The organism is Stenotrophomonas sp. YJH_SMC_16, assembly GCF_059367875.1.
Genome location: NZ_JCAFRH010000001.1, coordinates 793,171 through 849,659 on the forward strand (window position 1 = coordinate 793,171; position 56,489 = coordinate 849,659).

General features: G+C 63.7%; 48 protein-coding genes and 1 tRNA gene (2 of these 49 only partly in view). 24 read left to right on the forward strand and 25 right to left on the reverse strand.

Translation table 11 applies throughout. The features are described 5' to 3' along the window. Positions 1-129, reverse strand: the 5' portion of a protein-coding gene (locus AC5P6E_RS03580) for a hypothetical protein (protein ID WP_019337326.1). It extends 18 nt beyond the left edge of the window; the window shows 129 of its 147 coding nt (coding positions 1-129); the start codon lies at positions 127-129; its stop codon lies beyond the left edge, outside the window. A 348-nt stretch (positions 130-477) separates the two neighbouring features. Between AC5P6E_RS03580 and AC5P6E_RS03585 the strand changes: the two genes are divergently transcribed. Then, entirely contained in the window at positions 478-1,398 is a 921-nt protein-coding gene (locus tag AC5P6E_RS03585; protein WP_157999900.1) for a hypothetical protein, read from the forward strand. A gap of 176 nt (positions 1,399-1,574) precedes the next feature. On the opposite strand, the gene AC5P6E_RS03590 is transcribed toward AC5P6E_RS03585, so the two are convergent. Beyond that, positions 1,575-2,363 carry a Fic family protein gene (locus tag AC5P6E_RS03590; RefSeq protein WP_100041147.1) on the reverse strand — a complete coding sequence of 263 codons (789 nt, stop codon included), beginning with the start codon at positions 2,361-2,363 and terminating at the stop codon, positions 1,575-1,577. Here AC5P6E_RS03590 and AC5P6E_RS03595 point away from each other — a divergent pair. Together AC5P6E_RS03595 and AC5P6E_RS03600 are read left to right on the forward strand one after the other, a co-directional pair. Further along, the gene (locus AC5P6E_RS03595; RefSeq protein WP_138984364.1) at positions 2,362-3,006 is read left to right on the forward strand and encodes a hypothetical protein; all 645 of its coding nucleotides are present in this window, start codon (positions 2,362-2,364) and stop codon (positions 3,004-3,006) included. The two genes, AC5P6E_RS03590 and AC5P6E_RS03595, sit on opposite strands and share 2 nt — an antisense overlap. Before the next feature lie 295 nt (positions 3,007-3,301). Then, complete coding sequence (locus AC5P6E_RS03600; RefSeq protein WP_019337324.1) at positions 3,302-5,461, forward strand: ATP-binding cassette domain-containing protein; 2,160 nt, start codon at positions 3,302-3,304, stop codon at positions 5,459-5,461. On the opposite strand, the gene AC5P6E_RS03605 is transcribed toward AC5P6E_RS03600, so the two are convergent. Then, on the reverse strand, positions 5,388-6,725 hold the full coding sequence (locus AC5P6E_RS03605) for an HlyD family secretion protein (protein WP_171954927.1): 1,338 nt from the start codon (positions 6,723-6,725) through the stop codon (positions 5,388-5,390). The genes AC5P6E_RS03600 and AC5P6E_RS03605 overlap by 74 nt on opposite strands. A gap of 275 nt (positions 6,726-7,000) precedes the next feature. Here AC5P6E_RS03605 and AC5P6E_RS03610 point away from each other — a divergent pair, with 275 nt between their 5' ends. After that, complete coding sequence (locus AC5P6E_RS03610) at positions 7,001-8,500, forward strand: YifB family Mg chelatase-like AAA ATPase (protein WP_019337322.1); 1,500 nt, start codon at positions 7,001-7,003, stop codon at positions 8,498-8,500. Between the two features lie 514 nt (positions 8,501-9,014). Beyond that, positions 9,015-9,329, forward strand: coding sequence for a hypothetical protein (locus AC5P6E_RS03615; protein WP_019337320.1), 315 nt, complete (start codon positions 9,015-9,017; stop codon positions 9,327-9,329). A 70-nt stretch (positions 9,330-9,399) separates the two neighbouring features. Here AC5P6E_RS03615 and AC5P6E_RS03620 read toward each other — a convergent pair whose 3' ends face one another. The 3 genes from AC5P6E_RS03620 to yidA all read right to left on the reverse strand — a co-directional run bounded on the left by AC5P6E_RS03620 (position 9,400) and on the right by yidA (position 13,421). Then, a complete protein-coding gene (locus AC5P6E_RS03620) occupies positions 9,400-9,786 on the reverse strand; it encodes a hypothetical protein (protein WP_019337319.1) in 387 nt (128 codons plus the stop codon). Between the two features lie 95 nt (positions 9,787-9,881). Then, complete coding sequence (locus AC5P6E_RS03625) at positions 9,882-12,200, reverse strand: TonB-dependent receptor domain-containing protein (protein WP_019337318.1); 2,319 nt, start codon at positions 12,198-12,200, stop codon at positions 9,882-9,884. A 387-nt stretch (positions 12,201-12,587) separates the two neighbouring features. Then, positions 12,588-13,421, reverse strand: a complete 834-nt coding sequence (gene yidA / locus AC5P6E_RS03630; protein ID WP_329834379.1) for a sugar-phosphatase — start codon at positions 13,419-13,421, stop codon at positions 12,588-12,590. A gap of 149 nt (positions 13,422-13,570) precedes the next feature. Between yidA and AC5P6E_RS03635 the strand changes: the two genes are divergently transcribed. Then, complete coding sequence (locus tag AC5P6E_RS03635) at positions 13,571-14,233, forward strand: exopolysaccharide biosynthesis protein (RefSeq protein ID WP_010482104.1); 663 nt, start codon at positions 13,571-13,573, stop codon at positions 14,231-14,233. 90 nt (positions 14,234-14,323) lie between these two features. Here the strand turns inward: AC5P6E_RS03635 and AC5P6E_RS03640 are convergent, their stop codons facing one another. Both AC5P6E_RS03640 and AC5P6E_RS03645 read right to left on the reverse strand, forming a co-directional pair. Further along, positions 14,324-15,634, reverse strand: a complete 1,311-nt coding sequence (locus AC5P6E_RS03640; protein WP_019336324.1) for a PQQ-dependent sugar dehydrogenase — start codon at positions 15,632-15,634, stop codon at positions 14,324-14,326. Further along, positions 15,627-16,067 carry a DUF2231 domain-containing protein gene (locus AC5P6E_RS03645; protein ID WP_019336323.1) on the reverse strand — a complete coding sequence of 147 codons (441 nt, stop codon included), beginning with the start codon at positions 16,065-16,067 and terminating at the stop codon, positions 15,627-15,629. The genes AC5P6E_RS03640 and AC5P6E_RS03645 overlap by 8 nt, the downstream gene beginning before the upstream one ends. Before the next feature lie 329 nt (positions 16,068-16,396). Here AC5P6E_RS03645 and AC5P6E_RS03650 point away from each other — a divergent pair, with 329 nt between their 5' ends. Both AC5P6E_RS03650 and AC5P6E_RS03655 read left to right on the forward strand, forming a co-directional pair. Beyond that, complete coding sequence (locus AC5P6E_RS03650) at positions 16,397-18,163, forward strand: S8 family serine peptidase (protein WP_010482107.1); 1,767 nt, start codon at positions 16,397-16,399, stop codon at positions 18,161-18,163. Further along, complete coding sequence (locus tag AC5P6E_RS03655; protein ID WP_019336322.1) at positions 18,163-18,756, forward strand: S8 family serine peptidase; 594 nt, start codon at positions 18,163-18,165, stop codon at positions 18,754-18,756. The genes AC5P6E_RS03650 and AC5P6E_RS03655 overlap by 1 nt, the downstream gene beginning before the upstream one ends. Before the next feature lie 136 nt (positions 18,757-18,892). Here AC5P6E_RS03655 and AC5P6E_RS03660 read toward each other — a convergent pair whose 3' ends face one another. The 5 genes from AC5P6E_RS03660 to cyoA all read right to left on the reverse strand — a co-directional run bounded on the left by AC5P6E_RS03660 (position 18,893) and on the right by cyoA (position 23,561). After that, complete coding sequence (locus AC5P6E_RS03660) at positions 18,893-19,564, reverse strand: SCO family protein (protein WP_010482109.1); 672 nt, start codon at positions 19,562-19,564, stop codon at positions 18,893-18,895. A gap of 143 nt (positions 19,565-19,707) precedes the next feature. Then, a complete protein-coding gene (gene cyoD, locus AC5P6E_RS03665; RefSeq protein WP_005411473.1) occupies positions 19,708-20,040 on the reverse strand; it encodes a cytochrome o ubiquinol oxidase subunit IV in 333 nt (110 codons plus the stop codon). Position 20,041: 1 nt separating this feature from the next. Beyond that, positions 20,042-20,677, reverse strand: coding sequence for a cytochrome o ubiquinol oxidase subunit III (cyoC, locus tag AC5P6E_RS03670; protein WP_010482111.1), 636 nt, complete (start codon positions 20,675-20,677; stop codon positions 20,042-20,044). Next, positions 20,674-22,650 carry a cytochrome o ubiquinol oxidase subunit I gene (cyoB, locus tag AC5P6E_RS03675; RefSeq protein ID WP_019336321.1) on the reverse strand — a complete coding sequence of 659 codons (1,977 nt, stop codon included), beginning with the start codon at positions 22,648-22,650 and terminating at the stop codon, positions 20,674-20,676. Before cyoB ends, cyoC begins: the two co-directional genes overlap by 4 nt. Positions 22,651-22,655: 5 nt before the next feature. Continuing rightward, positions 22,656-23,561: a ubiquinol oxidase subunit II gene (cyoA, locus tag AC5P6E_RS03680; protein WP_019336320.1), complete on the reverse strand. Its 906-nt coding sequence runs from the start codon at positions 23,559-23,561 to the stop codon at positions 22,656-22,658. A gap of 183 nt (positions 23,562-23,744) precedes the next feature. On the opposite strand from cyoA, the gene AC5P6E_RS03685 reads away from it, so the two are divergent. The 4 genes from AC5P6E_RS03685 to AC5P6E_RS03700 are packed head-to-tail and all read left to right on the forward strand — an operon-like array spanning position 23,745 to position 27,617. Further along, entirely contained in the window at positions 23,745-25,160 is a 1,416-nt protein-coding gene (locus AC5P6E_RS03685; RefSeq protein ID WP_049480049.1) for an aminotransferase-like domain-containing protein, read from the forward strand. A 55-nt stretch (positions 25,161-25,215) separates the two neighbouring features. Continuing rightward, positions 25,216-25,494, forward strand: a complete 279-nt coding sequence (locus tag AC5P6E_RS03690; RefSeq protein ID WP_019336318.1) for a hypothetical protein — start codon at positions 25,216-25,218, stop codon at positions 25,492-25,494. Further along, the gene (locus tag AC5P6E_RS03695; protein ID WP_010482120.1) at positions 25,494-26,093 is read left to right on the forward strand and encodes a DUF6436 domain-containing protein; all 600 of its coding nucleotides are present in this window, start codon (positions 25,494-25,496) and stop codon (positions 26,091-26,093) included. The genes AC5P6E_RS03690 and AC5P6E_RS03695 overlap by 1 nt, the downstream gene beginning before the upstream one ends. A gap of 9 nt (positions 26,094-26,102) precedes the next feature. Continuing rightward, positions 26,103-27,617 (forward strand): aminotransferase class I/II-fold pyridoxal phosphate-dependent enzyme, encoded by a 1,515-nt coding sequence (locus AC5P6E_RS03700; protein ID WP_019336317.1) that lies wholly within the window; start codon positions 26,103-26,105, stop codon positions 27,615-27,617. Between the two features lie 222 nt (positions 27,618-27,839). Here the strand turns inward: AC5P6E_RS03700 and AC5P6E_RS03705 are convergent, their stop codons facing one another. Next, positions 27,840-29,141, reverse strand: coding sequence for an aminotransferase class V-fold PLP-dependent enzyme (locus tag AC5P6E_RS03705; RefSeq protein WP_019336316.1), 1,302 nt, complete (start codon positions 29,139-29,141; stop codon positions 27,840-27,842). Further along, complete coding sequence (locus AC5P6E_RS03710; RefSeq protein WP_019336315.1) at positions 29,141-31,543, reverse strand: TonB-dependent receptor domain-containing protein; 2,403 nt, start codon at positions 31,541-31,543, stop codon at positions 29,141-29,143. The genes AC5P6E_RS03705 and AC5P6E_RS03710 overlap by 1 nt, the downstream gene beginning before the upstream one ends. A gap of 199 nt (positions 31,544-31,742) precedes the next feature. Here AC5P6E_RS03710 and AC5P6E_RS03715 point away from each other — a divergent pair, with 199 nt between their 5' ends. From AC5P6E_RS03715 to AC5P6E_RS03725, 3 genes are read left to right on the forward strand one after another with little or no spacing between them, the layout of a single operon-like run. Beyond that, complete coding sequence (locus AC5P6E_RS03715) at positions 31,743-32,570, forward strand: AraC family transcriptional regulator (protein WP_010482125.1); 828 nt, start codon at positions 31,743-31,745, stop codon at positions 32,568-32,570. Positions 32,571-32,583: 13 nt separating this feature from the next. Further along, complete coding sequence (locus tag AC5P6E_RS03720) at positions 32,584-33,663, forward strand: alpha/beta hydrolase family protein (RefSeq protein ID WP_495230706.1); 1,080 nt, start codon at positions 32,584-32,586, stop codon at positions 33,661-33,663. Positions 33,664-33,717: 54 nt separating this feature from the next. Beyond that, positions 33,718-34,389 (forward strand): VOC family protein, encoded by a 672-nt coding sequence (locus AC5P6E_RS03725; protein ID WP_019336313.1) that lies wholly within the window; start codon positions 33,718-33,720, stop codon positions 34,387-34,389. A gap of 1 nt (position 34,390) precedes the next feature. Here the strand turns inward: AC5P6E_RS03725 and AC5P6E_RS03730 are convergent, their stop codons facing one another. From AC5P6E_RS03730 to AC5P6E_RS03740, 3 genes are all read right to left on the reverse strand, one after another. Next, positions 34,391-35,794, reverse strand: a complete 1,404-nt coding sequence (locus tag AC5P6E_RS03730) for a TPM domain-containing protein (protein WP_029550636.1) — start codon at positions 35,792-35,794, stop codon at positions 34,391-34,393. 2 nt (positions 35,795-35,796) lie between these two features. Beyond that, entirely contained in the window at positions 35,797-37,635 is a 1,839-nt protein-coding gene (locus AC5P6E_RS03735) for a M3 family metallopeptidase (RefSeq protein ID WP_019336312.1), read from the reverse strand. 73 nt (positions 37,636-37,708) lie between these two features. Next, positions 37,709-38,221 carry a hypothetical protein gene (locus tag AC5P6E_RS03740; protein WP_019336311.1) on the reverse strand — a complete coding sequence of 171 codons (513 nt, stop codon included), beginning with the start codon at positions 38,219-38,221 and terminating at the stop codon, positions 37,709-37,711. A gap of 82 nt (positions 38,222-38,303) precedes the next feature. Between AC5P6E_RS03740 and AC5P6E_RS03745 the strand changes: the two genes are divergently transcribed. Beyond that, complete coding sequence (locus AC5P6E_RS03745; protein WP_019336310.1) at positions 38,304-38,930, forward strand: YiiX/YebB-like N1pC/P60 family cysteine hydrolase; 627 nt, start codon at positions 38,304-38,306, stop codon at positions 38,928-38,930. A 54-nt stretch (positions 38,931-38,984) separates the two neighbouring features. Here the strand turns inward: AC5P6E_RS03745 and AC5P6E_RS03750 are convergent, their stop codons facing one another. The 4 genes from AC5P6E_RS03750 to AC5P6E_RS03765 form a co-directional block, all read right to left on the reverse strand. Further along, the gene (locus AC5P6E_RS03750) at positions 38,985-39,143 is read right to left on the reverse strand and encodes a hypothetical protein (protein WP_019336309.1); all 159 of its coding nucleotides are present in this window, start codon (positions 39,141-39,143) and stop codon (positions 38,985-38,987) included. A gap of 273 nt (positions 39,144-39,416) precedes the next feature. Continuing rightward, positions 39,417-40,841, reverse strand: coding sequence for a short-chain fatty acid transporter (locus tag AC5P6E_RS03755; RefSeq protein ID WP_019336308.1), 1,425 nt, complete (start codon positions 40,839-40,841; stop codon positions 39,417-39,419). A 187-nt stretch (positions 40,842-41,028) separates the two neighbouring features. Then, the gene (gene ubiA, locus AC5P6E_RS03760; protein WP_019336794.1) at positions 41,029-41,922 is read right to left on the reverse strand and encodes a 4-hydroxybenzoate octaprenyltransferase; all 894 of its coding nucleotides are present in this window, start codon (positions 41,920-41,922) and stop codon (positions 41,029-41,031) included. Positions 41,923-42,020: 98 nt separating this feature from the next. Then, complete coding sequence (locus AC5P6E_RS03765; RefSeq protein WP_019336795.1) at positions 42,021-44,246, reverse strand: polysaccharide biosynthesis tyrosine autokinase; 2,226 nt, start codon at positions 44,244-44,246, stop codon at positions 42,021-42,023. Between the two features lie 614 nt (positions 44,247-44,860). Here AC5P6E_RS03765 and AC5P6E_RS03770 point away from each other — a divergent pair. The 8 genes from AC5P6E_RS03770 (at position 44,861) to AC5P6E_RS03805 (ending at position 51,885) form a co-directional block, all read left to right on the forward strand. Beyond that, positions 44,861-46,027 carry a nucleotide sugar dehydrogenase gene (locus AC5P6E_RS03770; RefSeq protein WP_019336796.1) on the forward strand — a complete coding sequence of 389 codons (1,167 nt, stop codon included), beginning with the start codon at positions 44,861-44,863 and terminating at the stop codon, positions 46,025-46,027. Between the two features lie 24 nt (positions 46,028-46,051). After that, positions 46,052-47,155 (forward strand): glycosyltransferase family 4 protein, encoded by a 1,104-nt coding sequence (locus AC5P6E_RS03775; protein ID WP_019336797.1) that lies wholly within the window; start codon positions 46,052-46,054, stop codon positions 47,153-47,155. Positions 47,156-47,211: 56 nt separating this feature from the next. Beyond that, positions 47,212-47,601, forward strand: coding sequence for a glycosyltransferase family protein (locus tag AC5P6E_RS03780; protein ID WP_019336798.1), 390 nt, complete (start codon positions 47,212-47,214; stop codon positions 47,599-47,601). Continuing rightward, positions 47,598-48,080, forward strand: a complete 483-nt coding sequence (locus AC5P6E_RS03785) for a glycosyltransferase (protein WP_019336799.1) — start codon at positions 47,598-47,600, stop codon at positions 48,078-48,080. The genes AC5P6E_RS03780 and AC5P6E_RS03785 overlap by 4 nt, the downstream gene beginning before the upstream one ends. An 8-nt stretch (positions 48,081-48,088) precedes the next feature. Further along, a complete protein-coding gene (locus tag AC5P6E_RS03790) occupies positions 48,089-49,369 on the forward strand; it encodes a lipopolysaccharide biosynthesis protein (RefSeq protein ID WP_019336800.1) in 1,281 nt (426 codons plus the stop codon). A 6-nt stretch (positions 49,370-49,375) separates the two neighbouring features. Further along, on the forward strand, positions 49,376-50,719 hold the full coding sequence (locus AC5P6E_RS03795) for an O-antigen ligase family protein (protein WP_100041134.1): 1,344 nt from the start codon (positions 49,376-49,378) through the stop codon (positions 50,717-50,719). Between the two features lie 23 nt (positions 50,720-50,742). Then, positions 50,743-51,648 (forward strand): heparin lyase I family protein, encoded by a 906-nt coding sequence (locus tag AC5P6E_RS03800; RefSeq protein WP_019336802.1) that lies wholly within the window; start codon positions 50,743-50,745, stop codon positions 51,646-51,648. A gap of 160 nt (positions 51,649-51,808) precedes the next feature. Continuing rightward, positions 51,809-51,885, forward strand: a tRNA-Arg gene (locus tag AC5P6E_RS03805). 184 nt (positions 51,886-52,069) lie between these two features. On the opposite strand, the gene AC5P6E_RS03810 is transcribed toward AC5P6E_RS03805, so the two are convergent. The 3 genes from AC5P6E_RS03810 to AC5P6E_RS03820 form a co-directional block, all read right to left on the reverse strand. After that, on the reverse strand, positions 52,070-52,852 hold the full coding sequence (locus AC5P6E_RS03810; RefSeq protein ID WP_192810355.1) for a DKNYY domain-containing protein: 783 nt from the start codon (positions 52,850-52,852) through the stop codon (positions 52,070-52,072). Beyond that, positions 52,839-54,194: a Gfo/Idh/MocA family protein gene (locus AC5P6E_RS03815; RefSeq protein WP_029550691.1), complete on the reverse strand. Its 1,356-nt coding sequence runs from the start codon at positions 54,192-54,194 to the stop codon at positions 52,839-52,841. Before AC5P6E_RS03815 ends, AC5P6E_RS03810 begins: the two co-directional genes overlap by 14 nt. Before the next feature lie 65 nt (positions 54,195-54,259). Continuing rightward, positions 54,260-56,489, reverse strand: partial view of a TonB-dependent receptor domain-containing protein gene (locus AC5P6E_RS03820; protein WP_235652250.1) — the 3' portion only. The gene runs 746 nt beyond the window's last position; the window shows 2,230 of its 2,976 coding nt (coding positions 747-2,976); the start codon falls outside the window, past its right edge — the gene reads right to left on this strand; its stop codon occupies positions 54,260-54,262.

Below are 56,489 nucleotides of genomic sequence, written 5' to 3' on the forward strand. Positions count from 1 at the left end.
ACATCGTGGAACTGCCTTCTGGAACGGCCAATTGTAGGCATCCACCACGACATAGCCGTTGCGAACGATGGTCAGGCTATGGATGGGCGTCTTGTGTTCGCGCACGTAGTCGAACGTGTGGGCCAGCATTGCTGAATCCATCTCTTGGGCTTCCTGGGAGGGTTAGCGCCATCCGAGTTCCCACTTGGCTGAACAAGAGGTCTTCACGCGAGCAGCCAGCATCTGAAGCTGCACGACTGAAGACCCAAACGAACTGCTCCGACTCAGTGTTTTTCCTCCGAAATCGGTCAGCGCGCATTCTGAGGTCTGCCCAGAACCGCCTGGCAACTATCTCGAAAGCTGGAACTGCCATCCCTAACTACACTCGAGCGGTTGCGCTCTCAGAGGGTACTGTTGACTTCAGTTCAAGCTGCTCCCAACATCGTCCGCCGCGCTTCGCATCGCGCTGGATAAACGAACGAATTGAAAGGAAGAAACATGGCAACAGGAATGCGTGCCGTACGCGAACTCACCGCCGAAGAACTGCTGCTGGTTTCAGGCGGCAGTCAGACGGATTTCCAAGCAGCCTCAAGCGGCCTTTGGGACGGGGAGATCGACCAAGGAATGGTAGGGCACTACTTTGACGAGAGTCACTGGGATGGACCGGAGAACGTCCAATTTGATATCAGCGCTACTGGCATGTACGCGCTCGCTGCAACGAGCAAGTTCTCTTCGGGCATATCAAGTGAGCTGGATGAAGTCCTTAGTAACGTACCCAATGTGCAGCAGTCGCTGAAGAACTATATGGACAGCGGAAGGTCTATTCAGTTCCGCGAGTTGGGTTCGGCCAACGGATACGTTGAGCTCGGCTCCATCTACTTGAACCCTAACATCAAGGGTGATGCTCTGCAGATGGCGAGGACCATCGCCCATGAGTTGGCCCACGTGGAGAATCGGGTGACTTGGGACCACAAACCAACCAGGGAAGAGTACCTCGCCACCTATCTCAAGGAAGAGGGGCGCGGAGTGCTCGCAGCAATGGATGCCAACGCTGCCCTGGCAGCAAAATACCCGGAAGCTGCCAACTACACCTGGGACTCTCGATTCATCGAGATAAGGAACCAGATTGGGTCTGGGTACACGGTCGAACAGGCAATCAAGGCTATGGGCGACATCTACGGCAGCATGAAGCATCCCTCCGATCCGAATAAGACCCAGGCTGACTATCTGGCCGAGCCGTGGGACGAAACATTCGGCGCGAAGGGCGGCTCAGGCCACGGAAGCTGGGGAGGCACCGGGGGAACCGGGGGCGTTCCTTGGACCGCTGGCAGTTGGACGTGGGGTAGCGGTGGCTGGACCATTGGCATGGGCGGCACCGGCGGCAGTAACGGAGGCCGTGAAACATGGGAAGAAGAGTGACCTCATCAACCCTTTGACACACGTGGTCGCTACGTTTCGGCAAAGCTGACGATCAAGCCAGAGACAATGGCGCTCCTCCTGAAGGCCAGCCAGAAGATCAGGTGGAATACACCGCCTGATCTTCCTGTCGATTCTCAGATCGAAGCGCTCGATCAAGCCCTGTTGCTTCCAACATCCTACTGCGCTCGTGGAAATTGCATACGAAGCATCAATGCATTCAACTGAGCACTCAGGAGATTGTGTAGAAATCTAATGATGTCTGACCAGTCATTTCCGTTGGCCGCTCGACGCAGACAGATTTCCAAGCTTGAGCCTAGAGAGTCGCTGGCCTCATGGATTGGAAGATAGACATCTTCGCGCTGCCAGAGCAATGCGTTGAAAAGCACCCTGGCGACCCGACCATTCCCATCTCGAAGTGGGTGGCAGTTGAGTAGTCCGACATAGAACCAGGTCGCACGTACGAAGGGTGGCCAGCCCTTATCAAAGGCACAAGCAACCAGCCAGTCAAGCCTCTTGGCAAGCAGTGTGTGTGGCATGTAGCCCCAACGATTCCCGGCTTCATCGGCCGACGTGACATTGGGACCATCGCGCAGCCCCCCATCCAGCCCCAGACGATCCGCAATCAACTTGATAACCGACTGCAAAGCCGCTGGCGCTGGATTACCCAGAAGTGCCCTGCACTGGGCAGCCACCTCGCAGAGCGCGGCGTGTTCGACACTCGAGCTGTGAGGGCGTTTCAGCACCTGTCGGCGCGTGACATGTTCTGAAAGTGGATGAACGAGCTCGGATTCGTGTGCCCCCCAGAACTGCAGCAATCCGTGGCATAGATCATGCGTGTTGAGGCATGATCCAAGTTGTAGAAGTGCCGATCGCTTTTCCTCGACTGCAACAATGTCCCGAGCATGGTTGGCCATTCCCGCAACGAACGTACTGAACGATACCGGCGGGACCAGATGGATCGCCATGGATTTCCTTGACTTTCATTCGGCACATGACGAACATTCCAACCCGACCTTACAGGCCGGCTTAGTTCTAGATCAAGCGCAAGGAGATCGGATGTCGAATGGAGTTCGCGTACTCAATTCTGGAAGGCATACCATTGCCGCCGCGTGCGCTCTCGCATGCTTGTTGGGAGTCGTGCTGACTGCGCAGGCACATCAATCCGCTCAGCCTTACCCCTCTACCCTCACTGTCGAGGATCTGATTCAGTTCCGGCAACGACCTGATGACGCGAGCATTGCGCGCACGTTCGATGTGACTGAAAACAGGATTGGCGCTACGGGCAACGTGCGGTTCTCTGAGCTTGAGCCGAGGCCCGACTCTGCCATGGGTCCGGCTGTACTTATCCGCGATCGATTCTCGGGACGAGTAAGACAGTTGACGGTGACGCAGAGATCGACCATCGATGATGCTCACTGCCTGAAGCTAGCTGAGGCAAGTGATGCACTCGGTCTGTTTGTGCAGCCGCCAGAACCGACTCCACTATGGAAGACCGAAGGGCAGCGAACGCGCGCTTTTCATGAGGATTCTCAAGTGAGCGTCGATGCCATCAGCAGAGCTCCTGGAAGCGATTGCTTGGGAAGCGTTGAGTTCAAGTACAAGAACTAGCCGACTGCTGCAAAGACGAGGTGTGCGCCCATCACCGCGTATGAGGACTCTCCTGACGACGCCTTGTCTCCTATCCTGATCACGCGGAATTCCCCCAGGGAAGTCGACTCTTGATCAGCCTGTGCGTGCGAGCGTTCCGGGCACACGCCAAAGCCTTGATCAGGCGTCAACACTGCGCATCTACATGTAGCAGTTGGAATGGCTATCGGTCAGCGATCCGATAGCAGCGGCGTGGCAATGAACTCCGCTGCCGTACGTCGAACAACGCGCCAGAAGATAGAACGAGCAAGCAGCAATGTCACGGCAGCACTTCCAGTATCAAAGCGAGTACTCCGAGTGTGGACTGGCGTGTGTGGCCACATGCGCCTCTCTGATGGGTAGAGAGACAAGCCTATCCTCTCTTCGGATACGACACCCCTCGTCGTCTCAAGGGACTAATGCTGCGGGGCTGATCTCGGCGTTCACGAGCCTCGGCATCCATGCCCGTGCGATCCGGTGTGAGGTGGACGATCTCCAGCACATTTCGTTGCCGGCAGTGCTGCACTGGAAGCTATCTCACTTCGTTGTGCTTAGTAGGTACTCACGCGGGCGCTTCAGCATCTTTGATCCCGCATGCGGCCACACGAGCCTAAGTCGTGCGGATGTCTCGGAGTCCTTTACTGGAGTCGCGCTCGAGCTGACTCGGCTTCCAGGCTTCGTCGCAAGCAGGAGTGATCGTCAGTTCAGCATTCGGCGCTTTGCGACAATCACGCCCGAAGTGAAGCAGGCTCTGGGACTTGGATCCATCTACTCCGTATTCCTTCAGCTCTTCCTCGTCAGTTCGCCGTTCTTCATCCAGATATCGGTAGATGAGGCGGCAACCCATACAGACACAGACTTGCTTGTCCTCTTGGGGCTCGGCTTTGCTCTGCTTGCGATCTTCAACTTCTTGGCTGAGATACTTCGTTCGCAGGCAATGACCAAGGCTGCAAGCGCGTTGTCCTGGAATGCAACGCGCCGACTTTTCCGGCATATGATTCTCCTCCCCCTATCGTGGTTCGAGCGGAGGCGCCTTGCCGACGTTTCGTCGCGATTCGACACCATGGACTCTCTCAAGCAGGCGCTAACGGGAGGCTTAGTGTCCGCAGTAATGGATGGAATGCTGTCATTGCTACTCGTGACGACAATGTTCTTCGTCTCCCCTTTGCTTGCTCTTATCGGCAGCTCTGCCTCGGCAATCTACCTGGTCCTTTCCTGGGCTTCGTCGCCAGCCCGAAACAAGCTGGGTGGGGAGGCCTTCCAGGCATCACTGCGTGAGAAGACGGCTAGGATCGAAACAATTCGTTCAATCGCATCCATAAAGTCTGCAGGCGCCGAACTGAACCGTGAGGCGGAATGGTCCGCCCGACTTGCAGACGCCACCAACGCAGGAAATCGACTGAACTCATTGCTGGCGTCCCTGTCTGCTAGCCGCACCTTGCTGGACAATCTCGCAACGGCAGGTGCCGTGTACCTGGGCGTTCATCTGTTGTTGGACCAAGCGCTGACAGTTGGTGCGCTTTTTGCCTTCTTCGCACTCAAGCGCCAGTTGTCCGCACGAATCCATACATTCGTCCAGCAGATCACCGCCTTCCGTCAGACCGTCCTTCACTCAGATCGATTGGCAGATATTGTTCTAAGTGAGAGCGAGTTGATGGGACCCGAGGCAATGGATCACCCTCCGCTAGAGGGACGCGTGTACGCCCATAATGTGTACTATCGCTACGGTCAATCAGACGAATTTTCGGTAAAGGCACTCAATATCGCGGTGAATCCAGGAGACTTTGTTCTCCTCAATGGCCCGTCCGGTTGTGGCAAGAGCACCATCATGAAGCTGCTCGCTGGCTTGTATCTCCCGCAGCAAGGTGAGATCCGGTATGACGGTACGGCATTGTCTACGCCATTCTCGCGCTCCATAAGGGCGCAGATTGGTGTAGTCATGCAGGGGGACGAACTGCTTGGAGGGAGTATCGCCGAGAACGTAGCGTTCTTTGCTGAGGATGCTGAGCCAGAGAGGATCTGGCGATGCCTGGTACTTGCTGGACTCGCGACAGAGGTCAAAGCAATGCCACTTCAGCTGCAGACGCGCATTGGTGAGATTGGAAGCTCATTGTCTGCCGGCCAACGTCAGCGGCTCCTGATTGCTCGCGCGCTGTACCGCCGACCCTGCGTTCTTCTTCTTGACGAGGCGACAGCGAACGTTGATCTAGATAAGGAACGGGAGATTTTCCTATCGCTGCGATCGATCGGAATCACCATCATCGCCGTTACTCATCGACCGCAGATCGCGAGCCTGGCGACGCTACTTGCTACATGTGCCGGAGGTTCAATAACTAGCGTAAAGCGTGTAACGCCTGAGCAGGTCATTCCAGGCCGGAGAGCGCCGTTCTTGCGGGGTCAAGCAGCATCTCCAGAAGTGTTCTCCGCTCCATCATAAGATCCACATCAAACTTCATTCCGTCTCCGAGCATGGATGGATCAATGGTCCGATTACGGGACGACCCGTGATGGTTGGACGATAGGGAGATGGTGATTGCATACATGGCTTCGGATGCATTCAGATCTCTGGGTAGATCTGCCACTGGCGTGGGCGCCTTGGCCACTTCCCGTACCGTTCCCGAGATCGTGCCAAACTTGCGGTACGGGAACGCCGAGACCTTCAAACGTGCTTCGCTTCCAGGCTTCAGGAATCCGATGGCCGATGACCTCACCCATGCGCGCCCAATCGCGGGCTCGTCCGTTGCTGCGATGATCATGAGTGATGCACCTGGTTGGACGGACTCGCCCAAAGATGCAATCCGACTCGAAACGCGGCCATCCATTGGAGCCGTCAGTGTCTCCGCGCTGCTGGCTCGCAATGAGATCTCCTTCTCATCGAACGCGGCCGTCTCAGCCGTGATCATCGACTCGGATGAAGATGCTTGGTGCTCCAACTGGCGCCTGGAGCTTTCCGTCGTTCCTATTTTGGACAGCATCTGGCCACGCTCTCGTTTGAGACCAACAAGCTGCTGCTGCTGGTCCAGAAGTTCACCACGAGCAGCGCGGAACTGCAGCTCCGACACGATCTTCTCCCGAGTGAGCTGCCCCATAGCCTCAACTGTCCGCTGCTTGTCCGAAATCTGCATCTCTTTCAGGGCGATAAGCTCGTTGAGATAGCGAACTTGCTCGCGGTTCTCTGCCGACTCAAGTTCCACCTCATGGATCTTCTGCCGAATGACCTCTGCAGTGTCACCCAGTGAGTCCACGCGTGACACCATCTGCCTACGGGCAGCTTCGAGGCTGCGATTTCCGATACTTATGCCGTCGACCGTCCGGTCGTAGGAAAGGCTCAGCAGACTCTGCCCTTTCCGAACAACTTCATCCGGCTTGACGTGTATTGCCGAGACCACGCCCTGTCGAGTCGCAGTTACTCGCTTTGTTCCCAGTTCGGTGGATATCTCGCCCTGGGCGCGTTCTTTCCTTGGAAAGCGTGCAGTTGCTGCAACCGCTACGACAACGCCAGTCAGCAGGAGAAAGAACAGGGCGGTCGAGCGCCAGCCAAAGCCCAAGCCGTCAAGCGGCACGTCGTGTCGACGCTGATCATCTGGCCTGAGTGCCTCGCGAAACAGCGCTGGAGATTGCTTTGAGGTGCGGCCAACGTCCATGTGGGCATTTTTACTTGGAAGCAGAAAATTATGACATCTGGCGGCTCCGTCAGCCATCAAGCGACGGCTGCGGATAGCCTCTCACAGCGTTGACCACCCGCGGCTCTCTGATCTTGGCATGTAGGCGCACTGAGCCAGGCAGGAAAAACCCCACTACGGTGGCGCTCATGCTCCCTCGCTTCAGTGAGCGACACCTGATGCACAGCGATATCTAGTCAGGGCAAAGGATCGTCGTTGACCAGAATCCCCCTAGCCGATTCGCCGCCAATTCCCGATAGCGCCCTGCGGAACACCTACCGCACCATCAAGCGCCTCTCTACAGGAAACCACACATGAGCCTGGCGCTGGTCCACAGCCGTGCCCGCGCCGGGGTCGATGCCCCACCGGTGCGGGTGGAAGTGCATCTCTCTGGCGGCCTGCCTGTCACGCAGATCGTTGGCTTAGCCGAGACCAGCGTCCGCGAATCGCGCGAGCGCGTGCGTGCCGCCCTGCTCTGCGCGCGCTTCGACTTCCCGCAGCGACGCATCACGTTGAACCTCGCGCCCGCTGACTTGCCCAAGGAAGGTGGGCGTTACGACCTGGCGATTGCCTTGGGCATTCTCGCGGCCAGCGGCCAGGTCGATCCTCAGTCGCTGCTGCAGTACGAATTCCTTGGCGAGCTGGGCCTGACTGGCGAGCTTCGGCCGGTGGCGGGTGCGCTGCCCGCCGCGATTGCCGCCGCCGAGGCCGGGCGCATCCTGGTGGTACCGCCCGGGAATGCTGCGGAGGCCGCACTGGCCGAGCACGCCGATGTGCGTGTAGCGCGCACGCTGCTGGAGTGCTGCGCCGGGTTGGGCAATCCGCGCCTGTTGCCGCCCGTGGAGCGCGTAGACACGACGCCGTTGCCGCTGCCCGATCTGGCCGACGTGCGCGGGCAGGCACACGCTCGGCGCGCATTGGAAGTGGCTGCCGCCGGTGGGCACCATCTGTTGTTGATCGGCAGTCCTGGCTGCGGCAAGACACTGTTGGCCTCGCGCCTGCCCAGCCTGTTGCCGGATACCGAAGAGACTGAGGCGCTGCAGCTGGCAGCGATTGCGTCGGTGAGTGGCGAAGGACTGGACCCAAGACGATGGCGGCAGCGGCCCTTTCGGGCGCCGCACCACAGCGCGAGTGCGGCAGCACTGGTGGGCGGCGGCAATCCGCCCTGCCCCGGCGAGATCTCCCTGGCCCATCACGGCGTGCTGTTCCTGGACGAGCTGCCGGAATGGAACCGCAGCGCGCTGGAGACCCTGCGCGAGCCGCTGGAGTCCGGCCACATCCGCATCGCCCGCGCGGGGCGCAGCGTGCAGTATCCGGCGCGATTCCAGCTGGTGGCGGCGATGAATCCCTGCCCCTGCGGCTGGGCTGGCGACCGCAGCAACCGCTGCCTGTGCAGCGATGAGCGCATCAACCGCTATCGTGCCCGCGTGTCCGGTCCGTTGCTGGACCGTATCGACCTGCATATCAGTGTGGCGCGCATGGATGCGGTGGAGCTACGGGAAAGCACGCCGCTGGGTGAACCCAGTGCTGCGGTGCGTGCACGGGTGGAAGCCGCGCATACCCGGCAGCAGGCGCGTGGCGGGCTCAATGCGCATCTGCCGCCAGCGGCGCTGCGGGCGTGCACGAAGCTGAGCGAGGCCGATCAGGATCTGTTGGAGCAGGCCATCGAGCGTCTGCAGCTTTCCGCACGTGCGATGCACCGGATTCTGCGGGTCGCGCGCACGATTGCGGATCTTGCGGGTTGCCAGGTGATCCAGACGGCGCATCTGGCTGAGGCGATCGGGTATCGGCAGTTGGATCGGGGAAATGCATGAGCCTGATTGCCGGGAGCCCTCGTCCGCACGGGAGCAGCAACAATCAAAAAAATACCCCGGCCGCATGCCCAGAAGGACAGAGACGGTACCGGGGTGTACTTCACCACCGTCCCCCACACGACAGCACCCTGCAATCGGCATCAGTGGAGGCGTCCAGGCAGCGATGAGCCATGACAGATTCGAAGAAGCCCTTTCCCTGGAGCGCTTTGGCCGCTACCTGGATTGGGCGGGGGGCGACCGTAGCCGAGCCATCGCCCTGTATGGATGCAATACGCACTTGTCTGAAAGCCTCTACGCACCGCTGCAGACGTTGGAAGTGGCACTGCGAAACCGCATCCACACCGTTCTGACCTAGGCCAAGGGCGAGGCGTGGTACGGCCAAGGCGCTGGCGCCCTGAAGGTTGCTCATCAACTCGAGCAGGTCGCCAAAGCCGTCAACGAATTGGTCAGAGCGGGAAAGACGGTAACAGCAGGCGGTGTGGTCGCCAGTCTCACCTTCAGTTTCTGGACAACAATGTTCAACAAGGACTACGAGGCCCTTTGGCAGCAGATCCTTCACCGGATTGCGGACCCCAGTGCGCCCAGGGGACTGAAGAGGAGGAGCTTTTCGGGACCGCTGACTCGCATACGCGTGCTACGCAACCGCATCGCCCATCATGAACCGATCCTCGGCTGGAACCTGCGCAGGCACCACGATGAGATTCTGATGCTGATCGAATGGCTATCGCCGCCCGCCGCGACATGGTGTCGTGAGAACAACCGCTTTCCGCAGGCATACCCGGAAGACGGAATCACCTTGGTATGTTCGTCCGAGTCGAATAGACACTGACTGCGCGTGTCCTCCTGCGGCCTGGTGCAAAGAGCGGTCGACTAACAGTCGACCCTACCAAGGGCAGGCATCAGGCTGCCGAATGCAACCGCCCACGCTTCGCCAGCAACGCCACCCGACGGCTGACCAGCGCGTGCAGCTCCGCCAGCTCCGACGCGCGGTCAGCCGTCATGTTCCCGCCAAACAGCACCCGTGACAACGCCGCCTCGTCGCTGTCGTCCGGGTGCTGCCACCGGTCCCGGTACACCTTCTGGCACACCAGCCAGGCCTGCCGCAGCCCCCCACCGGGCAACGGACGGACCACGCGCTCGTAGACGTGCCAGAACTGGTACTCGGCCTGCAGGTCGATCACAGGCGTCACGGACGGCGCCTGCCGAGGCCGTCCCGGGCTTTGGATGTCGAACAACGGTGATCGCGGGTTGTACTGAGCCATGCCGACAGGATGACCCAGCAACATTGTGGGAACCTTGCGTCGCCGCCAGAAAATCCCTGTTGATTGCGCAAGGCGTGCCTCTGGCAGGGGTCAGCTATCCACGCATGGCGTGGATCTACTCAGAAGGTCATCGAGGTACTGAACATCAGCTGCCGTGGCGCGCTGCGCTGCAGGGTCTGGTAGTCCCCCGAGAACGACGAGCCGGCAATGGTGGCGGTGCCGATGTTGTGGCGGTTGAACAGGTTGCTCACGTCCAGCCGCAGCTCCAGGCCGGGCACTGCGCTGTCTGCACCGAAGCGGTAGGCGGCATAGGTGTTGACCTGCCAGAAGGTCGGCACGCGGATGTCGTTCTCGTAGGTGAAAGGCTGGCGCAGGTACGAGGTGCTGGTCGCACCAAAGCGCCAGTCACCGAAGTGCGCGGACAGGTCGCTGACCAGCGAGATCTGCGGGTAGCCCGGCTGGGCATTGCCCTTGATCGGGTACACCGTGTCGCCCACCACGAAATCACTGTCGTAGTACGAACGGGCTACGGCCACGCCCTGATAGAACTGCAGGTGGTCGGTCAGGTCGGCGGTGATGCCGAGGTCGGCACCGATCACATGCATCTTCGGCATCAGCCGAACCGTGTTGATCTGCGCGAACTGGGTACCGATGGCGGCCGACAGCAGGCGGTTGCGGATGTCGTTGTAGAACACGTCGCCGGTGATCGTCAGCCGATCGAAGCGATGCGACGCGCCTACGGTGAGGTTCCAGTTCTTCTCCGGGCGCAGCGTGCCGGCCACGCGGTCGAACTCTTCCTGGTCGGTGATGGTCCATGCCGAGGCGGTGTAGCCGATGTTGCCGCGCTGGGCCACGCGGTAGCCGTTCATGGTGTTGCCCAGGTCGATGAAGGCGTCGGTGGATTCGGTCGGGCTCCAGAACAGCGAGACGTGCGGCAGGAAGTTGCTCTTCGCGCGCAGCGTGCCGTTCACCGGCCGGTCCTTGGCATCACCCAGGCCGCCACCGCGGGTGCGGAAGTCCACGGCCTTGAAGCCGACACCCAGCTTCAGCGTGTCGTTCAGCACGATGTCGTCCTGCAGGTAGAACTGGCGCGAGCGGGTCACCCAGCTCGATGCGTTGTCGGTCTTGAACGCGGGGCCGTACACGTCGAACGGGCCGGTGGCCTTCAGCGGCGGGCCCTCGCCCAGCAGTGGCTGCTGGTACCACTCGGTCTTGGCCGCGGCCTTGCTCTTCTCCTGCCAGAAACCGGCAGTGAAGGTGTGCGCGCCGGTCTCGAACTGCAGGTTGACCATGCCGCCCAGGCGGTTGAGGCGCGGCGTCTGTACCTGTTCGGAGAACGGTGCGCCGTTGGGCGACGGTACGGTCGGGTCGGTCAGCGTGGCCTGGGTGTGGCTGTTGGCGTTGTACAGCTGCACGTTGCCACTCAGCGCCGGGGTGATCTGGAAGCGATGGTTGATCGATGACACGCGGTCGCGGGTGGTCTGGCCGGTGTCGTACGGAATCAGTTCGGACAGCTCACCGCAGGTGTAGGCGCCGCAGGATTTGTCCGCGTTTTCCGGCGAGGCCACGTACCACGCCCACGCATAATCGGGATAGAAGATGTCGGCCTTCCAGCCCAGCTTGCGGATCATGTCGAAGGAGATGTTGTTGTAGCCCCAGACCTTGGCCTTGCTGTCGGACAGGAACACGGTGACATCGCCCCAGGCGACGTCCTGCTGCAGCTTCAGGTCGCCGCGCAGGAAGTTCTGCGTGCCCTCGCCCTGGTACTTGTCGGCGGACACGCGCTGCAGGTCGACCAGCACTTTCGGGCCATGCTCACCGAGCTGGCCGCTCTGCCCGGACACGGTGGTGACCAGCGTGTTGTTGCTGCCCACGCCCTGCTTCACGCGCAGGCTGGGCGTGTCCTGCAGGTCGCGCAGGCGGTATTCCAGGCTGCCGCCGTTGACGCTGCTGGAGAACACGCTGACCGGCGCACCACCGGGGCTGACTGTGATCGCGCCGATGCCATCGGGCACGCCCACGTTCACCACGCTGGTGCCGGTAAGCGAGAGGAAGCCGTTGTCGTTCAGCGGCACGCCTTCGAAGGTGATGCCCATTTCGTTCATGCGGAAGCCGCGCACGAACAGGCTGGTGGCCGAGATATCCAGGCCCAGCCCGTCGGTGGCGGTGTAGCTGGCGCCCGGTACCTGCTTCAGCATGGCCAGGCCGTTGTTGCCGGTGACCATCGCGTCGAGGTCTTCGGCCTTGATGATGTAGCGGTTGGGGCCGATCACCTGGGTCGGTGCCACGGCCGCACCGCGCGGTGTGGCGATGACCTGCAGGGCGTTGAGCGTAGTGGGCGTGTCGTGGGTGGCATCGTGCGTTTCTGTGGCGTACGCAGGTGCGGTGATGGCCGCGATGATGGCCAGGGCGAGGCGTGTCGTGGGTGGGGTGTTCATGGGCAGATCCAGGGTGCAGGGAGAGAGCGGCGCAGGCGCACGCCCAGCGCGTTGCAGCACCGGTGTCGGCGCCCTGGCTGGCGATGCGATTGCGTTGGGGGTGACGGCGCAGTGCGCGCCGGTCAGTGGCAGAGGAGGACGATCCTCTGCCTTAGAATTCGATGGCGTGATTTCGACGTGCGAAATTCTTGCATCGCGCTGCCGCATCCGCCATTGCGCGGTGGTACAGCGCGAATGGCGATAGGGATGGATGGGTTATACGTGGGTATAGCCCCGGCGTGGTCGGGGCCGACCTTGGTCGGCGCTTGCCGTCTGCGTGTGCCAACCAAGGTTGGCACCTACCGGGGCGGATGAGGTTGGCAGCTACCTGGACAGCTGACCGCGCGGTTACTGCAGGACGAAGCGCTCGATCGCCCGCGCCACACCTTCATCGGCGTTGCTGGTGGTTTCAAACCGCGCCACCGCCTTCACAGCATCAATGGCATTGCCCATCGCCACGCTGGTACCGGCGTACTGCAGCATGGTCAGGTCGTTTTCCTGGTCACCGATGGCCATCACGTTGGCGCGATCGATGCCCAGGTGCTCGGCCAGCTTCTGCAGGCTCGGGCCCTTGCCGGCGCGGCGGTCGAACACTTCCAGGAAGAACGGCGCGCTCTTAAGCACCGCGAAACGCTCGGTCAGTTCGCTGGGCAGGCGCGCGATGGCGGCATCCAGCACGTCGGGCGCGTCGATCATCATCAGCTTGATGAAGGACATCGACGGGTCCATGTCTTCCACGCGGCGGTAGGACAGTGGCATCCGCGAAAGATGCGAGTCGGCCACGGTGTAATAGCTGATGTCCTGGTTGGGCGTGTACATGCGCTGGCTGTCCAGCGCCTGGAAGTGCACGCCCAGGTCGCGGGCCACCTGCTCGCAGAACAGGAAGTCGTCGAAGCTGAGCGGATACTCGACCACGGTTTCGCGCGTGCCGATGCGTTGTACCAGGCCGCCATTGCAGGCGATGCAGTAGTCGTCGTCGCCGGTGATGCCCAGCTCGTGCATGAACGGTGCCAGGCCGGGAACCGGGCGGCCACTGGTCAGCACGATGTGCACCCCCAGCGCGCGCGCCTGCGCGATGGCCTGCTTGGCCCGGGCGGTGAGCGTGTGGCTGGGGTCCAGCAGGGTGCCATCCATGTCGATGGCGACCAGTTCGATGGTCGATTGCCTGCGGCCCATGTCCATTGCGTTCAACTCGTGCGGGGCACGCCAGTTTACCCCCTCATGCCCGGTTCACCTCTTTGCCCACGTTGGCCGGGATACTGCGGGAGCCTGTGCGTCCCCCACCGCAGGACGGCCCGCTGACCGCCCTTCCCTGGAGAACCTTGCGACGCATGACCTACCGTGCCCCCGAAACCAACGACAGTGCGCCTCTGGCCCAGCAGATCGAGCAGATGATCGACGAGCTGCCCGGCGAGCAGGTCAGCGTCGGCACCCTGCTCAGTGCGCTGGGCGATGAAGGCCTGCTGCTGATCGTGATCCTGCTCTCGGCCATCTTCATCATTCCGGTGTCGATTCCCGGGCTGAGCACCGTATTCGGTGCCTCGATCCTGCTGATCGGCCTGAGCCGGGTGCGCAACCGCCCGCTGTGGGTGCCGCAGAAGCTGGCGCGCCGCGAGATCGCCACCGACAAGCTGAAGGCCAACCTGGGCCGTGCGCTGAAGTGGGTGCACCGCATGGAGCGGCTGTCGCGGCCGATGCGGCTGGCGGTGATGGTGCGCTCGAAGAAGATGATGCGCCTGAACAACCTGATGCTGGTGTTCGCGACCCTGCTGCTGATGGCGCCCGCCGGACCGATTCCTTTCAGCAACACGCTGCCGGCGCTGGCGCTGATGTCCTTTGCAATCGGCTTCATCCAGCGCGATGGCGCGGCGGTGGCGGCCGGTTACGGCTTCGTGGTGGCCACGGTGGTGTATTTCGGCGTGCTGCTGGGCGGCGTCGGGTTTGCTGCCGAGTCGGTGTTCAGCGGGTTCCGCAGCAGTACTGCGGAACTGTAGAGCCGAGCCCATGCTCGGCTTACGCGCGCACCGCGCGGGTTTCCGTGCACCGAACGAAGAGCAGCCGAGCATGGGCTCGGCTCTACAGAACTACTTGGCCGACACCCGCCACACCACGTCGCCCACGTCGTCGGCGACCAGCAGCGCGCCCTCTGCATCCATGGCCATCCCCACCGGCGCACCCATCAGCGTCTTCTCGTCCTTCGAGGCGAAGCCGCTGACCACGGTCTGCGGCCGCCCGGTCGGCTTGCCGTCCTTGAACGGTACGTAGACCACTTCGTAGCCACTTAGTGGCGAACGGTCCCAGCTGCCGTGTTCGCCGATGAAGGCACCGCCGTGGTACTGCGCCGGCAGTGCCTGGCCGGTGTAGAACAGCAGGCCCAGCGGCGCCACGTGCGAGCCGATCGCGTAGTCCGGCACGATCGCCTTGGCCACCAGGTCCGGCCGCTGCGGCTGCACGCGCTCGTCCACGTGCTGGCCGTAGTAACTGTAGGGCCAGCCATAGAAGCCATCTTCTTTCACCGAGGTCAGGTAATCCGGCACCAGGTCGGCACCGATCTCATCGCGTTCGTTCGCAACAGCCCACAACTTTCCGGTGCTCGGCTCCCAGTCCAGGCCGGTCGGGTTGCGGATGCCCGAGGCGAAGATGCGGCTGCCACGGGTGGCCACGTCCACTTCCAGCACCACCGCGCGGCGGTATTCGACGGCCAGGCCATTCTCGGTGATGTTGCTGTTGGAACCCACGCCCACGTACAGCTTGCGGCCATCGCGGCTGGCCAGCAGTTCCTTGGTCCAGTGGTGGTTGATGGTGCTGGGCAGGTCGGTGAACTCGCGGCCCTTGTCGGACATGCGGGTTTCGCCGGGCACGTAGTGGTACTGCATGATGTTGCCGGTGTTGGCCACGTACAGCGTGTCACCGATCAACTGGATGCCGAACGGCGAGTGGAGGCCTTCGATGTAGACGTGCTGGGTCCAGGTGTTCGTTCCCGGCGAGCGGCGCAGCAGGGTGACCCGGTTGCCGCCCTTGCCGGCCTTGCCCGAGCGCGCCTTCACCTTGCCGGCAATCCACTGCTTGGGCGTGGTGACCGGTTCTTCGCCGGGGCCGTTGCCTTCCACCACCAGCACATCGCCGTTGGGCAGGGTCAACAGCCGCCGCGGATGCAGCAGGTTGGCGGCGATGCGCTCGATCTTCAGGCCCTCTGCCACCGAGGGCGACTGGCCGTCGGCCCAGCCGACGCCCTTGGGCACCTGCATCGGCGGCATCAGGAAGTTCTTCGGTGCCGGCAACGGCGGCTGTGCGCCGGACTGGTCAGCGGGGTGGTATTCGGCCTTGCCCGCGCAGGCCGACAGGGTGACCGCCATTGCCAGCGCGGCGACGGTGGGCAGGATGTGCTTAGCCATGACGACCTCCCTGCAGCACCGGCGGCTGCAGTGACAGCAGGATCAGACCCAGGGCGATCAGGGCCACGGTCAACGCCGACAGGATCGTACCCGGCACGGCAGCGGCATACGCATCGCGGCTGTGCACGAACGCGTTCCAGATGGCCAGCACCACCGCGACCAGGTTGAGGAAGAAGTCGATGCGGTCGATGCGGGTGGCGGTACCGCTGCGGCGCCAGACCGCGAACAGGTTGATCAGGCGCGGAAGGATGGCGATCAGCAGGCCGAAGGTGATCAGCCAGGCAGCGGCCTTGCCCCACATCACCTCGGCGCTGTTGAGATAGATCGCGTCGAAGATCAATGCGCCGACGAAGAAGCCGAAGGGTATCGGGTTCAACAGGCTGAACAGCGTGGTGCCGAGGCCGCGATGGGCCTGGGCGAGCGGATTGACCATCATCGTGCTCCGACGCGGAAGGGTGCACGGGCTGTAGTAGCACAGCCGGATGTGAGGGCGCGCGATGACACCGCTTGTGTAGAGCCGAGCCCATGCTCGGCTGCTTTACACACGGGACCGTCCGATCAGCCGAGCAAGGGCTCGGCTCTACAGGAATGCGCAGTCGTCATTACCCCGCGGCATAAGCGTTTGTGACGCAATCGGCACATCTGCAGATTGGGTGTGTGAAGAGGTAGGGAGTTGTTCGTTGTGTCGCGTTTGGCTCGTTGCGATGGGGCAGATCCGCCCCGCCGTCCTGCCATGCCGATTCACAACAGAAGGATTCGTGTATGAAGCGACACACGCAACGCTCCGCGCCACCGCGCTCCGCGCGCCTGGCCCTTGCCACTGCCCTGGTGCTGGGCAGCCTGGCCGTCACCGCCCAGGCCCAGCAGGCCGATCCGCTGGCCGGGCGTCAGTGGCATCTGCTCAACACCGGGCAGGCCGTACTGGGCGATACCCTGCCGGTGGCCGGCAACGATCTCAACGTGGATGGCCTGTTCCGCAATGGCATCCGTGGCCAGGGCGTCACCATCGCCATCGTCGATGATGGCCTGCAGATCGCCCACCCGGACCTGGCTGCCAACGTGGCGGCGGTCGCGGGCAAGAACTTCGCCAACCAGAGCAACAACCCTTCACCGTCCAATCCGGACCGCGACAATCACGGCACCATGGTCGGCGGCATCGCCGGTGCGGTGGGCGCCAACAACCTGGGCGTGCGCGGCGTGGCCTCGGCGGCCACACTCAAGGGCTTCAATTTTCTGGCATCCAATGCCCAGGGCAATTCGAATTCCAACATCGAGTACTCGTGGTGGGATGGCGCCGAAGTGGCCGACGTGGGGGTCTTCAACAACAGCTGGGGCTCCAGCCCGGGCAACCCCAACCTGCCGTTGGCCTACAGCCAGAACGACATCACCGCCTATGAGCAGGCCATGTCCGGCACCCGTGGCGGGCGCGGTGGCATCTACGTGAAAGCCGCCGGCAACAACCACAACAACGGCGCACGCTCGGATGGCACCGACATCTGCTCGGCAGACACCAAGAACCGCAACACGGGCTGCATTCCGGCCGGCCGCGATCCGCGCAACAACCTGTTCAACGTGATCACTGTTGCCGCCGTGCGCGCCGATGGCGTGCGCTCGTCCTACTCGTCCACCGGCTCGGCGCTGTGGGTGTCCGGCTTCGGCGGCGAGAATGGCTGGCAGCGGCAGGTCGTGCCGGGGCAGCTGGCGATCCGTTACGATCCGGCCATTCTCACCACCGACGTCACCGGCTGCGCACAGGGCAGCAACAAGAACACGAGCCTGCGCAACACACTGGACGGCGATCAGTCCGCCATCGACAGCACCTGCAACTACACCGGCAAGATGAACGGTACCTCGGCGGCCACGCCGATGGTGTCGGGCGTGGCGGCACTGCTGCTGGAAACCAATCCAAACCTGTCCTACCGCGATGTGAAGTACATCCTGGCCACCACGGCCACCCGCAATGACCCGAACCGGGCGGCGGTCACGCACTCCGATGGCCGCGTGCTGGTGCCGGGTTGGACGGTGAATGCCGCCGGCCGCGCCTACAGCAACTGGTACGGCTTCGGCGTGGTCAACGCCGCCCGTGCAGTCGAGGTCGCCGAGAACTTCCAGTCGCTGGGTGCATTGGTGGACAGCGGCTGGCGCAACACGACGCGCACCGTGGCCATCGGCAATACCTCGGCCGCTGCTGCACGTCTGACCTTCCAGCTGGCCAATGGCGCGCGCAACATCGAAAGCGTGCAGCTGGGCTTCCGGGTCAATCACAGCAACACCCGCCAGCTGCAGTTCGTGCTGGTCTCGCCCAGTGGCACGCGCAGCGTGGTGCAGCCGGCATTCACCGCGATCGGCTCTGGCCTCAATGGTGTCCAGCGCAACTTCACCAACTGGGACCTGCTGTCCAGCAATGCCTTCCTGGATGAAAACGCCACGGGCACCTGGACGCTGGAAGTCACCGACCTGGGGCAGGCCGCGAACGCTGCATCGCGTGGCAACCTCGAATTCTTCAAGATCCGCGTTCTGGGGCACTGATGATGAAGACGACCATTCTGTTGAGCACCCTCGCCCTCGCGGCGATGACCACCACCGCCTGGGCACAGAGTTCGGGCCAGACACCTCCGGCGAAGACCTTGTCGACCGTAGACACGCAGCAGTTGAAGGCGGAGGCCACCGGCCGTTCGTTCAATGTGGGCGGCGCGCGCTTCCAGCTGGCGCCGTCGGCAACCGTGCAGCCGGCCAGCGGCGGTCAGTTCCGGATCACCACCGGGGCTGATGCCAGGGCGGCGGCCGTCGGCACCCGCAGCAAGCGGTCCACCGATGCGTCTACCGGTGTGGCCGCACGTGCGGATGCCGGTGCCAGCAAGTTTGCGGCCGCTGTCTCCAACGATGGCGCGCCAGTGGTGGCGACCTCGCGGGTCAAGGTGTTCTTCACCGATGCGGCCTCGGCCCAGCGTGCGGCCACCGCCACCGGCGGCACCGTGGTGAAGGTATCCAAGGCCTCGGGCCGCGCGATTGTGGAGTACCCGTCGGTGAACGCGGCGCTGGATGCGACCACCAAGCTGCTGTCGACCGCCGGCATCAAGGCGGCCGAGCCGGACGTGGTGCAGTGGGAAGAAACCAAGTAAGGCGTTGAGTGGTGCCCCCGGCCGGTTGGCTCTCCTGGCCGGCCGGGGGATGGGTGTGGGGGGATGTGCCGACCAACGGTCGGCACCCACCAACAGCAGATCCAGACGTGCCAACCAAGGTTGGCACCCACCAGCGTCAGCGGGCGGCGAGTGTGTCGCTGTGTTTGCGGCTGCAGCTGGCCAGTGCGTCGTTGCCGGCGGCTGGATGAGCGGGCTCCAGCAGCAGGCGCTGCACGTCGGAGAACAGCTTGTCCACCGGCATGCCATAGGGCGCGAACAGGCGCAGGCGGCCCTGGCGGTCGAACACGTAGCCACCGGCGATGTGGCTCATGGTGTAGGTCTCCGGCACCTGGCCGGGTTCCTTCTCGTAGAACGCCTTGAAGTCGCTGGCCATCGCGGCCAACTGCGCTTCGTTGCCGACCAGTGCGATCGCCTTGGGGTCGAAGGCTTCCACATAGGTGCGTGCCACCTCCGGCGTATCACGCGCCGGGTCGACGCTGACGAACACCACCTGCAGCTGGTCGGCATCCTTGCCCATCAGGTGTTTGACCTGGCTCAGCTCGACCATGGTGGTCGGGCACACATCCGGGCAGCTGGTGAAACCGAAGAACAGATAGGTCACCTGCCCCTGCAGGTCCTTCGGGCCACGCACGGTGCCGTGGCTATCGGGCATCGACCACTGCTGGCCAAGTTCTTCGCAGGCGATGTCCTTGGAGTAGAAGTCCATGCGCGACTGCGCACTGCAGCCAGCCAGCAGGCCGATGGCCAGGCCTGCCAGCAGCGGCAGGCGGAAACGGGGAGAGAACAACGAACGGACAACAGCAGCAGGACGCTTCACGGGTACCACCAACGCAGATGCGGGCGGGGTCTCGGTCAGGCCTGCCCTTGGGGGAAAAGAGGGCTGAGGTGCCGGGGTGATCGCGCGATCCGTGCCGATCACCCCGGCCACGGTCAGTTGATCATCATGTGGTAGTGCATGCTCCAGATGATCCATACCGACAGCGCGACGATGATGAACAGGATCACCAGGGTGAACACGAAGCTGGCCAGGTTCCAGCCACCTTCGGACTTGCGGTCCATGTGCAGGAAATAGACCAGCTGCACCAGGATCTGCGCCACCGCGAAGCCGACCAGCAGGAACAGCGTGAGCGGACGCGACAGCACCGGGTTCATCACCAGCGCGAACGGCACCACGGTCAGCAGCGCGCACAGCACGAAGCCGATCAGGTAGGACTTGGTGGAGCCGTGCGCATTGCCGGCGCGCGAGGTTTCGACGTGGGCCATGTCAGAAGGCTCCGATCAGGTAGACGAAGGTGAAGACGCAGATCCACACCAGGTCCAGGAAGTGCCAGAACAGGCTCAGGCACGACACGCGGGTGATGTTGGTCGGGGTCAGGCCACGGCGGTAGACCTGGTGCATGACCACCGCCATCCAGATCAGGCCGCTGGCCACGTGCAGGCCGTGGGTGGCGACCAGCGCGAAGAACGCCGACAGGTAGGCACTGGTGCTGGGGCCTGCGCCTTCGTGGATCAGGTGCGAGAACTCATAGATCTCCATGCCGATGAACGAGGCACCGAGCACGAAGGTCACGCCCAGCCAGCGCAGCACCGCCGAGGTGTCGTGGCGGTGCATCGCCAGTACGGCCTGGCCGTAGGTGATGCTGGAGACCAGCAGCAGGAAGGTCTCGGCCATCACGAACGGCAGCGAGAACAGCTCCTTGCCGGTGGGGCCGCCGGCGTAGGCGGTGCTGAGCACCGCGTACGAGGCGAACAGCGAACCGAACAGCACCAGGTCGGACATGAGGTAGACCCACATGCCGAACACCTTCATGCCGCCCTGCTCGTGGCTGTGGTCGTGTTCGTGGTGGTCCTCGTGTGCCTGCGTGCCGGTGGCCAGCTCGGGGCGGGTCAACAGGTTCATGCGCGTACCTCCTTCAGCTTGGCAAGGTTGGCCGCTTCAGTGCGCGCCACCTCTTCGGAACTGACGTAGTAGTCCACGTCCTCGTCGTAGGACCGCACGATCAGGGTGACGATCATCGCGATGAAGCTGGCCGCGGCCATCCACCAGATGTGCCAGACCAGGGCGAAGCACAGCACCAGGATCCAGATGTTGAGGATCAGCGGCACGCCGGTGTTCTTCGGCATGTGGATCGGTGCGTACTTCGTCGGCGGCGGCGGCAGGCCGCGCTTCTTCGCTTCGTGGAAGGCGTCCAGCTCATCGGCCTTGGGCACCACCGCGAAGTTGTAGAACGGCGGCGGCGACGGCGTGGCCCATTCCAGCGTGCGCGCATTCCACGGGTCGCCGGTCAGGTCCAGGTTGCGCTTGCGGTCGCGAACGCTCACGTAGATCTGCACCAGCATCAGGATGATGCCCGCGAACACGAACAGCGCGCCGATGAAGGCGGCGATCAGGTACGGCGTCCACGCCGGGTTGTCGTACTGGTTCATGCGGCGGGTCATGCCCATGAAGCCGAGCATGTACAGCGGCATGAAGGCCAGGTAGAAGCCGATCACCCAGCAGGCGAACGACCACTTGCCCAGGCGCTCGTTGAGGGTGAAGCCGAACACCTTCGGGAACCAGTAGGCGAAGCCGGCCAGGTAGCCGAACAGCGCGCCGCCGATGATGGTGTTATGGAAGTGCGCGACCAGGAACAGGCTGTTGTGCAGCAGGAAGTCCGCGCCCGGGATGGCCAGCAGCACGCCGGTCATGCCACCGATGGTGAAGGTGACCAGGAAGGCGATGGTCCACAGCATCGGCACGCTGAACTCGACGCGGCCGCCATACATGGTGAACAGCCAGGTGAAGATCTTCACCCCGGTGGGGATGGCGATGATCATCGTCATGATGCCGAAGAAGGCATTGACGCTGGCACCGGAGCCCATGGTGAAGAAGTGGTGCAGCCAGACGATGAACGACAGGATGCCGATCGCCAGCGTGGCGCCCACCATCGACTTGTAACCGAACAGCTTCTTGCGCGCGAACGTGGCAGTCACTTCAGAGAAGATGCCGAACGCCGGCAGCACCAGGATGTACACCTCCGGATGGCCCCAGGCCCACACCAGGTTCACGTACATCATCGGGTTGCCACCCAATGTGTTGGTGTAGAAGTTGAAGTCCAGGTAGCGATCCAGGGTGAGCGCGCCCAGCGCCACGGTCAGGATCGGGAAGGCGGCGATGATGATCACGCTGGTGACCAGCACGGTCCAGGTGAACACCGGCATCTTCATCAGGGTCATGCCCGGCGCACGCATGCGCAGGATGGTGATGAACAGGTTGACGCCGGTCAGCAAGGTGCCGATACCGGATGCTTGCAACGCCCAGATGTAGTAATCAACACCCACGCCTGGGCTGAACTCGATGCCGGACAGCGGCGGATAGGCCACCCAGCCGGTCATGGCGAATTCGCCAACGCCCAGCGAGATCATCATCAGCGCTGCGCCGACCACGAAGATCCAGAAGCTGAAGGCGTTGAGGAACGGGAACGCCATGTCGCGCGCACCAATCTGCAGCGGCACGATGATGTTCATCAGGCCGACCACGAACGGGGTGGCTACGAAGAAGATCATGATCACGCCGTGCGCGGTGAAGATCTGGTCGTAGTGCTCGGGCGGCAGGAAACCGTCACTGCCCGGCCCCGCCGCGGCCAGCTGCGCGCGCATCATCAGCGCATCGGCGAAGCCGCGCACCAGCATGACCAGCGCCACCACCACGTACATGATGCCGATCTTCTTGTGGTCCACGGTGGTGAACCAGTCGCGCCACAGCGGGCCCCACAGCTTGAAGTACGTCACTGCGCCAAGCAGCGCGAGGCCACCCAGCACCATGGCCGCCAATGTGACCACGACGATCGGCTCGTGCAGCGGCACGGCCTCCCACGTCAATTTACCCAACATGTTCGTTACTCCTGGGAAACCTGGGCACCACCGGCAGCGCCCACCGGGGTAGCAGCAGCGGTGTTCTCACCGACGCCGATGAACTGGTCGATGACCTTCTTGAACAGCAGCGGTTCAACACTGGAGAAGTGCTGCACCGGTGCGTTCTTCGACGGCGCGGCCAGCGCCTTGAACTGCGTGAAGCTGAGCGCGTCCGGCGCGCTGCGCACTTCGGCCACCCAGCGCTCGAAGTCTTCGTTGCTGCTGGCAGTGGCGATGAACTTCATGTTCGAGAAGCCATGCCCGCTGTAGTTGCCGGACATGCCACGGAACTGGCCGGGTTCGTTGGCGATCAGGTGCAGCTGCGTGCGCATGCCGGCCATCGCGTAGATCTGCCCACCCAGCTGCGGGATGAAGAAGGTATTCATCGTCGAGTTGGAGGTGATGTTGAATGCCAGCGGACGATTGGCCGGGAAGTTGAGCTGGTTGACCGTGGCGATGCCCAGGTCCGGGTACACGAACACCCACTTCCAGTCGGTGGCGATCACGTCCACGTGCAGCGGTTCGCCAGCCACGTCCAGCGGCTTGTAGGGGTCCAGCTCGTGGGTCGACTTCCACACGATCACCGCCAGCACCGCGATGATGATCAGCGGCACGCCCCAGACCACGATCTCCACCTTGGTGGAGTGCGACCAGTCCGGCGTGTATTTCGCTTTGGTGTTGCCAGCGCGGTAGCGCCACGCGAACACGAAGGTCAGCACAATGGCCGGTATCACCACGATCAGCATCAGGCCGATGCAGATCAGGATCAGGTCGCGCTGGGCGAGCCCGACCATGCCCTTCGAATCCAGCAGCACCCAGTCACAGCCCGACAGGCCGACGCAGGCCAGGGCGACCAGCGCCAGGCGGATGCGGTTCCAGCAGATATTCATTGGAGGTCAACCCTGTTGAAGAAGCGCGCTTGACCGGCTCGCCTGCGCGCAGCGCCCGGGCGTGGAGCGGCTACACTGTGGGTACGAGATCGCCTACAAGCAGGCGAACCAATCCAATCAAGCCCATACAAGATACAGCATTGTATGGAATTGTGCATCTGCACGTATGGAAAAATCTGACCGATGACGCCACCTGCCGCCGGCCGCCGCCTGAAACACCCCAATCGCACCTGGGTCCGCCCCTTCCGCGAGGGCGCCGGCCCGCTGTACCTGCAGATTGCCCAGCAGGTGCGCGAGGCGGTGGATGACGGCGTGCTGCGCCCGGGCGACCGCCTGCCGCCGCAGCGCGACCTGGCCCAGCAGGTGGGCGTGGACCTGACCACGGTCACCCGCGCCTTTGCCGAACTGCGCCAGGCCGGCCTGCTCGACGCGCAGGGCGCGGGCGGCACCTTCATCGCGCTGTCGGCCGGCAACCGCAGCACCTCGGTCGACCTGAGCATGAACATCCCGCCGCTGCTGGGCAGCGCGCCGTTCGCGCAGGGCATGGAGGCCGGCTTCCAGCACGTGGGCCAGCAGCTGGGCCAGGGCGAACTGATGAGCTACCACGTCGGCGCCGGCACCCGCGAGGACCGCGCCGCCGCCGTACAGTGGCTGGCACCGATGCTGGGTACGGTCGGCGCCGACCAGGTAGTGATCTGCCCCGGTGCGCAGACCGCGCTGTGCGCATTGATCCTGGCCCGCACCCAGCCGGGCGAGCTGATCGCCGCCGAACAGCTGACCTACCCGGGCCTGCTGGCCGCCGCGCGTGTGCTGCAGCGGGGCGTAGTGCCGGTGGCGATGGACGCCGAAGGCATGCTGCCCGATGCGCTGGAAGAAGCCTGCCAGCTGCGCCGCCCGCGCCTGCTGTATCTGGTGCCGACCATACAGAACCCGACCACGGCGACGATGTCGGCACAACGCCGGCAGGCCCTGCTGGCGGTTGCCAAGCGCCACGATCTGACCGTGATCGAAGACGATCCCTACTGGTTGCTGGCCGGGGACGCCGCGCCGCCGTTGGCCACCCATCGCGACGCCGGCTGCCCGGTCTACTACATCTCCACCCTGTCCAAGTGCCTGGCCCCGGGCCTGCGCACCGCTTACCTGGTGGTGCCGGCCGGCGAGCCGATGGAGCCAGTGCTGGACGCCCTGCGCGCGATCGCGCTGATGCCGACCCAGTCGATGGTGGCAGTAGCCTCGCAGTGGATCCGCAGCGGCCAGGCCCAGGACATGGTGCAGCGCTTCCAGCAGGAACTGCGCGAGCGCCAGGCCATTGCCGCGCAGTACCTGCCGTCCCGTGCCCAGGCGCATCCGGCCGGCCTGCATGTGTGGCTGCCGCTGCCGCCACGGCTTGACCAGTACCGGCTGATCCAGGCCGCGCAGGAACAGGGCCTGGGCATCGCCAGTTCCGACGCCTTCAGCGTGGAAGAACCGCCGCCGGGCAACGCCATCCGACTGTCGCTGGGCGGCGCGGTCGACCAGGGCGCGCTGGCCGGGGCGCTGGCCAAGCTGAACGAGATCCTGTCTGAAGCCCCCGAGGCCCGGCACAGCGCCATCGTCTGAGTCGTCCACGTGGCACGACATCCATACAAGATGATATTTTGTATGCAATGTATGGATGAAGGGACGTGCATCGATGCGCGCCGAGAAACTGAAGTTCCACCTGGTGATGGCCGGGTGCGGTGGCTTTGTTGTGCTGATGCTGGCCGCGCTGGCCTGGGTCTGCCTGCAGCCGCAGACCGTGGACGTACAGGCCGCCGAACGCCATGCCATCGAGCAGTGCCTGCAGCGCAGCGAGGATCCGTCGCGTAGCGAGATCCAGCGTCGCGCGCAGGCCGATTCCTGCCGCGAGATGCGCAAGCAGTACGTGCACAAGTTCGGCCGGGAAGACTCCTGATGGGCGCAGCCGCGCCGCGCCGCCGCTGGCTGCTGCCGACGATGATCGCCCTCGCCTGCCTGTTCATGGCAGGCGTGGCGGCTGCACTGTGGCAGTACTTCGGTTACAGCGCGCAGTCCACGTTCACCGAACAGGCCATCGTCTTCGACGACTCGCAGCTGCGCCTGCCGGCCGATCTGGCCGGAGATACCGGCCGCATCCGCGTGGTGCATTTCTGGGACCCGGCCTGCGGGGTGTGCAACCGCGAGACCGGTGCCCACCTGAGCTACCTGATCAGCATGTACCGCCGCGCCGGCATCGACTTCTACGCGATCCGTCGCCCTGGCACGCAGGGCGAACTGCCCGAGCCGCTGCGCAACAAGGTGATCAACCTGCCGTCCATCGACGGCATCGAGCACATCCCGGCCAGCCCTGCGGTGGCGATCTGGGACCGGCAGGGCCATCTGGCCTACGCCGGCCCGTACAGCATCGGCATGGTCTGCAACTCGGCCAACAGTTTCGTCGAACCGCTGCTGGACAGACTGGTGCGCGGCGAAACCGTGCGCCCCAAGGGACTGCTTGCCGTGGGCTGCTACTGCCCCTGGCAGGCCAAGCGCTGAGGACGCGCAATGACATCACTGACGCTGGCCGGTGCGACCGCCGCAAACAACAACGGCGGTCACCTGTCCGAACCGACCGATGGTTATGGACAGGCTCCCGCCGTTGGAAGCAACGATACGCCCCGACATGCTCCGTACATGCCGCGACCGGATGTCGCAGCCCGCGAATGGGTGCAGGACGTGCTCGCGCACAGCGGCCCGATCTATCTGCGCATCGTCAATTCACTGGAGCGCACGGTGCGCCGTGGTGGTCTGGCACCGGGACAGCGCCTGCCCTCGCAGCGCGCGTTGGCGCAGCAGCTGGGCATCGACCTGACCACGGTCACCCGCGCCTTCGATGAAGCACGCAAGCGTGGCCTGATCGAAGCGCGTGGACCACAGGGCAGCTTCATCGCACCGCCCAAGGCCGGCTTCGACCAGGTGGTGGACCTGAGCATGAACGTGCCGCCGGTGCCTGATGCCGACGCGCTGGCGGAGACGCTGCGTCGCGGCGCCGCCGCCGTGCTTGCGCGCAGCAACGCACCGAACCTGATGACCTATCACCTGGGGGGCGGCAACCCCACTGATCGCCATGCCGCGGCGCGCTGGCTGCAGCCGATGCTGGGCGTCGTGGCTGACAACTGCCTGCTGCTGACCGAAGGCGCACAGGTGGCGCTGGCCGCGATCCTGGTCAGCCAGGGCCGCGATGGCGATACGATCCTCTGCGATGCGCTGGTCTACCCGGGCCTGCTGCAGGCCGCCGCCGCACTGGGCCGGCGGCTGCTGCCGGTGGACGGCGACGAACACGGCATGTGTCCTGCAGCGCTGCTGCGGCAGGCACGCGAAAGCGGCGCGCGCCTGGTCTATCTCAATCCCACCTGCCAGAACCCGACCGCGCTGACCCTGCCGCTGCAGCGGCGCGAGGCGCTGGCGCGTGTACTGGAGAGCGAAGGCCTGCTGGCGATCGAGGATGATCCGTACTGGCACCTTGCCGAAGATGCACCGATACCCCTGGCAACGCTGGCACCGCGCCATGTGTTCTATGTGGCGACGCTGTCGAAGGTGATCAGCCCTGGCCTGCGCACCGCGTTCGTGCAGTGCCCGAGCGCTGCGCACGCCGAGGCGATGACGGCTGCGTTGCGGGCGACGCGGCTGATGGGCCATCCGCTGGTCTCGGCATTGGCCAGCCAACTGCTGCTGGATGGTTCGGCCCAGTCGCTGCTGGCCCAGGTGCGCACCGAGGCACGCGAGCGCATGCGCATGGCACGTTACCTGCTCGCGCCGTCGCTGCTGCAGCGCGCGGAGGGCCTGCATGCCTGGTGCCGGATACCGGCACCCTGGACCGACGCCACGCTGGTGCGTACCGCACAGCTGCAGGGGCTGGCGATTGCGCCGTCATCGGCGTTCTGTCCGCCGGGGGTCTCGCACCAGTACGGCGTGCGGTTGTCGCTGGGGCTGGCGGCGGACCGACGGCAGCTGGAGAGTGCGTTGCGGCGGATTGACCGGTTGTTGTTGTCCGATGCGTTGCCGGCGATCGAGCGGTAGGCAGAGAGCATCCACGCAGGGCGTGGATCTACGGGATCCGCTTCGGTAGATGCCAACCTTGGTTGGCAATGTCCGTGCACGCCATGCGTGGATAGGGTGTGCCGACCAATGGTCGGCACCCACCAGGCTGGAGAAGAGCGGTAGCGCCGGACCCTGCCCGGCGGAAGATTTCCCGCCACGCTCGAAATGTGCCAACCAAGGTTGGCACCTACCCAAGCAGGGTCAGGCCAGGGCGGAGAGCGCCTGCACCAGCGCATCCATCTGCTGCGGCCGGGTGAACACCGACGGCGTCACCCGCACGCAGGCGCCGGAGTCCAACCCGTCGCGATGCGTGGTGAACACGCGATGCTCGTCCAGCAGGCGCTTCTGCAGCGCCATGTTGTCTGCCACGCTGGTGCGCCCACGCAAACGGAAGCTGGCCAATGCGCTGGCCAGCGCCGGATCCGGCGAAGACAGCACTTCAATATGCGCCATCTGCCGTGCCGGCAGCGTCCAGCGCTCGCGCAGGTAGCGCAGGCGCGCCTGCTTGTTGGCCACGCCGATGCGCTGGTGCAGCGCGATCGCTTCCGGCAGTGCCAGGTAGGCGGCGAAGTTGACCGTGCCGGTGTGTACGCGGCTGCCCACGCGGCCGTCGTCGGTCTCGCCCATGTACGGGTCGAGGTCCGCAACGCGACCCCTGCGCACGTACATCGCGCCGACGCCGACCGGCGCACCGATCCATTTGTGCAGGTTGATGCCAACGAAATCGGCCTTCAGCTGTGGCACCGCGTAGTCGATCTGGCCAAAGCCATGCGCCGCATCGACGATCACGTCGATACCCCGTGCGCGTGCACGCTCGGCGATCTCGGCCACCGGCAGCACCAGCCCATGGCGATGGCTGACCTGGGTCAGCAGCACCAGCTTCAGGCGCGGAAACTGCGCGAATGCGTCCTCATACGCCTGCAGGATCTGCGCGTGGTCGGGCACCGCCGGCAGCGCGATGCGCTCGACCTGCACGCCGCGACGCTGCTGCAGCCAGCGCATCGCGCCGATCATGCTGTCGTAGTCGATGTCGGCATACAGCACCTGGTCGCCGGGCTGCAGGCGGTTGTAGCCGCCAATCAACGCCAGCATCGCCTCGGTGGCGCCCCGAGTCAGTGCGATCTCATCCGCACCCACACCCAGCAGCTCGGCCACCTGCCGCTGTACCGTCATGTACTGCGCCGGGAACTCACGACGACCGTACCAGGCGTTGCCACGGTTCACTTCAGCGGTGTGGCGCTGGTAACTGGCCAGCGTCTCAAGCCCCATTGTGCCCCAGTAGCCGTTCTCCAGATGGTTCACTTCGTCGGTGATGTCGAAGTGGCTGGCCACGGCGGTCCAGTAGTTTTCATCGCGGGCCAGCACGTCCGGCGCCACGGTCGTTGCGGGAATCTGCATGGGTGCAGCGTAACGCGCGGCAGCCGTGGCGGGCAGTGAAGACAGTGCAGCTGCAGCCGGCAGCAGGGTACCTGCACGCAGAAGGGAACGGCGGGCCGGGTCCATCAGAAGCTCAGCCGGTACTGCGCGTACAGATTGGCACCGTCGGTGTCGTACGGCGCGTTGCGCGAGTAGACCAGGCCGCGGCTGGCCTGGAACGTGGCCTCATCCGGGTAGCGGTCGAACACGTTGTCGGCACCCACGCGCAGGCTGTGATGCTCGTTGATGCGATACCCCACAGCCAGGTCAAGGAAGCTCATCGCCCCGAAGCGCTGATAAATATCGCCGACCGCGTTGCCGCTGGAGTCGGTCCAGGCACCGTAGTAGCGCATGCGCGCCATCAGCGACCAGGCGCCGATGTCCCAGCTGCCGGTCAGGCTGCCCTTGTGCTCGGGCAGGCGGTCTTCGAACAGCACGCGCTGGGTTTCGTTGGTCGCCACCGAGGTGCTGCCGTTGTCCACGCGGGTGCGGTTGTAGTTGTAGGCCAGGGTCAGCGTCATGCGGCCTGCGCCGAGGTCGCGCAGGTAGTTGCCGACCACGTCCACGCCGGTGGTGGTGGTGTCGAAGTCGTTGGTGAAGTAGTTCACCGAGGTATAGCCCAGCGGATTGGGCGTACCGGCCGGAATGGCGAAGCTGGCCGACTGGCTGAAGCGGTCGGTGAGCCTGATCTGGTAGACATCCACCGAACCGGACAGGCCGAGGTCGGTGCGCCAGGTCAGGCCCAGCGAGGCGGTGCGCGATTCTTCGGGCTTCAGCGGCCTGGCACCGAGCAGCTGCGCCAGTGGATCGTTCGGCGACAGGCGGCCACTGGTGAAGATCTGCAGGGTGCGCGTGTCCAGGCCCTGGGTGGTACTGGTGGTGTTGAGCTGCGCCGGCGTCGGTGCACGGAAGCCGGTGGACACGGTACCGCGCAGGGCTACGTCCGGCGTGATCGCGAAGCGCGCCGACAGCTTGCCGTCCAGCGTGCTGCCGAAGCTGGAGAAGTCCTCGTAGCGGCTGGCCGCACCGATGCTCCAGCGCTCGCCCAGCGGCACTTCCATATCCACGTAGGCGGCCTTGCTGCGCTGGCTCCACTGCCCGGCCTGGCTGGCGGAGAAGCCCGGTGCGCCATTGGAATTGGCTTCCAGGCCCGCGACCGCGCCCGGGCCCACCGCGTACGAGGCCGGATCACCGGCGCGCACCTGGTAGGTCTCCTGGCGGAACTCGCCACCGAAGGCGACGTTGATCGGCTTGGACAGCGCGCCCACCTCCCACTCGTAGTTGACGTCGGCGTTGGCGTTCTTCTCGGTCTGGGTCAGGCGGCCGAGGTCGAACGCGGTCGGGCTGGCCGGACCCAGCGAGGCATTGATCGAGTTCTTCAGGCTGTAGTCGATGGCGTTGCGACCATACGAAGCACTGACATCCCAGCGCAGCTTCGGCGTGATCTCGCCACGCAGGCCGCCGACCAGCTGCAGATCGTTCTGGACGTTGCCGTACTGCGGGCTGAAGCCGACCGGATACAGCGAGCGCAGGTTCCAGCCCGGGAAGATCGACGTGGTGCGGTAGGCACCGGTGGTGGTGTCCGGGTTGCGCCAGTTGAAATCGCTGACGCCATCGCTGTGGCTGTAAAGGCCGAACGCATACAGCTCCAGCGTCTCGCTGGCGTTGGCCTTGACGTTGAAGCCGACGCGGCGGCTCTCCAGTTCCGGTTGGCCCCAGCGCTGCACCGGGTTGGGTACCTCCAGCTCCGGATGGGCCGCCTGGAAGGCGATGGCATCGGGGCGCTGGCGGGTGCGCGAGGTGGCGTCGGAGTTGGACGACTCAGCGAACAGCACCAGGCTGCCATAGTCGCCCAGCGACCAGCCGGTGCGCGCACTGAAGTCGCGCGAGGCACCGTCCCCCTGCGCGTACTGCGAATAGCCGGCGGTGATCTCGGTGCCCGGACCATCCTCGAGGATGATGTTGATGACACCGGCGATGGCGTCCGAGCCGTACTGCGCAGACGCACCATCACGCAGTACCTCGATGCGCTTGATTGCACTGGTCGGAATCTGCGCCAGGTCGGCGGCCTGCGCGCCACGGTTGCCGAGCAGCGCGCTGCGGTGGAAGCGACGACCGTTGACCAGCACCAGGGTCTGGTCCGGCGACAGGCCACGCAGGGTCGCCGGGCGCACGAACACTTGGCCGTCCGCCATCGGCAGGCGCTGCACCACGAACGACGGCACCAGCTGGGCCAGCACATCCTTCAGGTCGGTGGATTCAACGGACGTGATGTCTTCCTTGGTGAACACGTCTACCGGCGCCAGCGTTTCGAACTGGGTGCGGTTGGAGGCACGGGTACCGGTGACCAGCATCGCATCGAGCTGGGTGGGCACGGCACGGCTACCGCCTGCGGCGTCGATCGCATCGGCCTCCGCTGCGATCGCGCCTCCTGCGCTGGCCATGGAAAGGGCAAGGAGGATGGAACGCGAAAGCTTCGAACGATGCACAGCAAGGCTCCGGGAGGACGCGACAGGGCCAGCACCTGTGCGGACACAACAGGCCTGGACAAGGCGCGCAGTCTCGGCCCGATGTGTGAAGGAGGCATGACGTCAGTACGACAGCTTGATGCCGCACAGGCGCAAGAACTGCTAAGCGCCGCGCCTGCCGATCCGCTACTGTGCCGGCATTGGATTCGGGGAAAGGCAGATGAGCGCGGCGGGCAAGGCGTTGTGGTACATCGAAACCCATGCGGACCGGCCATTGGCACTGGCCGATATCGCCGCTGCGGCGGGACTGTCACCCTTCCATCTTTCACGCCTGTTCCAGGCCCGCACCGGTACCTCGGTAGTGCGCTACCTGCGGGGACGGCGCCTGACCGCCGCCGCGCAACGATTGGCCAACGGTGCGGGCGACATCCTGCAGGTCGCGCTGGGGGCCGGCTATACCACCCATGCCGCGTTCACCCGCGCCTTCAGTGAACAGTTCGGGCAGACGCCGGAGCGCGTACGCGAACAGGGCACCGATGGGCTGGCGCTGGTACAGGCGATCCGCGTGGATGATGCGCCGGCGCCCTGCGGTGAAGCGCCGCGGCTGCTCGACACGCCCGCTTTCCAGGTGGTGGGCATCGGCATGCGGCATACCCGCGACAGTGGCGGCGCGATTCCCGGCCAATGGGCGCAGCTCAACCGCGAATGGCCGACGCCCGCACCGATCAGCTTCGGTGTGTGCTGCAACAGCGACAACGATGGCGGCTTCGATTACATCGCCGCACTGCCGGCAAGCGTGGTGCCGAGCGTGCCTGCACACTGGCAAAGTGTGCACATTCCGCCGCGTCGCTATCTGGTGGCCTGGCACGGCGCGCACATCTCGACCATCCGCTCGACCTGGTTCTGGCTGCTGGATCATTATCTTCCTGCGTCCAACCTCAGCCTTGCCGATGCACCGGATCTGGAATGCTACGACGCCCGATTCGATGAGCACACCGGCAACGGCGGCGTGGAGATCTGGCTGCCAGTCGACGAACGTCCCAACTGACAAGGAACTGAAGATGCGCATGACGGTTGCTGTGCTGGGAATGATCCTCATGGTCTCCGCTGCCGTGGCCGATGCCAGCGAGACGCAGGCAGCCGGCGAGCGCCACGGCGCCACCACGGTGGCCAGCGGGGCTGTGCGCGATGCGCAGCACCACGACGCGCTGCGCTACACGGTCTGGTATCCAGCGCTGGCCGGCAGCCGGGAAACCGCCCTGACCATCGGCCCGCCCGACGCGCCGCTGTTCGACGTCGGACGTGCCGCGATGGAGGCTCCCGTCGCGGGTGATCGCCTGCCAACGCTGCTGCTCTCGCATGGCAACGGCGGCAGTGCGCGCATGATGGGCTGGCTGGGCACCGCGCTGGCGCGGGCCGGGTATCTGGTGATCGCGGTCGATCATCCAGGCAACAACGGCATTGACACGATGACGCTGCCCGGCAGCATCCTGAGCTGGTTGCGTGCGGATGACCTGCGCGCCGCTCTGGCGGCCGTGCGGGCCGATCCAGTGCTGGGCCCGCACGTCGATCCTGAACGCCTGGGGGTTGCCGGGTTCTCGGCTGGTGGCTACACGGCGCTGCTGGCAGCCGGTGCACGACCGGACCTGCAGCGACTGCTGGCCTTCTGCACCGCACATCCGGATGACGGCGTCTGCCGGCCTCAACAGGAGGCCGCAACGCATTCAATGGAAGCGCGCGTTGCCGCTGCGGCCTCTCCAGCACTGGCGCCATGGATCTCCCAGGCCAACGACGCGCGCGCCATTCCCGGCGTGCGGGCGGCATTCCTGCTGGCTCCGGCGATCATCCAGGCCTTCGCGCCCGAGCAGCTGTCCTCGTTGCGGCTGCCCGTGTCGATCGTGCTGGGTGAGGCTGACACGGTTGCGCCGCCACAGACCAATGGCGCGGCCGCCGGGGCCCTGATTCCGGGCGCGGAACTGCAGCGCTTGGCCGATGTGGGCCACTATGATTTCCTGGCCGCGTGTACCGCGACCGGGCAGCAGCGGCTGCAGGACCTGTGCACTACGTCGGTGCCAAAGGCACAGACCCACGCGCAGGCAGTGGATGCAGCGATACGGTTCTTCGACCATTCACTGCGCTAGTGGCCGCCGGGCATGGCCCGGCGCTACAGTGGGCGCGTCCACGGAGAACCGATCATGCGCCTGCTGCACCTCACTCTGCCGGTATCTGACGTGGGTGCCGTGGCCAGCTACTTCCACGATGTGCTGCAGCAGCGCGTGGTCGGCAATCATGTGCACATCGGCTGGAGCACGATCGAACTGCAGCCCGCTGAAGGACGTCCGCTCGGTGGTGTGCACCTGGCGTTCAACGTGCCGGACAACCGCTTCGGCGAGGCGATGACCTGGTTGCGCGAACGCACGCCACTGCAGCGCAATCCGGCGGGACTGGACTACTTCGCGCTGGAGAGCAGCTGGCAGTCGCAGTCGGTGTACTTCACCGGCCCCGATGGCTTGATCCTGGAACTGATCGGCCGCCGTCGCTTGCCGGCCAGTACGCATCAGGGCGCCTTCCACGGCAGCGAACTGACCTGCCTGAGCGAGGTCGGCCTGCCCAGCCACGATGTCGCTGCGGTGCGCGAGCAGTCCAGCCTGCGGTTCGGCCTGCAACCGATCAGCCCGCCTTCGCCGCAGTTCGCGCCGATGGGCGACGACGAGGGCCTGCTGATCGTGGTCGCTGCGGACCGGCGCTGGTTCCCCGAGCAGAAGGACCTGCCCAATGCACAGGGCCTGTTGCTGCAGGTCGGCGACGTGGCCGGCCCGGGCGTTGTGGAGGACGCTGCACTCGGCTGGCGGGTACAGGCGATCTGAGCTACCAGCTGCCGGACGCGCCACCTCCGCCGCTGCGGCCACCGCCTCCGGACCAGCTGCTGGAGCTGCTCGACGACGAACTGCTGGATGACGAACTGGACGCGCTGCGTTCGCGGCGTGACGAAACCCGGCCACGTGCGCGCTCGCCCGGCAACATGGTGAACAACCCTACGAAGTACAGCAGCACGCCACACACACCTGACACGATCATCGCCAGCAGCCGTGGATCGTCACCTTCGGCACGATGGATCGCCAGCAACGCGCCCCCGACATAACCGAGGGTCAACAGCACCAGCACGGTCATGCGCACAACGAAGCTGCTGCGGTTCTTCTTCCAGCGTGCGCGACAGGCCTGCACCAGCAGGAACACCATCAGGGTGACAACGCCCGCGGCCGCCTGCAGCAGCAGATGCCGGACCAGGCTCGGTGGCAGCTGGCCACGAAGCAGCGCCTGCACCAGCAAGACCGCGCTGAGTGCCAGCATGCCGCACAGGACGATGCGCACCCCGCGGCTGCGACGCCAGCACCAGCCGAGCAGGGCCGCCACCGGCACGCCCAGCGCCATCACGAAGCACAGGCCCGGCAGCAGGTGGCGTGGCAGCAGCAACGCCACGGACAGCGCGCCTGCGGCAACCACCCCTGTCACCAGCATCGGACGCCCCCAGGCCGGCAAGGTCGGCCAGCTCGGCCTCGGTGCCGACGCATTGGCGGCCAGTGCCTTGCGCCGCCGCTCCCGACGGCTGCCGCTGAAATCGTCCTCGGTCTTCGCAGGCGGGAATGGCGGCGGCGAGCGCCACAGCCCGGCCAGGAAGCCGGCCAGCAGGGTCAACGCCACCACCGAGTCTGCGCGGCGCCAGTCCGCAGGCAGCACATTGCTGGCCGACGGCGCTTCCCATGCAGGCAGGTCCTCGCCTTCGATCAGCGCCACCATGATCGTCGTGCCATCAAGCACGCCCTGGTCGAAATCGCCCTCACGGAAGCGCGGCACGATCGCGTTGTCGATGATGCGAGCGGCGTACGCGTCCGGTAGCGCACCTTCCAGGCCATAGCCGGTCTGGATGCGTACGCGGCGATCCTGCACCGCCACCAGCAACAGCACACCGTCGTCGATACCGGCGCGGCCCAGCTGCCATTGATCAAACACCCGCTGGGCGTAGGCCTCGATGCCCTCGTTGCCCACGCTGGGTACCACCAGCACCTGCAGCTGCGCACCTTTCTGCACCTGCAGCTGCATCGCCTGCCTGCGCAGGGTGGCGCGGGTTTCGGCGGACAGCGCGTTGGCAGTGTCCACCACGGGATCGTCCAGCGCCGGGACCGGGATTGCCGCCAGCGCCGCCATCGGCAGCAGGCACAGCAGCAACAACAGCCACCTCATGGCTGCAGTCCGCTGTCCTGCGCGCAGCATGCTCACGTACCCTGCCCTGCCTCGATCCGCGCATGCAGCGCCTGCAGCTGTGCCACCGCCTGGTTGAACACCTGCAGATCGGCATCCACCAGGGCCGCCCAGTCTGGCGCGTGCCCCAGCAGTTGCGCCACCTGCTCGTCCGGCGCGCGATCGAAGCCTTCGCCAAGCACGGCAAGATAACGCTCACGGAACCCGTCGGGGTCGCGCTGGTCCTGCACATACAGCTGCACGGCCAGCAGCCCCGCATACAGGTAGTTCACCAGATAGTTCGGGTCTTCATACATCAGGCGCTTGCCGATCCAGGTGTTGCGCAGCTGCGGGTAGCGCTCCGGTTGCTGGCCGAAGCGCGCCAGCACCTGCCCGGTCAGCGCGTCCAGATCATCGGCGGTGCCCAGCGTACCGGCGGCAACGCCCTGGTAGATCGACTGCTCCAGCTGCGCTTCCTCGGAGGAGGTGAACAGCTGCAGCACCATGTCGTCCAGCAGCGATTTCAGGTAATAGGCCTTGGCACGCGGGTCCTGTGCCTGCTGGTACAGCTGGTCGCGGAAGCGCAGCTCGTTGTAGATCGCGAACGCCTCGGTCAGCCACTGGCTGCCATTGCGCTGCAGCGGCGACGCATGACCGCGCTGCATCCACTCGCCATGCACGGCATGACCCGCTTCATGCGCGATTTCGACATCGCTTTCCAGATCGCCACGGCGCACGCCAACGAACAGCATTGCCGGCACACCGGGAGCGCTCACCGAGAACGCGTCCTGGCTGCGGTCACCGCGTTCGGTGGCCAGGTCCATGCGCTGGTTGGCTGGATCGAGCAGCGCGCGCAGTTCGGCGACGTACGCTGGCCCCAGATGCTGCATGGCATCGGCGGCGTTGTCGCGCAGCTGCGCCAGCGTCAGCACCGGTGGCGTGTAGCCGGCATCGGGCACGGTGGTATCCCAGATCTGCGGCGCGTTGATGCCCGATCGCGCAGCGTGGCGTAGCAGCATCTCCTGGTAGGCGCGGCGGTCCCCCGCGTGCTGCTCGATCGCCACCAGCGTTGCATTCACTACGGCGGTATCCAGACCCATGCGCTGGTAGCCGTGTGCCGGCGCCGAGCCATCGCCCTGCAGGCGTGCGGCCGCGTCATTCACCTGCACCAGCCCCAGCAGCACCGAAGCCATCGGCTCACGGCGCGAGTGCAGCCCCTGCCAGTAACCCTTCCAGCCTGCCTCGCGCAGGGCACGGTCGGGCTGCTGGGCCAGCGCCTGCTTGTCGCGCCCCGTGTCCCAGTGCCGGCCGCCGTGCGCGATCTGCGGGTACTCGGCGCTGCGCAGGATCTGCCCGCGCAGGCGCGCGAAGCTGTCCAGCGCCGGATCGGCCAGTGCCTCCACGGCCTCATCCAGCGCGGCGTTGGCCGGGGTGGCAGCCTCCTTCAGCGCGCGTGCGCGCAGGAAGCCATACGGTGCTGCCCACGCTGCATCTGCGGGTGCCTCGCGCAGTGCGGCGCGACCACTGCGGGCGATGCGGCTGCACAGCCCCGTCACCTGATCCAGCGCCTGGGCCGGACGCTGATCACGCGCATTGCGGGCGGACTGCAGGTGCAGGTAGCCGAGATGACGCAGGCACTGCGCTTCCAGTACCTCGGCCTGCCGGAAGCGTTCCGCCGGTGCAAGGGTGGACGCCTGCTGCAGGGCCTCGACGCGCCTGCCCAGGGCGACACGCGCGGCCTGTTCGGCGGTGGCATTGGCGAAGTAGGCGCGGTCATCGGCATGCACCGACTGTGCCTGGGCGCCGCTGAAGGGAGCTATCGCCAATACGGCGACGACGGCGGCGGTGGTGGTGCGCTTCCTGAAAGCCTGCATCGGCGTCTCCCTGCCTGGACCAGGGATCGAGCCTAGCAGCCACTGGCCCGCCGCGCCTGTGCCGGATCAGGCTTCAGATCGACTCGTCCTCACGCTTGACCAGCGTCCAGCACGGCGTCTGCGCAAAGGTATAGGTCTGCTGGTCGCTGCTGTCCGGTATGCGGATCTGCACCTGCCGCTGTCCATCTGCCAGGGGGCTGACCTGCATTTCGCGGCCCTGCCCGGCCAACGCGGCTGGATCGGGCATCACCGGCCACTCGACATCGGCCAGCGCCAACCGGCTTTCCACCTTGCGCGGTTCCGGCTCGGCCTCCGCATCGATGTAGCTGTCCAGCAGCGGATCGGCCGTGGCCTTTTCCTGCAGCGTGATCTCGTTGCCGAAATGCTTCAGGAACGTATCGAATTCCGGGTAGAGGCATTCACTGGCTGCAGCCACAGGTGTGGGCTCGGTGGCGCTGGTCGCCGACGCCGCTGCGGCAGTCACGGCTTCGGCCGCTGTCTGTGGTGGCTGCGGCGCCGGCGTGCAGGCAACCAGCACCGCGCCGCAGGCAAGCACCAGCAGTGCAGGAGAAGGGTATCGACGCATGGGCTCATCCTGAATCCGGTCCGGTCGCTCCATGCTACCGCGCACCCTACAATTCCGGCATTCCGCCTGTCCGAGAGTCCTCATGCATCGCCTCCTGCTCCTGATCGGCCTGCTGCTGCCCGCCCTGTGGCCGGCCGTGGCGTTGGCCGTCAATGTCCACGAAGGCGACCTGCTGTTCGTCACTGCCGGCCGCAGCGGCCTGAGCGCGGCCATCGACGATGCCACCGGCACGCAGGGCGCACCCAGCTTCGATCACGTCGCCCTGGTCGCCTCGGCGCCGAAGGGCTGGGAGGTGCTGCACGCCGACGAGAAGGGATCACGCCGGCAATCGCTGACCGAGTTCCAGCAGGACGCCCAAGCCAAGCAGCGGCAGATCGTGGTCTATCGCCTGCGCGCGCCGCAGCAGGCGGCCATCAAGGATGCGGTCGCCACCGCGCGCACGATGCTGGGCAAGCCCTACAACACGTCGTATGTGTTGAACGAGGACAGCTATTACTGCTCGGACTTCATCGAGCGTGCGTTCCGTGCGCACCACGTGTTCGCATTGCAGCCGATGAATTTCCGCAACCCGCAGACCGGGCAGATCGCCCAGCACTGGGTCGATCTTTACCGCGGCATGGGCATGGACGTGCCGCAGGATCAGCCGGGCACCAATCCGAACGACATGTCGGCGGCGCCGGTGCTGCAGCGTATAGGCGTGCTGGAATAAGCAAAGCCCCGCACGGGGCGGGGCTTCGCCGGTCACGTTGCACGCGCAACGCGATCATTCTTCTTCGTCGTGGCCGCCCTGCTGCTGGTTCTGGTTGCGCTTCTGCTGTTCCTGCTGCTGTTGCTGCTGCTGGTCGCGGCCACGGCCCTGCTGCTGATTCTGCTGGCCCTGCTGCTTCTGGTTCGGGTTCTGGTTCTGGTTCTGCTGTGCCATGTCCGATCTCCAAAGCCACTCGCGGAATGCGGTGGACGTGGCCATCGTCTGCAGCGAATGGTTAATCACGCGTGGGGGGGCGGCTACATCTGTGTGTACGCCTGTGAATGAACGCGCAGAAGCCCTTGTGGCACAAGCGGCTGAAGGATTCATGCGGGTTCGGCATGTGCTCATGCCGACATCGGCGTTGCACGCATTCATGGCGCTCGCAGCCGGAAACACGCGCTGAACGAGGCTGGCTTCCCGGCTCACGCAGGGAAGCCAACGCTGCATTCAGGGCATCACCGGCGGCACGTACGCCAGGGTCATCCCCAGCAGCCACAACAGGCCCAGCACCAGCGGAATGTGCACCAGCAGCTGGATGAAGGTGAAGCCGACGATGTCGCGTGCCTTCAGCCCCAGCACGCCCAGCAGCGGCAGCATCCAGAACGGATTGATCAGGTTCGGCAGCGCTTCGGCCGCGTTGTAGACCTGCACCGCCCAGCCCAGGTGCGCCTTCAGTTCGTTGGCGGCCTGCATCACGTACGGCGCCTCGATGATCCACTTGCCACCACCGGAGGGCACGAAGAAGCCCAGCACGGCCGAATAGACGCCCATCACCAGCGCGAAGGTATCGGTGCTGGCCACGTGCACGAACAGGCTCGACAGCCGGTGCGCCAACGTCTGCCCATCGCCACCGACAGCGTGGGTGAGGATCATCGCGATGCCACCGTACAGCGGGAACTGGATCAGTACGCCGGTGGTACTCGGTACCGCCTTGGCCACCGCGTTGAGGAAGCTGCGCGGGCGCCAGTGCAGCAGCAGGCCCAGCGAAATGAACAGGAAGTTGTAGGTATTGAGGTTGGCGATGGCGGTGATCACCGGCTTGTTGGCGAACTCGTTGAACAGCCAACCGAACGCCAGCAACGAGAGCAGCACGGTCAGCAGCGGGCTGTATTCCAGCCACTCGCCCGGGCGCGTGCGTCGCTGCAGCGGCTCCGGCTCGGCCTGCGCGGCGCCGGGGAAGTCTTCAGCGGTGCGGGCACTGCCGGCGGCCGGTGCGGTCAGCCAGGCGATCAGCAGCGAAACCAGGATCAGCACTGAGGTCAGCGCGATCGACTGCCACAGGAAGATGGTTTCGGTGAACGGCAGTACGCCGGTGATCTCGACCAGCCCCGGCGGCATGCTGGCCGGGTTGGCCTGCAGCTGTGCAGCCGACGAACTCAGCCCCATCGCCCACACCGCCCCCAGGCCGAGGTAGGCCGAGGCGCCGGCGGCGCGATAGTCCATGCGCAGTTCGGTGCGGCGTGCCAGCGCGCGCACGAGCAGACCTCCGAACACCAGCGAGAACCCCCAGCTGAGCAGCGAGGCCAGCATGCTGACCAGGCCCACGTACACCACCGCACCACGCCCGGTGCGCGGCACCCGGGCCAGGAAATCGATGAAGCGAGCGACCACCGGCGCGGTCGCCACGGCGTAGCCACCGATGACCACGAAGGCCATCTGCATGGTGAAGGGGATCAGGCTCCAGAAACCGTCACCGAAGGCGCTGGCGGTGGCCTGCGGGGTCGAGCCGAAGCCCATCGCGGCCAGTGCGACGATGACCACGCCCAGCACCGCGAACACGTACGCGTCGGGGAACCACTTTTCCGCCCAGGCCGCCGAACGCAGCGCTGCGCGCGCCATCCAGCCGTCCTGCACTGCTGCCGTCGAGGCCATCGCCTACCCTCCCAGGTTCGATGGATCGATTCTGGGCGGTGGGGTGCAGGCTGTCAGCCACCTATTGGTCGTAGGCGGCGGAAGGCCCGGCGCTGTGCGCCGCCGCCCGAGCATGGGCTCGGGCGCTACGGATATCCGGGTTCGGGGGGGCCACCTGTAGAGCCGAGCCCACGCTCGGCTGCGCGTCTCAACGCAGCGCCAGGTCCACGGCGATGCCGGCAAACAGCGCGGCACCCACCCAGTTGTTGTGCAGGAACGCCTTGAAGCACGGGCCGCGCTCGCGGTTGCGGCAGATCCAGAACTCGTAGACCACCAGCACCGTGGCCACCGCCACGCCGGCCAGGTAGTAGCCGCCCAGCCCGCCGCGCACGCCAACCAGCGCCATGGTGGCCAGGAACAGCGCGTACAGCACGCCCTGGATGACCAGGTCCAGGTCGCCGAACAGGATCGCGGTGGAGTGCGAGCCCATCTTCAGGTCGTCCTCGCGGTCGACCATGGCGTACCAGGTGTCGTAGGCGGTGGACCACAGGATGTTGCCGGCATACAGCAGCCAGCCCAGCATCGGCACCTCGCCCTGCACGGCAGCGAACGCCATCGGGATGCCCCAGCCGAACGACATGCCCAGGTAGACCTGCGGCAGGTGGGTGTAGCGCTTCAGGTAGGGGTAGCTGGCGGCCAGGAACACGCCGATGAAGCTCAGGCCGATGGTCAGCCCGTTCATCGTCAGCACCAGGCCGAACGCAACCAGCATCAGCACCGCAAACAGCGCCAGCGCGGCACGGCCACTGATCGCACCGGTGGCCAGCGGGCGCGCCTTGGTGCGCTCTACATGCGGGTCGAGCCAGCGGTCGGCGTAGTCGTTGATGACGCAGCCGGCCGAGCGGGTCAGCCACACACCGGCGGTGAACACGAACAGGGTCCACAGCGGCGGCAGGCCGCCTGCGGCCAGCCACAGCGCCCACCAGGTGGGCCACAGCAGCAGCAGCGTGCCGATCGGGCGATCGGCGCGCATCAGACTCCAGTAATGCCGCCAACGCGGCGTCGCCGGCGACTGCGGCGAAGTGAGGGGGGTATCAGCCATGGCGATAGGATACTCCTGCGCCGGGGGCGAGACTCAGAAACGACAGGGCCCGATGCGCCTGCGCGCACCGGGCCCCGATATCCTGCCCTGCGAAGTGGTCAGGCCTTCTCGTCGGACTTGTACTCGTAATAGCCGTAGCTGTAATAGCCGGTGGCACGTTTCTCGACTGCGTTGAAGATCGCGCCCTTGATCTGCACGCCGTTCTGCTCGAAGCGCTGCAGGGTCAGCTCGATTTCCTTGGCTTGGTTTACGCCGAAACGGGTGACCAGCAGGCTCGAACCGGCATGGGTGGCGACCAGCGCCGGGTCGGTCACGGCCAGAATCGGCGGCGTATCGACGATCACCAAGTCGTACTTGCCGGACATGTCCTGCAGCAGCTGCGCGAAACGCGGGTGCATCAGCAATTCGGCCGGGTTCGGCGGGATGTCGCCACGCACCATGTAGTGCATGTTGTCCAGGCCGGACACCGGATGGATCACGTCATCGACGCTGAGCTTGCCGCCCAGTACGTCCGACAGGCCCTTCTGGTGCGACACACCCAGGATCTTGTGCAGCGTGCCCTTGCGCATGTCGGCGTCGATGACCAGCACGCGCTGGCCTGCCTGCGCGATGACCGCGGCCAGGTTGGTGGACACGAAGGTCTTACCCACGCCCGGGCGCGGGCCCGAGATGGTCAGGATGTTGTTCTTCGCTTCCAGCATGGCGAAGTGCAGGCTGGTACGCAGGCTGCGCAGTGCCTCCACAGTCGGGTCGGCTGGTGCGGATACCGCCAGCAGGTGCTGGCGACCGTCGGCCACCACGCGCGTACCGTGCTTGCCCTTGCGCAGCTTGGGCAGCGTATTGGACACGCTGAGCGGAATGGCGGCGTAGACCGGCAGGCCCAGAGCTTCGATTTCGGCGGGGTCTTCGATGCCCGGGTTGAGCATGCGCTGGAGGAAGACGAAGGCAATCGAAAGGAAGGCACCAAGGAGTGTGGCGATGGCGACGATCAAGGCCTTGCGGGGTGCAACCGGGTTGGCGATGTCAACGATGGCCGGATCGACGATACGCACATTGCCGACCGCTCCCGCGCGGGCCACGTCGAGCTGCTGTGCCTGATTCAACAGCGCCGTATACAGCTCGTTGCTGACCTGAAGGTCGCGGGTGAGGCGAAGCAGTTCCTGCTGGGTTTCCGGGAGATCACCGACCTGCTTCTGGAAACCGCCCTTGCGAGCTTCCAGATCACCGATCTGACGCAGCAGTGCGCGATAGGCCGGATGCTCGCGCGTGAAGCTGCGATCCATCTCAGCCTGCTTCAGGCGCAGCTGCTGGATGCTGGCCTCGACGGCCACTTCCTGTTCCAGCAGCCCTTTGGTCTGCATGGTGATGTCGACTGACTTGGAGCGGGACTGATAGGCGCTCATGGCAGCCTGCGCCTGCTCCACCTGGCGGCGGATGGTCGGCAGCTGGTCCTTCACGAACTGCAGCTGGGACGCGGCTTCGGCCGAGCTGCGATCCACGTTCTGGCGAACGTAGGCGTCGGCTACGTGCTGGACGAGGGCCTCGGCGCGCAGCGGATCAGTGTCCCGGTAGGTCAACAGCAGAATGCCGGAATCCTTGCCCTGCTCGGAAGCCAACAATTCCGTCTGCAGCAGGGCCACTACGTCCAATCGACGCAGCCGGGTCACCTTGAACTGCATACCCGGGTTGGCGCGCAGCGAGTCCACTTCCAGAGTTACGCCTCTGCCCTTGGCCTGGGAGCCGACCTGACCACGCAGCAGCTCATCGCCCTCTTCATCGAACAGGACGAAATCCTTGCCGGTATCGCCAACCTCCAGCAAGAGCGTCGTGTCGATCAGAGTCGCAGGAACGTCCAGTCGCTGGATACCCAAGACCTCCCCACCCCAGCCGTAGCGGGCCATGCCCAGCTTGGGTGCGGCAACGTCGCCTTCATTTTCGGGCTTGAAGCGTCGCTCGATGAAATTTCCGAACAGCGGGAATCGCTTCGGCTCAATCTGGACTTCCAGGTTGAGCTGATCGACGGCCGTACCGATTACGGTGCGCGAGGTCAGCAAGGCCACCTCAGTGGTCGAAGCCGTGCTGCCGCTTCCACCCAACGATGCAAGGTCTGCAAGCCCCGGAATGCTGGGCATCTTCGACTCGACCTGAACCAGCGCCTGCGCCTGATAGATGGGGGCAGCAAGGATCGCGTACAGGGCACCAACAACCATGAAGACCGCGACCGACCCTGCTACCAGCCATTTGCGGTCCAGCAGTGCACCCAGCAGATCTCGCAGGTCGATCTCATCTTCCTTGACAACTCGGGATTCCGATTGCTTCGTCATCGCTTCCACTTCAGTTCAAGAGCAGCGGCATTGGCACCGTCTGCCTGTTGGGTACTCCAGCCTTCGAAGGCTTCGGCTCACACCTGGGGCAACGGTGAGCAACGGGCTTCCACAGCCTGCACACGCCATTGATCGACCATTCGCACGCTTCCCAGGGCCCAGGCGCTCCCCTGCCTAGCCGGTCAGTCTACCCCATTAGGGTACGACGGCGAACCGCAAGCCTCTCGAAAGTGCGCGAGCTGCCACGTGAACGAACATGCCGGTCCTGCCGGAGCAAGCAAAAAGCCCAGCCCGCTGCGGTGTCCATGCCACTGAGCTCCGACTGGCCTGGCGAAAACCTGAACAGCCACGGTCGACAGTCGGGGGGCTCGCCACAGACGCGCCGGCGGGCAACAGCCACCCATGGCAAGCCCGCCGGACGTGCGACGTGTAGTAGGATTCGCGCCTCCAAAAGTTCTCGCCCCGAGCAGAAGGCATCCCGCTGCCTCTGGTTGCCACCGCAGAACAAACTGAATTCTGAATGTGCACAGTAAGAACACCCGCGATGAGGTGCCCTTCAACACCCGGCTCGCCCCGGCCCGTTTTTACCAAGAGTTGATACAAAAGGAATTGAAATGAAAATCGCCGTGGTTGGCACGGGTTACGTTGGACTCTCCAACGCTGTGCTGTTGGCACAGAATCATGAAGTTGTGGCGGTCGACATCGATGCCGATCGTGTGGCGCTGATCAATGCCCGACGCAGCCCCATCGAGGACCGTGAGATTGAAAGCTACCTCGCCACGGGTACGCTCAATCTCACTGCAACGGCAGATGCTCGACAAGCCTACGAGGATACCGAGTTCGTAATCATTGCAACTCCAACCGATTACGACACCGAAACCAATTACTTCGATACCAGTTCAGTTGAATCGGTGATCGCAGACGTCATGGCCGCTAATTCCAATGCGGTCATGGTTGTTAAGTCAACGATTCCCGTCGGCTGCATTGATGCGCTGCGACTGAAGACCGGCAGCGACAAGATTATTTTCTCGCCAGAGTTCCTGCGGGAAGGGAAGGCACTGCATGACAACCTGTATCCCAGCCGTATCATCGTCGGCGAGCGTTCGGAGCGCGCCAGTGTCTTCGCCGAACTCCTGAAAGAAGGCGCCATCCGCAAGGATATGCCGATCCTGTTCACGGATCCGACCGAAGCGGAAGCAATCAAGCTTTTTGCCAACACATTCCTCGCAATGCGCGTCGCGTATTTCAACGAACTTGATACCTACGCGGCAAGCCACAACTTGGATACACGGCAGATCATCGAGGGTGTCGGCATGGACCCCAGGATTGGCAATCACTACAACAATCCCTCGTTCGGCTATGGCGGATACTGCCTCCCCAAGGATACGAAGCAGCTCCTCGCAAACTACAGCAACGTTCCGCAGAACCTCATCCACGCGATCGTGGAGGCGAACCGGACGCGCAAGGACTTCATCGCAGACGAAGTGATAAAGCGGAAGCCCGATGTAGTCGGCATTTACAGGCTGATCATGAAGGCGGGATCGGATAACTTCCGCGCCTCTGCGATACAGGGAGTAATGAAGAGGATCAAGGCGAAGGGCATTCGGGTCATTCTCCACGAACCCACGATCAAGGCCGGCGATTTCTTCAATTCGGCGGTGGTCAACGACCTTGCCGCATTCAAGAGCGAGTCTGACATCATTATTGCAAACCGCGTTGACCAGCAACTGGAAGATGTTCTGGACAAGGTTTACACGCGCGATATTTTCAATAATGACTGAGTAGAGAGAAGCCCTGAAGCAGCCATGGACAGCTCTGAGAAACTGAAAAAAATAACCTATGTCGCGAACCTGTTTCCCTCCAGGAAAAATCCGTCATTCGGGACATTCGTCAAGAACTCCAGCGACGATCTGGCCAAGCGAGGCTGGCAGACCGAAACCATCGTGCTGCCGGAATTTGGCAGTGGACTCAAAGGCTACGCCCTGTTCTATGCCAGCGCCTTCACGAAGCTGCTGAAACAGCGACACCCGGTGTACGTACACTACGTAAGTCATTCCGCTCCACCTGTGATCCTTGCGAAGCTGTTCAACTGGAAGCTCCCGATCATCCTTCATTACCACGGTAGCGACGGGTTCCCAGAGTCGTCCGAAGGCCTGGCACGTAGAGCCCTCAAGCGTCTGGTCTGCAACTCTGCCAATCTTCTGGCTTCTGTTGTCATTGCGCCAAGCAACGGATTTCTCGCACGCCTCCGTTCCAGCTATTCACTTGAGGGCAAGCACTCCTTCGTCAGCCCTTCGGGCGGAGTAGACACAGATGTCTTCCACGACACGGCCTCCGAACCGCGCTCGCTGGACTTGGCCTTTGCAGGTCGAATGATTGCGGGAAAGGGCGGAATGGAAGCGGCACACATCTCACTGCGGGTGCTGCGTACCCGTGCCGACTCCACTGCATTGTTCGTCGGCGCAGGACCGGAGCGAGAGCAGATGCAGCTACTACTCGCCGAATACATTGCTTCGGGCCGCGTTAGGTTTCTCCCTGCCCTGCCACAAGCGGAACTGGCACAGGTTTACAGAACGGCAAGGGTCTTCCTCTTTCCCTCCACAAGAAAGGGTGAATCACTTGGCTTGACCTGGGTCGAGGCCGCCATGTGTGGAGCGCTACCGCTGGTACTTCGCAATGGCATTACAGAGAATCTGCTTCCGCCAGAAATGAGCCAGCAGCTATCGGCACAGGGTGTGGACATGCTGGCCGAACGTACACTGTATTTCCTTGCGGATGGCGCAGCCCGTGATGATGCCGTCGCAACCATTCAATCGACACTGGCCATGGACTACAGCTCCGACGAAGTGAGTTCAAAGCTGGACGCGTTCCTGACAGATGCCTTCCAAACAACCGGAGCAATGAATTGAAGAAGCGAGCAATCGCAGCAGCGTCATTTGGAGGGCACTGGGTTCAGCTGCTTCGCATGAGACCGCTGTTTGACAGGTATGACACCACCTATGTCTCGACCCGTGCCGAACTACAAACCATGGTCGACGGACAGAAGTTCCGGGTCGTGAACGACGCCGCCGCGGAATCAAAGCTGAAACTGCTGATTACGTTCGCACGAGCGCTCTGGATCGTGCTTCGCGTCCGTCCCCATGTGATCGTCTCGACCGGCGCTGCGCCTGGATTCGCTCTGCTGTTCTGGGGCCACATTCTGGGCGCAAAGACCGTTTGGGTGGACAGCATCGCAAATGCCGAAGAGATGTCGCGGAGCGGCCGGCTCGCAAAGCGCTTTGCCACACTGTGGCTTTCTCAATGGGAGGATGTCGCCAGCCGCGCGGGCGCCCAGTACATGGGGCGGGTCATATGATTCTGGTGACAGTGGGGACGCAGTTTGGCTTTGATCGACTCATCCAGTGGATGGATCTGTGGGCAGTCGCACATCCCGATGTAGACGTGTTCGCCCAGATCGGCGACGGCGATTTCCAGCCTGCCCATATGCGCTGGACCAGGGAGATCTCGCCAATGGAATTTCCATCGGTGATATCGACGGCGTCCGTGATCGTCTCGCATGCAGGCATGGGAACGATCATTTCCGCCAATCTCTCATCCAAGACAATCATCATCGTTCCCCGGCGCGCGGACCTTGGCGAGCACAGGAACGAGCACCAGCTCGCCACTGCGCGCCGCTTCAGTGACCTGCCAGGATGCCGCGTGGCCGAGACCCAGGAACAGCTTGACGCCCACCTGGCCAATCTGGATTCATCCGTCTCAGCCTCGATGGGTGCCGCAGCAGGGGACCTCAGCCAGAGGATTTTCGAATTCCTCGAGCGGGAGCCTTCCGCTTGAAGTCATCAATGCTCTCCAGACTGCTCGGAATTTCGGGAATGCGCGGCGTAGGTGCCGTTTTTACATTCCTGGTCAGCCTTCTTGTTGGCAGATTGCTGGATATCGACGATGCGGGTCGCGTCCTCTGGGCCATAGCGGCAACATCGCTCCTCGCTGTTTTCGCCAGAGCCGGCCTCGACAAGGCGTTCATGAAGCTGGGCGCGGTCGAGTCACGTAGTACGGATGCACGAAGCGCAGCCGGCTTGGTAATTGCCGCGTATGGACTGCGCATCGTCGTCGGTGCTGTCGCGCTCGCCATTCTGCTTGTGGCATACGGTGCCTGGCTCGATTCGACCATGCACTGGGATGCAAATCTTCTGTGCCTTGCAATCCTGTCCATCGCCATTGCAGGTATCGCGCTCGCCAACGCTGCTGGCACTGCTGCGATAGGCAGCGGTGCAGCAGTCCACGGAACCGCGACCATCTCCGTACTGCCATCAGCCATCGCCTTGGCCGCGTTGGCAATCCTGCTTTTTCCTCTGGCGTACGCACCTTCCGCGCTCATCTTCTCCATCGCCTACACGGGCGGCTGGCTGCTTGCGGCTGCATTCGCCATCCTGACCCTGAGGCCCCCAGCTTCGGGCCCGAAAAGCGCCAAGGTGAGAATTGCGGAAGGTGAAACCCGACCGTTTGCGGTCATTGGCATGTCCAATACGCTCGAACAATGGCTTCCAACCTTCATCGCGGGCATTTTTCTCTCCTCAGCGGATGCCGCAGGCTTTGCGCTGAGTGCGCGCCTGGTCGCGATAATCCAGCTTCTGATGGTATCCGCCACATCGGTTTATGCACGCACATATGCCACAACCAGCATCAAGGATCTGCGGGGCGTTGCAGCAAGTGCCTCGCGAAGCATTTCCCTGATCGGCCTGCCGGCAATCATTTTGCTTTTCATATTTGCCCCCCAAGCACTGTCAATATTCGGGCCCGAATACTCGCAATCCAGCACCCTCTTGCGGATACTGCTGCTCGGCCAAGCCGCAAACATGGTAATGGGTACCTTCTCGGTTGCACTTATCATGCACAATCAGGTATCACGTGTTGCCGGAATATTCGCCGCCAGCTCTGCAATCCAGCTGGCAGTGGCACTGACAGCCGCCTATATTGGATCCGCCACCCTGCTCGCCGCATCATCGGTGGCAGCTGTATTGATCCATACCACTGCCTGCGCATTCACGGTTGCGCGGATAACCCGAAGCACGGGTTTGAACCAGACCGGCACTAGTGGGTCTGAACGCGGTACCGAAAAGTGAGCATGGATGCACCGGGTCGACAGAACAATGATTAACAGCCGAATCACCACAGATTCGCCCGGCCGATCAGCCTGGCAGACGACCAATTCAGTTCCGGCGATCGTGGCGCAGTTGATACTGCTGCTTACGCCGTTCCTGATCGTTGTGGATACCATGAACGGCGCCCTCATGCGAGGAATTGGCATTTCCGGGCTATCCCAGGCATTCAAGGTCGCGTACCTGCTGCTGCTGTTCATATACAGCGCACGGACCAGATCTGGATTGCTGACGATCTGCGCCTGTTTGCTGAGCAACATCATTTTCGTTGCCATCCATATCGTCCCGAATGGCACCTTGGAGGCGCTCACCTCGGATGTCCAGTGGCTGCTCAGGTTCAACATCGTCTGGCTGGGATACCACGTTTTCAAGCAACTCTTGGACCGTGGCCGAATCGGTCTATCGTGGATCTACAAGTGCATCGCCTTCGTGTCAGCCGTACTCTTCATCAACCTGATGCTTGGCACTCTCGGTTTTGGCTACTCGCAGTATGGCAAGTACAGTGATTCCGAGCAGATCGGCGCCGTCGGCTTCATCTATGCCGGCAATGAGATGTCATTCCTTCTACTGCTGTGTCAGGTTGTCCTGTGCGGAATTACCTATCACAGCCAGAACCGATCAAGCATGGTGAAGTACCTTCTGATCTGTGCGGTTTTCTTTGTGGCGTCCGTTCTCAAAGCAACCAAGGCCGCCATGCTGGGGTCTCTGATCATTTCCTTTGCATTCCCCGCAATCGAGTTCGCCAGAGGACTTCTTACCTTCAAGATGTCGTCCCTGAAGGCGCTTGCGATAGGCGTATTCTCTGCAATCATTGCCATTGCAGCTGCGCCATTCGCTATTTCCCTGATCGAACGCACCGGGCTGCTGGCGCGCATGGAGTACTTCTTCGACGAATTTGGTCTTTTGTTCGTCATCTTCAGCGGAAGAGACCAGTTTGCCCGGGATTTCCTCGATAACGTGTGGGCCAACTACAACATTGTAGAATCGCTGTTCGGACCCGGCCGGCACGAGATGCTTGTTCGGTTGGGGCACCCCGTTGAGATCGATGTCCTGGACATCCTCGGCGGATTTGGAATCACAGGCCTCGTGATCTACTACCTGCCCTATCTTGCGCTCTTCTTTAAATCCACCACTGCACTATTGAGGAAGAGTCCAGCCCTTTCCACTGGCCTGGTTTTTTCCACCATACTACTGGCGGTCAGTGTCACTGCAGGACACGTCATCTATAGCGGACTTGCGGCACCTTACATGGCACTGTGCATGGGGTTTTTCGCCTGGTGGCGCACCCCAGACTTCAACGCAGCGGCGCGGTGACGCCCATTGGGCACTGAAGACCCATGCCCATTGCTGACAATCGGCTACGGATCATTCAGAACAGGCTACAGGACATGAATTGCTGGAACGAGAACCCCGTAATTGTTCGCGCGGCCATCCTCCTGCTCATTGCGGCGGCTCCGCTCAGTGCAGGCTGCGTGCGGGCCAGCCAAGCGTCTCTAGATGGGATTCCGGAGCTTCAACGTGAGGCCCCTTTCAGCTACTCGATAAAGACGACGCCTTCACTTCGAGCAGCCGGCTCAGGCAACGCCTCAGACGCGGGAAGCGGCACGACTTACGATTTCGACTGGAGAATGGCTGACTGGGACGGTACGCGCGCCACAAAGGGCACTGAACTCAGAACAAAGCCGATGCCTTGGCTCAAGGAGCAGTGGTTATCCTTCAAATTCTTTGCAGACGAGAAGTATTTTGCAGGTGATTCACGGTTCTCAATCATCCTGCAGTACCACAGCATGCCTGACATCGACCTCGGAGAAGAGTGGCGAAACCCCGTTTCCAGTTTCGTCATTCGCGGCCGGAACATCCAGTATGACTACCGGTCAAGCAGTGAGCGGGTCACCCCCAAAGACGCGTCTGGATTCATCTACACCAACAAGGGGACTGTTCAACTCGGCGCTGTCAGATTCGGCCAATGGAACGAGGTAGTCGTCCATCAGACGTTTGATTACTACAACGGGCATATCAAGATATGGATGAACGGTAAAGCCTTTGAACAGACCGGCGGCATAGGGTTCAACGACAGGCGCGGGTTGTTCGTAAAGTTCGGGCTCTACTGCCCAGAGCGCTCCGATCTTGCTGAGAAGCGCATCTCGTTCCGCGACGTACGAATGATACCCGCGAAGCCAAATGACCCGATTCCAGGTACCGAGGAAGCTGCCTTCAGGCAGCTCGGGGTCACGAGAGGCTAGCTGACTGTGTTGAGGTCGGCTGACAGGCATGCATAGTCAGACGCGACTGGGATCAGCGCGGACCAGGTCAAGCAGTCACTGGGCCAGCAGTTGGTACTTCGGGAAAAACTACGTACAATCCTCAGATTGGGAGCACCAGTCTCGCTCTCTGCAGTACAACGCGCCCGTAGCTCAGCCGGATAGAGTAGTGGCTTCCGAAGCCATTGGTCGGGGGTTCGAATCCCTCCGGGCGCGCCATCTTCCCTTGCTCCAGTCTGCCCTTGCAGACCTCGCCCCCCAGCAGGACGTCTCCCCAGCAGCATCCGGTATCCCAGATGCCCCACCGCCAGGCGCTTCAGCTGGCGACACAGACCCATGGCCAACCGGCCGCGCGCGTCCCCGTCACTCAACCCCATACAACGCCCGCACCCCAGCATCCCTCTCAACCAGATGCATGCGGAACACCTGAGTCGCATCCCGCGACCAGCTCCCCTCCAGCCTCCGCCACGACGCCACATCCACCCTCGGCAGCTTCCGCTCCGGGTAGTAGACCCGGCGGCCATCGCCCGAGAAGTGTCCGCCCAGCAGCCACCAGCACGCGGAATCCCCCCGGGCAGCGGCTTGCCATCGCAGTAGACATTTCTGTCATCAGGGGCGAACAGCGGGTCCTCCGCCACCACCTGCAGCAGATCCCCACGCAGGCAGTGCTCATCCGCCGCCCGCAGTACCAGCCGCCATGGTCGTCGCCCCCGTAGCCGCCGCCTAGTTCGCGGAACGTCGTGCAATCTGCCCCGGCCAACGCCTTCAGCGAGGTCTCGTGCTCGAAGTAGACGGCGTGGTTGTCCAGCCAGTGCGCGCCAGATTGACGAAAGCTGTCGCGGTCGATGGAGGTCTGCCGGGTCCAGGCATGGTAGACCGCGTGTGCATCGCGGCCGATGAAGTGGTGCGCCGGCATGAGCTCGAAACTGGCCGCGTCGGGCTTGCGCAGCAGCCCGCCCTGGTGGAAGACCTGGCCTTTGTGGATACGCCAGAATTCGATGCCGTAGGGGCCGACGAATCGCTGGTCAGGAAGTTCGCCGATCTTCTGCCATGGCATGGTCTGGGGCTCCGCCAGTGGTGGGGCCGCTAGTTCAATGCGGTCGGCGGGAAAAACAATGCACCGATGCAGACGGCAACGCCGGGCATGCGCGGCGTTGCCGTTGATGTGCAGATCAGTACTTCCCATCAAACGCAAAAATCGGCTTGCGCTGCTTCCACGCACCAGCGGTGAAGTCCGGGAACTCCAGCGTCTGGAAGCTGTTGGCGATCGACTGCTCGCTCAGCGGCGTGATCGCACTCCAGGTCACCGCGTCGTAGATGTCGATCGGCATCGGCGCCTTGGCCTTCAGCGCTTCCACAAACGCGTGGATGACGAACCAGTCCATGCCACCGTGGCCAGCGCTGGCGGCGGTGTCGGCATTCTGCTTCCACAGCGGATGCTCGTATTCGTCCTGGTACTTCTTGAACTCTTCCCACTGGTGCGGCGGGCTGCGGCCTTCGATGTGGATCGAATGGTTCACATCCATCCACAGGCCCTTGGTGCCCTGCACGCGGAAGCCCATCGAGTACGGGCGCGGCAGCGAGGTGTCGTGCTGCAGCAGGATGGTCTCGCCGTTCTCGCAGGCCAGCGTGGTGGTGACGATATCGCCGAGCTTGAACTTCACCTTGGTGCTGGGGTGGGTGGTGCCACCACTCTTGGCCACGGTGTATTCGTGCAGGCCGCGTGCCTTGGTCGCGAACGCGTTGATGTGGGTGAAGCGGTTGCCACGGTTGATGCCGGTGTACATCGCGCACGGGCCGATGCCGTGGCTGGGGTACAGCTCGCCGTTGCGTTCCACCGAATGCTCGGTGCGCCAGCGTGCTTCGCTCCAGCCCTTGGGGCCGAATTCCACGCCGCTGTCGTAGGGCTGGTTCGGGTCGCCGGAATTGAACTTCACGCCACGCAGGTCGTGCTGGTAGCCGGCCTGCAGGTGCACCAGCTCCCCGAACAGGCCCTGGCGCACCATCTGCAGCGCGGCCATCACGTCGCGGCGGTAGCAGACGTTTTCCAGCAGCATGTACGGGGTGCCGGTGGACAGCTGCGTCTTCAGCACGTCCCAGTGGTCCTGCAGGGTGATGCCGGCCACCACTTCACAGCCCACGGCCACGCCGGCCTGCATCGCGGCAATCGCCATCGGCGCGTGGTATTCCCACGGCGTGGCGATGATCACGCCATCGATGCCCTTCTGATCCAGCAGGCGCTTCCAGGCATTGGTGTCGCGATCTTGGCCGTAGGTCTTCGGGGCCGGCTTGCCGGCCTTGGTCACCATCTCCACGGCGCGGCCGAGCATGATCGGCTCGATATCGCAGACGGCGACCACCTCGACGTCGTCGCGGCGCACCAGTTCCTTCAGCAGCACCAGGCCACGCATGCCGGTACCGATCATGGCCAGGCGCACCTTGCGCCCGCGTGCCCATGCCGGGGTCTGCGGCAGCAGGCTGCTGGCGGCGACAGCGGCACTGGCCGCGATGAATTCCCTACGCTTCATGGCAAACATCTCTCCTCTTGGCAGCGAGCCGGCCGCAGCCGGCACGCCAGGTCACGCAAACGGAATTACTTGAACCGGTAGCCGATGGTCACACTGTAACCACGACCAAAGATGGTTGCGTAGTCACTGGAGTCACCCAGGAAGCTGTTCGGATCGTAGAACGGCAGGCGATCGAACAGGTTCTTGACGGTGAAGCTCAGGTTCCACGCATCATCCGGGCGCCAGGTGACACTCATGTTGGCGGTCCACCACGACGGCGCACCGTCGCACTTGCTCTTCTGCAGCGCCAGGTAGCCGCCGGTGCAGGTTTCCTTGTTGTTGCTCACCTCATCAACCTGGTCGGTGGCCCACTTGGTGCCGCCCACGTAGTTGACGAACATGCTGGTGGTGACCTGCTTGTAGGTCCAGTCGGCATTGAGCGTGGCACGCAGGCGCGGGTTGTTGTAGTAGCCCACCACGTCGCCGTAGTACCAGCCGTTGGCTTCATCCATGTAGAAGCGGTTGCGGTTGGCGATGGTGGCGGCCAGACCGATGTTCAGGTTGCCCCAGTCACCCAGCGAGAAGCGGCTGCGTGCATCGATGTCGAAGCCGTCGATCAGCGTCTTGCCACGGTTCTTGTACTGGCCCACCACGCTGGCCACGTTGCCGGCGGAGTAGCCCGGCAGCACCGACGGGCAGCTCACGCCACTGGCCGGGTCGGCACACATCGCCGCCAGCTGCGCCAGGTTGGCGCGGTCACTGTCGGTGATCGGCGAGCGCGACGAGGAGATGATGTCTTCCATGCGGCGGTAGTCTGGCGCGACGATTTCATTGTCGCGATAGATGAACCAGTAGTCGGCCGACACCGACAGCCAGGTCGCCGGCTCGTAGACGAAGCCGAGAGTGGCGATCTTGGCCTTCTCCGGCTTCAGGTTCTTGTTCGGCTGGGTCATGCGCGCCACGGTGCGGCTGCAATCCACGTTCAGCAGGTTCTTGCCCAGGTCGACATCGCCCGGACGCTGCGAGCGCAGCAGCAGGTTGGCGATGGCGTTGGTCTCGTTGCAGCGCAGCTCGTCGCGGTAGCCACCCAGCTGCGCGAACACGCCGCCGTTGCCGGATTCGGCCAGGCTCGGTGCACGGAAACCGGTCGAGTAGGTACCGCGCAGCATCAGCTGGTCGAACGCCTGGTACTTGAAGCCGATCTTCGGCGCCACATTGGCGCTGAAGTTCGGATACTTGTCCACGCGCACCGCCGCATCCAGTTCCAGCTTGTCGGTGATCGGCGCCACGGTCTCGGCGAACAGCGCGTAGGTGTTGCGCTTGCCGTCGAACCAGGAACCGCCCTGCTGGGTGATCAGACCGTTGGCTGCATCGGCGTTGCCCGGAGTGTAGAAGGTTTCGCGGCTGGCGTTGAAGCCGAATGCCGCACGCATCTCACCAGCCGGCAGCTGGAACAGCGGGCCTTCGATCTTGCCGTCGAGGGTGTGCAGGCGGGTCCACGACTGGATGTCGAAGGTCGGGAACGCTTCACGGATCAGTGCGGCGTTGGCTTCGCTGATCTCGCCGAACTTGTACGCCGGGTGGTCGGAGATGATCACGCGGCCGGTGCCCGGATCGATCGTGTACGGGCCGAAGGCCTTCTCGAAGCCCTTGGTGTTGACGTTGATCGTCTGGTAGGTGGTGGAGTGGGTGCCGGCACTGGCGAACGCGGTTTCCCAGTTCCAGTCACCGCGGTTGCCACGCGCGCCGGCCAGCACGCGGTAGCTCTTGTCGGTATTGCGCTGGCCGAAGTAGTTCGGGCCGGCATCCTGCAGCAGGTAGTTCAGGCCGACCACGCCGCCCATCATGGCCTTCATCTGCGGGCTGGCGTGGTTGTACTCGTTGTTCGGGCCCAGGAACGGGTACAGGAACTGGTTGACGGTGTTGCCGGTGTTGCGCGAGAACCAGCTGGTCGGGTTGCCGGTGGTGGTGCCGTAGGTGCGCGGCGTGCCGCCGTTGGCGCGCAGGTCGATGTCGGTGTAGGTCGCCTCGGCGAAGATCTCGGTGCTGTCACCCACCAGGAAAGTGCCGTTGAGGTAGGCGGTATTGCGCTCGGACTTGGCGCCGGCATCGATCTCGTTGTTCATCCAGGTTTCCCAGACGCAACGCGGACCGGCCGCTTCACTGGTCAGCACGTTCTTGCAGCCCGGCGCGGCTTCCTGCACGCGGCGGCCGGTGACCGGATCGAAGGCGAAGTAAGTGCCCGGATTGAATTCACCCGGCTTGCTGCCCACGCCCAGGCGCAGGTTGTTGAGGTAGTTCGGATTATTGACGTAG

Excerpts from the sequence above, each read along its gene's own strand:
- yidA (WP_329834379.1), bottom strand. The coding sequence starts at position 13,421 with ATGGACATGGGCCGCAGGCAATCGACCATCGAACTGGTCGCCATCGAC.
- AC5P6E_RS03615 (WP_019337320.1), top strand. The coding sequence starts at position 9,015 with ATGTTCAACAAGGACTACGAGGCCCTTTGGCAGCAGATCCTTCACCGG.
- cyoA (WP_019336320.1), bottom strand. The coding sequence starts at position 23,561 with ATGAATATCTGCTGGAACCGCATCCGCCTGGCGCTGGTCGCCCTGGCC.
- AC5P6E_RS03735 (WP_019336312.1), bottom strand. The coding sequence starts at position 37,635 with ATGCAGGCTTTCAGGAAGCGCACCACCACCGCCGCCGTCGTCGCCGTA.
- AC5P6E_RS03780 (WP_019336798.1), top strand. The coding sequence starts at position 47,212 with ATGAGACCGCTGTTTGACAGGTATGACACCACCTATGTCTCGACCCGT.
- AC5P6E_RS03705 (WP_019336316.1), bottom strand. The coding sequence starts at position 29,141 with ATGGACCCGGCCCGCCGTTCCCTTCTGCGTGCAGGTACCCTGCTGCCG.
- AC5P6E_RS03605 (WP_171954927.1), bottom strand. The coding sequence starts at position 6,725 with ATGGCTGACGGAGCCGCCAGATGTCATAATTTTCTGCTTCCAAGTAAA.
- AC5P6E_RS03595 (WP_138984364.1), top strand. The coding sequence starts at position 2,362 with ATGGATTTCCTTGACTTTCATTCGGCACATGACGAACATTCCAACCCG.
- AC5P6E_RS03800 (WP_019336802.1), top strand. The coding sequence starts at position 50,743 with ATGCCCATTGCTGACAATCGGCTACGGATCATTCAGAACAGGCTACAG.
- AC5P6E_RS03620 (WP_019337319.1), bottom strand. The coding sequence starts at position 9,786 with ATGTTGCTGGGTCATCCTGTCGGCATGGCTCAGTACAACCCGCGATCA.
- AC5P6E_RS03635 (WP_010482104.1), top strand. The coding sequence starts at position 13,571 with ATGACCTACCGTGCCCCCGAAACCAACGACAGTGCGCCTCTGGCCCAG.
- AC5P6E_RS03640 (WP_019336324.1), bottom strand. The coding sequence starts at position 15,634 with ATGGCTAAGCACATCCTGCCCACCGTCGCCGCGCTGGCAATGGCGGTC.
- AC5P6E_RS03775 (WP_019336797.1), top strand. The coding sequence starts at position 46,052 with ATGGACAGCTCTGAGAAACTGAAAAAAATAACCTATGTCGCGAACCTG.
- AC5P6E_RS03810 (WP_192810355.1), bottom strand. The coding sequence starts at position 52,852 with ATGGGAAGTACTGATCTGCACATCAACGGCAACGCCGCGCATGCCCGG.
- AC5P6E_RS03590 (WP_100041147.1), bottom strand. The coding sequence starts at position 2,363 with ATGGCGATCCATCTGGTCCCGCCGGTATCGTTCAGTACGTTCGTTGCG.
- AC5P6E_RS03740 (WP_019336311.1), bottom strand. The coding sequence starts at position 38,221 with ATGCGTCGATACCCTTCTCCTGCACTGCTGGTGCTTGCCTGCGGCGCG.
- AC5P6E_RS03725 (WP_019336313.1), top strand. The coding sequence starts at position 33,718 with ATGCGCCTGCTGCACCTCACTCTGCCGGTATCTGACGTGGGTGCCGTG.
- AC5P6E_RS03685 (WP_049480049.1), top strand. The coding sequence starts at position 23,745 with ATGACGCCACCTGCCGCCGGCCGCCGCCTGAAACACCCCAATCGCACC.
- AC5P6E_RS03730 (WP_029550636.1), bottom strand. The coding sequence starts at position 35,794 with ATGCTGCGCGCAGGACAGCGGACTGCAGCCATGAGGTGGCTGTTGTTG.
- AC5P6E_RS03625 (WP_019337318.1), bottom strand. The coding sequence starts at position 12,200 with ATGAACACCCCACCCACGACACGCCTCGCCCTGGCCATCATCGCGGCC.
- AC5P6E_RS03645 (WP_019336323.1), bottom strand. The coding sequence starts at position 16,067 with ATGGTCAATCCGCTCGCCCAGGCCCATCGCGGCCTCGGCACCACGCTG.
- cyoB (WP_019336321.1), bottom strand. The coding sequence starts at position 22,650 with ATGTTGGGTAAATTGACGTGGGAGGCCGTGCCGCTGCACGAGCCGATC.
- cyoD (WP_005411473.1), bottom strand. The coding sequence starts at position 20,040 with ATGGCCCACGTCGAAACCTCGCGCGCCGGCAATGCGCACGGCTCCACC.
- AC5P6E_RS03815 (WP_029550691.1), bottom strand. The coding sequence starts at position 54,194 with ATGAAGCGTAGGGAATTCATCGCGGCCAGTGCCGCTGTCGCCGCCAGC.
- AC5P6E_RS03700 (WP_019336317.1), top strand. The coding sequence starts at position 26,103 with ATGACATCACTGACGCTGGCCGGTGCGACCGCCGCAAACAACAACGGC.
- cyoC (WP_010482111.1), bottom strand. The coding sequence starts at position 20,677 with ATGAACCTGTTGACCCGCCCCGAGCTGGCCACCGGCACGCAGGCACAC.
- AC5P6E_RS03655 (WP_019336322.1), top strand. The coding sequence starts at position 18,163 with ATGATGAAGACGACCATTCTGTTGAGCACCCTCGCCCTCGCGGCGATG.
- AC5P6E_RS03745 (WP_019336310.1), top strand. The coding sequence starts at position 38,304 with ATGCATCGCCTCCTGCTCCTGATCGGCCTGCTGCTGCCCGCCCTGTGG.
- AC5P6E_RS03795 (WP_100041134.1), top strand. The coding sequence starts at position 49,376 with ATGCACCGGGTCGACAGAACAATGATTAACAGCCGAATCACCACAGAT.
- AC5P6E_RS03770 (WP_019336796.1), top strand. The coding sequence starts at position 44,861 with ATGAAAATCGCCGTGGTTGGCACGGGTTACGTTGGACTCTCCAACGCT.
- AC5P6E_RS03610 (WP_019337322.1), top strand. The coding sequence starts at position 7,001 with ATGAGCCTGGCGCTGGTCCACAGCCGTGCCCGCGCCGGGGTCGATGCC.
- AC5P6E_RS03765 (WP_019336795.1), bottom strand. The coding sequence starts at position 44,246 with ATGACGAAGCAATCGGAATCCCGAGTTGTCAAGGAAGATGAGATCGAC.
- AC5P6E_RS03720 (WP_495230706.1), top strand. The coding sequence starts at position 32,584 with ATGCGCATGACGGTTGCTGTGCTGGGAATGATCCTCATGGTCTCCGCT.
- AC5P6E_RS03585 (WP_157999900.1), top strand. The coding sequence starts at position 478 with ATGGCAACAGGAATGCGTGCCGTACGCGAACTCACCGCCGAAGAACTG.
- AC5P6E_RS03790 (WP_019336800.1), top strand. The coding sequence starts at position 48,089 with ATGCTCTCCAGACTGCTCGGAATTTCGGGAATGCGCGGCGTAGGTGCC.
- AC5P6E_RS03600 (WP_019337324.1), top strand. The coding sequence starts at position 3,302 with ATGTCACGGCAGCACTTCCAGTATCAAAGCGAGTACTCCGAGTGTGGA.
- AC5P6E_RS03695 (WP_010482120.1), top strand. The coding sequence starts at position 25,494 with ATGGGCGCAGCCGCGCCGCGCCGCCGCTGGCTGCTGCCGACGATGATC.
- AC5P6E_RS03650 (WP_010482107.1), top strand. The coding sequence starts at position 16,397 with ATGAAGCGACACACGCAACGCTCCGCGCCACCGCGCTCCGCGCGCCTG.
- ubiA (WP_019336794.1), bottom strand. The coding sequence starts at position 41,922 with ATGGCTGATACCCCCCTCACTTCGCCGCAGTCGCCGGCGACGCCGCGT.
- AC5P6E_RS03690 (WP_019336318.1), top strand. The coding sequence starts at position 25,216 with ATGAAGGGACGTGCATCGATGCGCGCCGAGAAACTGAAGTTCCACCTG.
- AC5P6E_RS03715 (WP_010482125.1), top strand. The coding sequence starts at position 31,743 with ATGAGCGCGGCGGGCAAGGCGTTGTGGTACATCGAAACCCATGCGGAC.
- AC5P6E_RS03750 (WP_019336309.1), bottom strand. The coding sequence starts at position 39,143 with ATGGCACAGCAGAACCAGAACCAGAACCCGAACCAGAAGCAGCAGGGC.
- AC5P6E_RS03755 (WP_019336308.1), bottom strand. The coding sequence starts at position 40,841 with ATGGCCTCGACGGCAGCAGTGCAGGACGGCTGGATGGCGCGCGCAGCG.
- AC5P6E_RS03785 (WP_019336799.1), top strand. The coding sequence starts at position 47,598 with ATGATTCTGGTGACAGTGGGGACGCAGTTTGGCTTTGATCGACTCATC.